The organism is Legionella quinlivanii (genome assembly GCF_900461555.1).
Lineage (GTDB): Bacteria > Pseudomonadota > Gammaproteobacteria > Legionellales > Legionellaceae > Legionella_C > Legionella_C quinlivanii.
This window is the reverse complement of the sequence record NZ_UGOX01000001.1, coordinates 620,515-678,185: the sequence shown is the minus strand read 5'-3', so window position 1 is coordinate 678,185 and position 57,671 is coordinate 620,515. Positions and strand designations below refer to the sequence as shown.

Genomic DNA, 57,671 nt, shown 5'->3' with positions numbered 1-57,671 from the left:
AAGAAACCGAGTCCATTGCCTACACAAAGCAATGTGCAGCAGAAGAGGTCAACCATGCGCTTTCTGCACTGGATATTTTGCCAGCATCCCAGTACAAAACAGCCCTGGTGGAATTAGCCGAATTTGCAATCAATCGAAATCATTAAAATAAACGGAGTGTAGCTCAGACTGGTAGAGCACTGCCTTCGGGAGGCAGGGGTCGCAGGTTCAATTCCTGTCACTCCGACCAATAAAATCAATGGGTTACCTTATTTCCCGCCCAAGCATAAACTTTTACAGGGTGCATATAGGGTGCAATTTAATTGATAAGTATAAATTGCAGTTGCATAACCATGCTAGCGTATGCAATACAAATTGTAGCTTACCGGTTGCTGTACAAAATGAAATCAATTAGAATTGTATAATTTCCCTTCTTCAGAGTTTTCATGTTTAGCCACAAATGGATTAAGAAACAGTCTCTTTCATCAACCCCACAAATTGATATAGATGTATTTGCTGGTCAATTAGTAAAATCAATTGCCTTTGCTGAATCTCTGTCCACGAAAGAAACATTATTAATCTTAGGCAGCAGCGGTTCAGGAAAAACGAAGTTTATTCAACATCTGCCAGTAATAACAACCTCCTTCCCCAATACAAATACTCAATCAGATATTGACGAGGCCTTAGAAGAGAAATTTACTGTTGATAGTTATTTGCCTAGGTTGACTAAATTTATGGAAGAAAGCCGATGGGCTTGCGAGATCAGCGGAGTGGAAGAAAAAAATAATACGCCAGAGCGATTTTTATTCTTACTCAATACAATTTTAGCAACTAAGATGCCTCAAGGAATCTCAGGTATTGTGATTACAGTTGACGTCAATGCCTTATGTGTTGATAGAGCAGCACCGTTTGATACGTTACTGGGGCAACTAACTAAATTTTTAGATGCTTCTAAAATAAAAGGCAACCCATCTATTCTTTTTGTTTTCACTGGAGTAGATAATGGAAATGAGGAATTACTTTTAGAGGAGATTAACAATTATATAGTTAGTCGGCAAAGTACCCTAAGGAAATTAGAGACTTCTCCCCTATGTCCTTCAAATGAATATCAAAAAAGCATTCTTAGACTGAGGGATATAATTTTGATGGCTCAATCGATTCATCAAGATAACTTATTTTTAATTCCTAATAGCAACTTCTCTTTACAGGCGAATTTGAAACAAAAAATAAATTCACTTCAAGGAGTAGATAAAAGTTTATTTAAATACAAATTAAAACCATTAATGGCAAATCAAATACCAGACAGTTCTTCTAAAACCCTTATCATTGCACTGCATCAATTATTGAATTGTATCAGTACAAGCTGTAGCCCTGATGAATTAAGTAGATCACTTGAGCGACACAAAAAAGTCTTTACTAATTACCGAGAAAATGAGAGAGAATTTCAGCAGGTCAAAAAGGACAAGACCATCATAATTGAGGAATTACAGCCATTATTCCAACAATTACTCGAGGCACTCTCAACTCAGGATCTTAAAAGTTCTGTCACACAGATTGAACAAAAAGCTGCGGAATTACGCTTTAATTATTTTGGTCGCTCATGAAAATGTATCACTCATTATTAGGGATGAGTGATACTCATTAATGAGGTTTATGACTTTTTATGTAGATCTAACCAAGAATCCAAATCTTCTTTTAAATAGCGAATTGAACGACCTATTTTAATATATTTCGGACCGGGCGTGCGGTTAGCTAATGTTCCATAAGCCCTATCTTGAGAAAGAAAAGATCGACTCATGCAGATATAACTTGCTGCTTCCGCCTCTTTAAAAACCCTTTTTTCCATGTTGTATCCTTATATAAGAAGACTTAACCAGATGTAAGTCTATACTATACGCACTTGCGTATAATTTCAATATAGATACACTATTTGGGTATAATTATTTTTTCATACTATGCCGTACTTCAAATATTTTCCTTTCAGCAGAAAACTTACCCTCAAATCGTGCAAGTCCATCCCCCCGCATCTTAGGTGCGAAATCAGTAAAATACTGATCTAATGCTGCCCTGCTCTCTAATTGGTATTGTACTGTCAATTTCTCTTGACCACTTACCGATTCTTCTGGCTTTAGAATCTTGGCCTTAATGAAACCCGGTAACTGAACCATTTCCTCTGCATGTTTCTTTAACCATTCTTGGTATTGTGGATATATATCAGAATCGATAGCCAAATTTACTTCGTAGATAACCATAGCTTTTCCTTTCATGATTAAGAATTAACAAACTTAGAGCTGCACAAATTGTTATTGGGATACCCGGATTAACTTGATCGTTTGATGATATCATCCAGTAAGGCATTAGCCCTGCAAATAATGCCAGGCTGATGTTATAAGAAATAGCGAGAGCCTTACCCCGTTGTTCTTTTGGAAACTGTATGACAAGAAATGCCGGAAGCGCTGAGTTGAGTAATGCCTGTACTATTGCAAACAGCGCTAACGTTACAATGCAGCTGGTAATACTCAGCTGTGGCAATAATGCAAATACTACATATGAAAACAGCAAATAAAGGATAGATGCGACTCTTATTTGTTTTCGGATACCAATCCTATCAGCCAACATTCCTCCAAATGGCAAAAGCAATAAATAGATGACTAGCGATAAGAGAGTGATCAGAATTGATTCTTTATGAGAATGCACATTTAATAGTGACGTTAAAAATGTCGGCAAGAAAACAAAGGTAATATAAAAGGCTGAGGCAGATAAACTTGAGATTACAAACGCTTCAATTAATTCCCGTTTATGTGTTTTCACCAGATTCCAATAATTTACAGACAATGAGCGCGACTGCCTCACCGCGCCTTTCATGCTATTTCGGATAAACAAAACAGCTAAGCAACCAAACGCCCCAAATAGAAAGGGAATTCTCCATGCGAATTGAATGATCCTTTCAGGAGGTACCATATATAAAAGGATAAAGGCTGCCAAATTGGCAAACACAATCCCAATACAACCCCCGACAAAGGCCAAGCTTCCAAACAAGGCCGGCTTGATTTTCCCATGCTCAACAGCAAAAATCATCGCTGATGAAAATTCGCCTGATATCGATAAGCCCTGCATTACCCGGCAAACAATTAAAAGGGAACCATAACTGGCGCATAGCCAGCGAGTAGGTAATAGACCAATTGATAAGGTAGCAATAGTCATTAATAATGTCGTGTACAACATTATCTTCTTTTGCCCAAATTGATCTATCAAATAGCCACAGCTAATTGCACCAATGGGTTTTATCAAATAGCTAACTATATAAGCCAGAACAGTAAAATTTATACTCACTGTAATGCCCCCCAAATAAACCGGTCCACCTAGTTTTAAATTAACGACTAGGAATAGGACTAGTAATATGACTATAACAACAATAGAATGTAGCGAAATAATTCACTCCAGTCGTAAGCGAAAACGTTGGACAGCTTACGAAAAACAACAAATAGTTCATGAAACCTACCAAACAGGCGTAACAGTATCCTTTATTGCACGCAAACACGGTATTCCCCCCAGTCAACTATTTTACTGGCGAAAAATAATGGAGAATGGTGCATTGACCAGCGTTAAAACAGAAGAAGAAGTCATCCCTGAAAGTGAAGCCAAGGCGTTGAAAAAACGTATTAAGCAACTTGAGCAAGTTCTGGGACAAAAGACATTGGAAAATGAGATTCTGCGTGAAGCAGTTAAGCTGGGTCGAGAAAAAAAACTGATCTCGCGACAACCCTTGTACGGGATAAGCGATTTCGAATAAGAGCAGTTGCCAGGGCACTGCAGGTTTCTCGCTCCCACTTAACGCAGAGGTTGAAAAATATGGAACACTCCAGAAAACAAACGGTTAAAATACGTGATCAGGAACTACTGCCTTACATTCGTGAAATAACGGATAAACGGAGTAGCTATGGCTATCGTAGGGTTACAACGCTTCTTAATCATGAGTTAAAAAAGACAGGTCTTGCCTGCGTCAATCATAAACGTGTCTATCGTATTATGAAGCAAAATCAATTATTACTGCCGGCGTATGGCAAAAAACAAACACGAGTACATGATGGGAAAGTCATTACATTGCATAGCAACACTCGTTGGTGTTCAGACTGTTTTACCATACAGTGCGCTAACGGTGATAGAGTTCATGTCGCTTTTGCAATGGATACTTGTGACAGAGAAGTATTAGGCTATATTGCCTCGACAGTGGGCATTGATGGAGAAGCAATCAGGGACTTATTGCTAGAAAGTGTAGAGTATCGGTTTGGTGCAGCAGAATACATGCCCAAACAGATACAGTGGTTAACTGACAATGGCCCTTGTTATGTGGCAAGGGACACTGTTTCTTTTGCAAGAAACCTGGGCTTTGATGTGAGGACAACACCAGCATATAGCCCTGAAAGCAATGGTATGGCAGAAGCGTTTGTTAAAACGTTTAAACGAGATTATGTCGCTTTTTTTGATCTTGATGATGCGCAGACTGTTATGAAAAAGCTTCCTGAATGGTTTGACGATTACAACGAAGTTGCGCCTCATAAGGGCTTAAAAATGATGGCTCCCAGGGAATATATCAGGAGCTTATTAGCGGTGAGTTAGGTGGTTCGGTTTTATAGGGGCAACTCCACTCACTCCACCCGGGTATTCTTGAGAAAAGACTTCAACTAAAATCGGAATCAGAAAGGGAAATACGGTAAAATCATAAATCTCTATAATTGTCCCTAAAAATGCCGAGATAAGAGGAGCTTTTTTCATTTACATCCCAGTAAAGTTTGAGTACATTATTATAACACTGGATGTATTTAATTAGCAGTATGGACTTACAGTTGTATTCAAAATCAAAAAACCCTCATAGCAGCTTCCCCGAAAAATTTGAACTCCAATTCTATCAGGCCTTTCATACCTTGAAGAAGTTAGGCTGCGATTATTTATATTTTCTGGGTATTGAGAATCAGATATCTTACCGATTTTGCACACATGAACATTGGATGGATATCTATAATACAGAAAAACTTATTTTGAATGATCCACTTAGACGAGTCACAGAAACAAGTAATTTTATACTTATCCCTTGGGAACAAATAACCCATTTAAATGGTAAAGAGAAAAATACCATGTGTGCAAGGGTCTCCTATGGATTTTATAATGGGTTAACTATTTCTAGGCAGTTTCTAAATCGAAAATTCATTTTTGCTTTTGCTACCGAATTAAGGGAACACGACCTTGCTAGGTTTCTTATGTTAGAGAATATGGATGTATTAGAATGTCTAGTTAATACTTTTATTAAATTATTTGATCAGTATTTGCATTTTATTGACAAGCCATATTATAAACCATATCTATGTTAATTCCATTTGCTTCTCATTTTTTTAGTACTTTCGGATTATCAAAATGTCCCACTAAACTTTCTAACATTTACTAACTGATTTATCTAAATTCTGCGCAACCCCTGTTTACTGGGCAAGAATACCAAAAGCAATTTATGGTTCCTCAATTCCTTTCTTACACGAACTTTTTGGTCAGCAATTTCAGGAGGAGCTTCAGCAATCATTTCAAAGACACCCTCATATTATTCTTGCTCCAGCTGATAAGTGTTGTACTAGAAGATCTATGAAATAAATTATTTTTAAATGCAGCTAAAACAGTACTGGGTTAAGAAATGCTATTGAATTATCTTTATGGAGACAGCGATAATCAATTAGAATGATACTATTTGTTTAGCAGCAAATCTTAAGTGGTAAATAAATCCTTGGAGCTATAAAAAAAGACTTTTTTTCCATTTTTCTCCAGTTGGTATTTTACATCTTCAAAATCATCGCGGGAGTTAAAATAACCTATGTATATTTTATCTAGTTCACTAATTTTTAATTGGTCAATCAAGTGCTTATCCGAATGCATGTTTAATGAAGATCCGAATACAAACAGGTTACCTTTTAATTTACCTAGAGCTTTAAAGCTGTTCTGTAAATAAGGGCTAGAGTTTATGACTAATAATTTTTCATCGGATGAACCTTCTAGTACAATTAGAGGGTAGATATTTTCCTCAATTTTCTCATTGATTTTTGAAAGTAACGAAATATACTCATCCTCATGAACTTCCGCTGTCTCTTTATAGGTAAACGTCTGAGAATATAAATGAAATCCCCCGTGTAGATAAAAAGTGTTTTGCACCTCCTCATTAATCCATATTGGATTAACAAGCCAAGGGGTTCCTGGTAAACCTAAATAACCAAAACCATCCTTTCTCTCTTTTGAATAGTATTGTAGAATAATCCAATAAAGCAATAGATCGTAATTTGTTGTAAAAATCTTATCAAATTTAGAAATAAATTTAATATGCTTCTCATTTACACTTGGTAAATATCGTGGGTGTACAAATAAAAAACTCTCAATAAAAGATTGTCTAATATTATCAATATCAGACTGTAACTTTTTCTGAATAGGGAGAGAATCGTAAACTTCATTGATTTTTTTTGCAATAATAAGATATTTGAGTGTTTTTTCAAAGTCTGACGTGTTTAAATCCTGAAATAATCTACATAATGTTGATGACAATTTTTTTGCATCTGGAAGTTTTGAAATAGCTACATCCAATAAGCTCTTATAATTGAAGCGTGGTTCAATACTTATGCTAAAACCATTGCCAAGAAGAAGATGATTAGAGGACTCTTGGATAGTATCAAGAATCCTTTCTATGTTAATCGTATTCGGCATTTATATTCCTTTTCATACCGCATATATAGATTTTAGTACATTAGATTCATTTTTCTCTTCAAGTTAGTTTTTGCTAGAAATGTGTATGCAGCTAGTTGAGGCGATATTTATTTACTGTATATTTTTTTGCTCAAAAATAATTGTTCGCCTTTTATCTCAAACAGTTCTTTATATACTGCTTCACTTATTAATATTTCGTATGCATAATTTAAAGATCCTAAAATTACGGATTTATTAAAATCGCCCATTCCAGATTTTATAACTACACCTCCTAATTCAATTTTCCGACGTGTTTCTGCTCGCCTTTGTTTTATCTTATCAATCATCAAAGACTTTTCTTCTCGGCAGATAATTTGTTTCTGTTTGGCAATTTGCTTAGTGATGTCCATGAATCACCTCATGGGCTAACTTGGCAAAAAGAGAATCTAGCTGATTGAGTTCGATTTGATGCAGGCCGTGCTTGTAGGCCAAATGACCGATTTTGAGCTGGTGCTTCTCTTGTAATAGATCCAGCTTTTCTTTTGCTTTTTGAATTTTATCCATAAGTACAGCTTCCATTTGCGATATTGTCTTCTTTGACATAATTACTCCGCAAATTTGAACGAGATCAAAATTATCATATACCCACAGATCTCCGAGTTCAATAGCTTTATCACATGAGCGTCAGCGAATTCCACCTGTCCCGAAGAAAAGAATTTTTCTAAGGGCGCAATATACAAACTGTCGTTTGTTTGCTAAATTCACGCATATGGCGATTTCCTATGCGAATATTTCGGTGCATAGCAGGAGCAAAGGGCACAGTGCTGTGGCAGCTGCCGCGTATCGTGCTGGAATTAAGCTATATGATGAACGACTGGGCTTAACTTATGATTTCAGCCACAGGCATGATGTACAGTATTCTGAACTTCTCTTACCAGAAGGAACTGAGCAGAGTTTTACAGAACGAGAATTCATCTGGAACGAAGTTGAAAGAGCAGAAACAAGGAAAAACGCTCAAGTCTGCAAAGATATAATGCTCGCCCTCCCCAAAGAATTGGATTTAGTTCAGCAAATCGAATTAGCCAAGCGTTTTGCTCAAGTCCATTTTGTCGATAAGGGAATTCCGGCGGATATTTCTATTCACGACCACGGAGATGGCAATCCGCATGCGCACATCCTAATCACCACCCGACGATTAGAGAAAAATCAATTTGCAAAACACAAAGCTCGTGATTTAAACCCGCAGTTCGCAAAAGGGTTTATTACTGAAAAAGAACAATGGCATCAGCAATGGCGAGAGTTTCAAGACTCTTATTTTGCTGAAAAGGGTATTGATTTAACGGTTGACCTAAATCACATCATTCCAGAACGACATCACGGCGGTTTCAGGGATAAAGCGAGTCATTATCTCCTTGAAGAAAATGAGCTCATTAAGCAAGCACGCGAAGAAATTGTTTTAAACGATATCGAGAACTTCATCAATATTCTGTCGATTGAACACAGCGTATTCACTCGAAAAGATATCGAAACCCTGTTATTCAAAACTATCACCCAAGAAAATTACAACGAGTTTTTTCAAGTGACGGTGGAGCGTGTACTCTCCGATAAAAACGTCATTTGCCTGGGCGAAAATGAGCAAGGCCAGAAAGCCTTCACCACTCGGCATCAGTATTTGCAAGAAAGCAAACTTTTAAACGCTGTGGAGCGTCTTCAGGAAAGAACTGGCCATGTCTATCAAACCGATACCGGCCAGTTTTTACAAGCCACAACCCTCAGCGAAGAACAACAACAAGCCTTTGAATTTATCGTAAACGGTGGGGATATTAGCTGTATTATTGGCCGGCCGGGTGTTGGTAAAAGTTACATGTTAACCCCCGTTAAAGATTTCTACCAGCAGCAAGGTTGCCGCGTACTAGGGGCAACCCTTTCCGGAAAAGTTGCCAAACAATTACAGATTGAATCTGGCATCGAATCATCCACCATTGCCTCATTAACGGCGCAACTGATGTCAGGCAAACTGAGCTTGAATGCCAATGATATTTTAATCATTGATGAAGCGGGCATGGTGGATTTTGCCAATATGTCTTATCTCATTGAGCGGGTGAAAGAAGCCAAGGCAAAACTGATTTTAGTCGGTGACCCTGACCAGCTTAAACCGATAAAAAAAGGTGCCATTTTCAAAGGGATTGCTTCTCAAGTCGGCTGTTTTACGATGGTCGATATCAAACGACAACGGCATGCTGGTGACCGCCAAGCCAGTATTGAATTGGCAAAGGGCAATATTGAAACAGGGCTTACTCATTACCTCGAACAAAATGCGATAGTGATTGCTGATAACGAACGCTCAAACAATGCAAGTGAGCTGCTGATTAACGCTTGGCAAGCTAACATTAACCAGCATGAGGATTTACGAAATAGCATCATCATTGCGCATGCCAATGTGACCGTGGATAGTCTGAATTTAAACGCTCGCGAACTTCTAATGCAAAAAGGGATTCTGGCTACTGAGCAAGTCAACATCATCAAGGAAATAAAAAGCAAGAACCGGCGATACCAACCCGGCCAATACATCATGGTCACTCACAGCGATAATGAATTAGGTCTTATCGGTGGCGAACAAGGCCGGATATCCGCAGTAGATGACGAGCAGAACATTACACTCAATATGAATGACGGCCGGGAAATTATAGTATCTTCGCACTTAAGGCGTTATGTCGAACAAACGGGTCTGCAAGATTTTTACCTGGCAAAAGGTGAACGCATATTCTTCAAGAAAGGCGATAAAGATATCGGTGTAAAGAACGGCGATTTAGCCACGATTACTCAAGTCAATGAGGAAGGCTTCACCGCAGTTTTAGATTCAGGGGCTACTGTTAACGTGCCTAAGCGTTACATGCAGATTGATTATGCCTATGCCATGACCGTTCATAAATCACAAGGTATGTCCGTTGAAAACACCTATGTTTGTATTGATACCCAATGGTGGGATAGAGCATTAAGCTTTGTTGCCTTTACCCGCCACAAAGAAAAACTAAAAATATTTGCAAACAGTAAAAATTATCCTAGTTTCAAAGTAATGGTTGAACAGCTATCGCGTAAAACTCTACAGGATAACGTTATTGATTACCCGATGAATCTTGGCATTCGGCACGGGTTTAAGTTTGATAATCTGGTTGAGCGCGCGGTTAAGCGTATATCTTCCGCTTCCCAGATAATTAGGGATAAAGCGAATTATCTCTATAACTATGCGCAAGTCGTTAAATCGCAAAAGCTTTCTGGTCATATTGAAAATCGAAATGCCATCAGAGAAGTGGCTAGGAATATAGCTCAGTATATTGACCTTAGAAATCGAATTGCTAACCAATATCAGCAGTTACAAACCAAATCTGAAAAGCTTGGCATCGAAATGTCATCTCTTAAAAAATACGATGATTTTTATAAGCTGGCCTGTGCACGAGATAAAAAGGCTTCAGATATTAAACAACAGCTTATGCCAGGGCAGTTGGCGACAACGAACTTTAAACAGATTGATGATAGCCAGATTCAAAAAGAAGCCTGTCGTCACGAAACCTTAAAAACTATCCGAGCTATCATCCGTTCACCATCAAATCTAATTAGTGACCATGAACTCTGCAAGCGCGCTCAAACGGTTACATTAACCAATGACAGGCTTTTCATCTCTCAGGAGCTTAAGAAAGCCCACATGAGCGAATATACCTTCAAGGAGCGCTTACATACTTTGCAACAAAACCAAAGACAGACTGTATATAAGGAACTAAAAAAAGAATATCCCTTATTACAACAATATGATGAACTTGTTGCAATCCGTAGAAAACTGACAGGTTTTCAGGGGAAAGAATCAGACAAAATTATTCAAAATATAGCTGGTCAAATTGTTTCTAATGAACCCTTAGTGCATAAATTAAAACGGGACTTGCCTAACTTACTGATAAACATCAGAAATCGTATGCAGTTAGATAAAACCCATAGTTTCCTGCTTTAAACTTAAGTAGAAATCCATGCGACCTATAAATAGTCAATAAGGCTAAATGTAGATCCTTTAGCTTTCTTTTGATACAATAATAGTCACTTAAATAATCTAGAGTTAATTTTATGCCTAATGATAGTAGTTCAAAAGAAACCCAAGAGGTACAATCACAAACAAATAATGTGAAAGACTTTTTGTTACATAATGCGGTGATTAAGAAAGATTATCGAGCAATTGAATTAATTGCTAACAATAATCGAACTGACTTTAATACCAAAAATAGCAATGGTCAAACTGCATTTGAGCTTGCCTATTCCAAATACGATCAAAAGGCACTTCGTATATTTTTAGAGTGTTACGATAAAACCCTTAATGTAGAGCTAGTGTTTGATATTTTAAGTTTAGAATCGTTTAAAAGCATCCATCAAGCGGCCTATCTCTATTTAATAGGAAATGTACCTGTTGAAAAGTTAGAGTCATTCATCGATAAAATTGATTTCAATTATTATGACAGTCAATTCAAAAGTGCCTCTGAGATTGCTACGACAATAGCAATTCTTAATGACAGGCAAGATACTTTGGAATGGTTAGCAACTAAAAAATTAATACATCCTAATGCCAAATTGATAGCGGCATCTCTTGGACGAAGCGACATATTGAAAACTATGATTCGACCCACAGATGAGGGGGGGTTAGGATTGGCAGATCCCCATCCAAACGGTTTTCGCCCACTAGACGCTTTGGAAGCGGTTTCACTCGTTGTTGCATCCGGAAATGTGGCGGCGTTACACGAGCTAATTAATCCTAAGGAAGAGGGCGGACTTAATCTTCCAATGCATATTGGTATTTTTAAAGCGGAGGACCACCTGTTTACAGCGGCTCAGCATGGGCGAATTGATATGCTTAGAGAGTTAGTGCGCCCTCATTCTGAAGGCGGTAAGTTTGGACTCTCAATTAATACCAAAGATCATAATGGTGGTGACTTAGTATTAAGTGCGGTCATGGGCGATCAAGTGGAGATGTTGCGTGAGCTAATAAAGCCTGTCGCACAGGGTGGTTTTGGTCTTTCACTCAATACAAGAGATATTATCGGCTTTACCCCTGTATCCTTAGCGGTTAGGCTTGGAAAGATCCGCATATTAAATGAGCTTATTAAGCCCATTTCTCAGGGTGGTTTTGGACTGTCATTTAACGTTAAAAATGCATTGCGCAATAATTCAGACGATTTAGAAGTGCTTAAGTTCATATTTCGCTATCAACTGCGCCAATTAGGAAGCGGAAAATTAGGAAATGCTTTAAGTTGGCTTGAGGACAATAGAAAACTAATTAATCAGCACAAAGAATTGAAAGAGATGTGTCTGGCATTTATGAAATCTGTATTGCGCCATGTATACGCAAGAGAAACTGTGAATTATGCTGAAGTTAATTTAATCAAGGAAGTGATTAGTAAATTTACTGGCGATCCCGATGAAGCTGATTTTGTCATTGCTAAACTCCTTGCGGAGCAAGGTGATTTTATTCGTTCATTTTTACAATATGAAGGTATTGTGAGACGCAATAACTCACCCCGCCAGCATGAAGCAGAATTTGAAATGGCCGATTTAATTTACCGAGGCGAAATAATATTATTTGACGATCATAGTATTAATTTTGCAGCCTCTGGATCTAGGCAGCCAGCTACACTTCAACAGGCCATAGAACTGGAGCAATTAAGGGAAAAAGAAAGCAAAAATCTGCAAGTAATGCACCAAAGAGCAAGGCATGTGGATGAGTTGTTATCAGGAAATCAATTACCACAAGCTGCCTTCTTACGCGCTCGATGTGAAGAAATTTTTAAGGGAAATCTATCGCCAGTGCTTTCAGAAAATACTGGTATAAAACGTAATCAGGATGTATTACAACCTAATGAAAAAGAGCATCAAGTTGGTTTCTTTAAAAAGCAACGAAAAGAGTCGGAAGAGTCTCCCAACACAAGCAAGACATTGGAGATGTAACAATCATCTTTATCGTATGTCGGGCCATTTTGTCCCGGCATATGATCCTATAAACATTTCCATATAATATAGGTTTCTACTGCTTTATGGGAGAATCAGATTCATGATTCTAAATTAAAAATGTTAACTATCATCCAATTAAATTATCACCATTGTATTTTTCTTTTTTGTAAGTAAAAAATCTGGTTTACAATTAACCAGACCTCTGGGGTTGTTGAAATTGACGTTTCTCGGGCCTCTGTGATGCTAATGCATTAGGAATACTTTAATTACTGTAATGTTTTTTGCCATAGTAGGTATCAATCATTAGGTTGAACTGAGAAGACCTACACTTTTAATCACCCCGGCTTAAAGAATCAATTTGACGAAATTATTGGTAAATTGGTATAGTTTTAATCTTTGTAAATTATAGATAACTTTATGTCTAAACTTGAACCGCCTAAATTTCTTGAACCATTTAAACTTATTGTAAGAACTACCAATATTTATTATGAGATTAGTTTATTTGCGGAGCATCTTGAAGAAGCTAAAGAGTATTTGAGTTTGGTATTAAAAGACTGTTTAAACGCTGAAATTGAGTCTGATCCTAATTATGAAAATGATGACGGCACAACGTTTAGTTTTGAAGATGAGCTTAATTTAATCGAGGCGGGTAACTTTGTATGTCAAAAAAAAGAGATTTCCGCACAGGATTTGGTTGGCATGAACTCAGAGAATACTATTAATATTTACATGGTTGCTATTAGCACTCGTGCCATACTATGTGATGAAGATATTGAGAAAAATGATTTAGGAAGTCGTTCCCAAGTTAGTTTTACAATGTGACTGGCCTTCTATGGATGGAAAACCTTTATCCATCCCACGCCTTGGATAATTAATGCATGTAAACTAGTAGAATAAGCCAAGGTAAACGCAAAATTAAATTTTACATAAAACCATCTATGTAAAAGCATTTTTTACATTTTAGTCTGAGTTCAAAAGCATTGTCTTAGTAATCTATTAAATAATTTACCTCAGTTAGTTCATTTTATTTATATGCAACAAAGTGCTGGCAATTTAAAGTAAATCTGTGTGACTCGATGATTGATATGCTTCTCTTTTAAATGGATTCCTTTTGATCATTTGAACAGGGGTCTGCAAACAAGGCTGAGGTAAAGCCTTAAACGACTCTTTATACCAAATGAATTGGCTAGCTTTAACCGAAGGAAACCCAGAGCGCATGATTAATGTATTCTCTGCCGAGATCTTCATAATTGCTTCAGGTCGCATTAACGGCACGGCCTGATAATTTTTACCATGACTATTGCTAATGCCTTGTACTTGTAAGGAGGTGGATTCATTCGCTACCCGCTGCGTTTTAGTACCCAACATTTTGCTGATGAACTCGGCATCCCCTAGATCTTCAGTCGTAAACGCCACCTTCGTTTTGATATTGGTAAAGGCCTTGGCTTCATCCTGTGAGTATTTTTCATAGGTTTGGGCAATGTACTGGAACATGAGGATGCAGCGCACTCGGTATTCGCGGAGTAACTTTAATGAACGCCGTAAACGCTCAATACGGCCTAAAGATGAAAACTCATCAATAAGGCATAATAAAGGATAAGGCTCTTTTTTGGGATTGGGTATTTCACGGATCATGGCTGAAATTAATTGTTGCCAGAACAAGGTGAGTAAGGGGGCTAGGCGTTCCATGTCATCATCACTGAAACCGACATAAATAGTCATTTTCTTGCGTCGTAAGTCTTTAAAATCAAAATCGTTAGCACTTGTGGCTGCATCAATGAATGGATCGTCAAAGAGCTCTAAATAACCCGAGAAGGATTCTAAAATCGAGCTGCGGGTTTTCTCATGATTATTGATATAGGAATAACCGTTGCGGTAGAACTCTGGGTCTAGGTGGTTTGTATTATCGAGCAAGTCTTGCAACCACACATCGAATTGCTGCTGTTTTATTAATCGATTCATTTCGCCCAAAGTCGTAGGCCGTTCGGGCGTATCTAATAAATATAGGGTCAGGCATTTGAAGAGCTTCCGGCTGGCTTGTGTCCAGATGACATCCCCTTTTGGATTATCGGGGATAAGAATATGTGCGTTTCGCTGAATATCAGTCATGCGCTGATTTTCATCGGTACTGATGCTGGCTAATGGGTTAAAGCGATGGGTTCTGCCTTGTGGATGCGTTGGTGCAAAACAATAGCATTCATGGCCTAAGACATTTTTTCGATAACCGGACGTTGTTTCAAACAGGGTCAACTTCACGTCATTGCATACCACTGAATAGGGGTAATTAAATAGATTGGGAATGGCAATACTGCGCGTTTTACCACTCCCGGACGGGGCAAAGACCAAGACATGCTCAAAACCATTGGAATATAAAGGAACGCCGTATTTTTTACCGATGATTAGACTTTCCTCTTTTTTTTTAAAAAAGCCTGCTTTCTGGATTTCATAGCCGTTGGCAAAATGGGCATTGCCTAATACTTTATTGCCAGGGCGAACCAGTTCAAATACGCTGTGAGCTGGAAGGGCGAAGACTAAAAAGAAGCTGACTAGCTCACAGCCGATGAACCGTCTCAATGCATCGGGTTCACTGGAAAGCCATAGCAGGAAATTAAACAGTTCAGCCATGCTGGTAAAGGTTTCTTGTGACCACCATTGATAGAGCGCAACGCCTCCAATAACGCTTACCAGTAAAAGAATAATAAACACCGCCACCATACCGCTTAACCAGCGCGTAAAGCCACCTTTGATAAAACTGGCTGTCAATACGAAGGGAAGCCCTGCAAGCAATAGCATGCCCACACCTAACCCATAATAACCAAAGCGAAGCAGTATGAAGAGCGACCACGGATAAGGGGTATTGGTAAGACTTAAACACCAAAGGGAAAGAACGCTGGCTAGCTCCAGAATCAGTAGGCAGCAAATAGTAAGCGTGATTGCCTTTTTCATGATTTACCCTTCTTAAAACTGACGCACAGCGCGAACATGCCCTAAAGTGCTGGACTTGTCACTGGCAAGAACTTCACCCGTGCTAAAGTTCTGCAGCCATGCCTTGGAAACACCGCATTCGGTTGAGCTCCAATAATAGTCAGGTGCAAAACTCGCTAATCCCTGCGGTTGTAAATTGGCTTTTAAAAGGCTTAGTTCATAGATTGAGGGTAGATACCAACCGCCATAACAAAGGCTTTGCGGATTAGCGGGCGTTACACAAGGCGTTTCCCCATCCTCTGACACGCTGTATTGATTCGCCAGAAGGGCTGCAAATTGACCGGTTTGGTTATCAATGGTTTGTTCGGCAATGATTAAACGGGTATTGGATTCGCCTGCACCAATGCCATCCGCACGTGCATTGGTAATCTTGTTGCCGCTTTCCCCATTGCGCCATTGAATGCCTTCACTATTGACGTCATTCTTGCTAGCAATTAAACCATGCTGGCCGGTGTTATCGACCCAGAAGACTATCCCGCCTTGATACAGCTCCCCTATTTGATGCGTAATGATATTGGCACTAATGACTTCCCCTTCAATGCGAATGCCACTACCGGCCTGATAATGGCCTGCTGGACCTCGTTCCCCTTTTTGCCCCGGAATGCCCTGTGGACCTTGAGGGCCTGCGGGAATGGAGGCAATTCGATTCGCCAAAACGATTATTTGATTGGAAACCAAGACCATTTGGTCTTGCAGCTTGCCAATGTGTTCCCACATGTCAACATCACCTGCTTGAGCACTGTTAAAACACAGACAAGACAAGGCAGTAATAGCGAATTTTTTCATGAATCACCTCATTAATAGTTCCGGGGTTGCTCCTTTGAAATAAATCCATGAAATACCGCGTCCATTGGGTGTTTTTTGCAGTTGAATGATGACATCCACTACTTGATTGATTTCGCGCAAGATATCGTCATCGCGCATCGAGGGCACATTGTTGAGTTTATAGAGCTGCACCATGCGCATCAGTGCGATTTGCGGGTTATTGGCATGAATACTGGTCATTGACCCTTCATGTCCGGTGGAGCAAGCAGCAATAAAATCCAATATCTCTCGCCCTCTGATTTCGCCCATCATCAAACGGTCAGGGCGAAGCCTTAAGGAGCATTGCACCAAGTCTTGCATGCAAAGAGCTGATTCACTTTTGGTTTTAGGGGCTAGCAAATTCACTTGATTGGAATGAGGCAATCGCAGTTCGTAAGTATCCTCTAAAGTGATAATGCGCTCATGCTCAGGGATTCGTTGACAGCAGGCATTTAAGAAGGTGGTTTTACCGGATGACGTACCGCCCGAAATCACAATATTTTTTTTAGCCAAGACGGCCGACTCGATAAATTCAGGCCAACATTGTTTGCGGTAAAGGGCTAGTAATTGTGTATCGGTATCACTTTCCAGCGAATTTTTCCCGTCTATTAAAAAGGGGTTGGCATTCCGATAAAAATCCCGCTCGTAATCGTTTAAATTGCGACTAGCCACGGTTTGACGGCGAATTGACAAGGTATAATGCTTCGCGGCTGGTGGAATTACTAATTGCACCCGTGAGCCATCCATTAGATTACCGGATAACAAGGGATTTACTTCATTTAAAAGCTGTTTATTCTCATTGGCTATCAAGCCAAAGAGCCGCTTTAGATGAAGGCTATCCAATGCCGGCACGGTATGCACCTGCATTTTACCCTGTTGCTCGACAAATACTTCTCGCGGTCGATTGATTAGGATTTCAGAGACGCTGACATCATTAAGCCAAGGCGATAAGGGGGCTAACAAGCCGTCTGAACCCGGCGCGTAGAACGATTTCTCAGTCATTAACCTCTGCCTCCACTGACACCAAAGAAATCCAAGTCATGCGCAACAAAGACATTGATTAAGGTACCTTGATTGACTTGTAAAGTCGGTCGAATGGCCATGCCTGCATTGACGGCCTGCCCTGCGGTTTGCTGAAAGCTTGATGCAATCGCATTGCGGTATTGCGACTGGGAATTATATTGGTCTTGTCCGTTAACGCCACTGGTGGCCGTATAAGCACCCAAGATGGACAACAAGGCACTGGTGCCAAATCGCTCAAAGAAATGGCGATTGATATAATCGGCGCCTTGTCCTGAACGGCCTATTGCATCCGTGCTGGGGCTGTTTAAGCTCACGATAACCCCATTGGTGAGCTGGATACGATTCCAAACCACTAAGATGCGGCTTTGCCCATCCACTACCTGCGAATCAAATTGACCGACCAAGACCGAGCCTTTAGGAATCAAACAATGCTGACCTTCCAATGAAAAAATATCGCGCAGGGTAATGGCGCGCACCATGCCCGGCAATTCCGAGTTAATGGCCGTTTCCAAGGTAGCTGCCAGCATTTCGCCTGCGGGTACGGTGGCTGCAGGATGCGGTAACTTCTGGGCGGTTACGGAAGTAATTTCATTTTGCTGATTTAAAAACTGGGTATTTGGATTATTGCCTGCAAAAGTATTGGTTGTTCCTGATTGTCCGGCCTCCAAAGCGCTACCAGCCGCTTGCCGGTTCACCAGAAAGGTAGTCGGCGCATTCATGCGTGCTAACATTTCCTTGCTTAAGTGTTCTTTATGGCGAAGCTTGGGCGGTCTGATGGGTTTTGCATGCGCTAACTGATTGTCGCCCTGGTGAAGGGGCTTGGCAGCGTCTGCCTTCATCTTCTCAATCAGCTCAAGATTCTGTGACAAGGTGTAATCGTTTTGCGAATGGCTGGCTGGTTCTTCTGCCTTGACCGTTTTCGCATGCTTTGGCATAAACGCATAGCCTAACAGGGTAATTGAAACACCCATTACCACCGCCAGTTTAGGATTTATTCCGAAATAGGACTTCTTAGGCGGTGTCACTTGGGATAAGTCGCTTAATGGTGCATCATTATTGTGTTCTGTAGGTTGCATGCTTACCTCCTGCCTTGTCGAAGTCGTTCGATTTCATTGCTGTTAAAAATGGATGCCACTAAACCACCGCTTCGCAAGGTAAACTGCGGGCTTAAGCGCTGAATGATTAAGAGATGCCCTTGACGGCGCGTATTGACAATTGACTCTTTACCTTGCTTGTTATCGACAGCAAACACTGCTGGCACTGGTTGAGTGGGGGTGAATTCAAAATAGGTAAATTGCCCATCGTCATAGACATGCTGCGGGGTTAACTCCGCACTGCCACTGAAGCGATAGTTCCAGTTCAATGTTTTAGGGTCTTTGTGCTGTTGGCGAAGGGCTTGGTTACGCAGTACGGCCGCTTTTCGCGCTGCCTCAAGCTTGGCTTTTTCTTCTTCAGGGTAAGTAAACTGAAGCGCATAGATGGGTTTGACGGCCGTTTCTTTGATGGACTTGTTGCTGGTCACCTGAAAATAATAATTATGCTTATTAGTCACCACGGTCATATTGGTATTGCTATCAAACAACGTGGGTTTGACAAACACCATATAAGGCAAGTGTTCATGATAGGTCACCATCCAGCCGGCAGTGTCGCCTCCTTCCACGGCGAGAATGGTTTCTTTGGGGTTAAACAGAATTTGCGTGGTGGTAAAGGTGCGCGCCTTGAGCTTAACGACATTATGCTCTTGAAAAGGCACGAGCGTTACCCGTGCATCCTGCTTGGTTGATTGGGGCAGTTGTTGCCCAAAGGCAATCGTATTGGCAAGCAATGCCACCATCGTTATTAATTTCTTCATCATCACCTCACACATTCCGAAGTTGTTTGCTATAACGGGTCACCTGAAAGCCATCCCAGTTTTTCCAGCGGATATCCGGCGCATTCGAGGGCTGGTTATACACCCATGAAATTAAAGCGTTGTATTGGGTTTCCCTTTGCTGGCCGGTGGCTTTATCGGTGTCGATTAGGGTAAAGACCACCTCGGCCACGTTGTAATGGTTTCGTGGAAAATCCTTGTCGTTGAACAGCACATTGTCGAGGAAGTTAATGCTGTACACGTGCACGCTTCGCGTGAACTTGGTGCCGAGCTGCAACACGGGGGATTGCGCATTGCTTTTGGATTGCTCGCGAAGGTATTCATCATTGACCGAATCGCTGGATAAAAGCCCTACCAAGTCGTATTGGGCGCGATACGCGCTGACTTCATAACTTTCGCGGTGCGTGATGTAACGCACAATGTCGCTTTCAACCTGCGTTTGATTGATGGGGGCATTGGTTTGAGTGACGGGTTCAATCGTGGTTAGGCCATTGTCATAATGGTGTACCAGCATCGGCACGAGTGTTTGCATCGGCGCCAATACGGCAACCGCAAGCACCGCACAAAGGTTCAATCCCATCGAAGTGAAAAAGGCCATTTGATAACGGTTTCTTGAAACTTCCACTCGGGCGAACTGGTCATCCGCCCAGTGCTTGGCTTGTTTAAAATACTCATTTAACGGCTGTTTGCTTGTTGTCATGATTAACCTCGAAAGGATTGAAGGTTTAAGGGGGAGCGTGACGCTTGATAGACTTGCACCGGGGATTTGGCACTGGCCGGCACCATTTGCTTTAAAGCCTCCTGTGATTTGCTGCTGGCATCTTGCGCTTTACGGCTTGCCCCGATTGCGCCACCGACAAACCCGCCGAGCATGGCAGCGCCGTTGCTGGTCGAGCAGGAAGCGCCAATGCTTTTGGCAATGGCGGTGACTTCGAGCAAGGCCATGACACAAAAGGCAGCGACTAATACGATTGGGATCCAATCCGATAGGCCGATATCAAGGGCATGGTTGGCATAATGCGCATAGACTGCCCAATGAATCAGGCGCATGCAAAAGCTGGCTACAGACGACACAAAGACTAGTATTAGCGAGAAACCTACCAGTACGCCTATCCAGCGCTCAAAAAAGGATTTGGTCACATCAAACAAGGTGAAGAGGATAAAAATGGGCGCGGTACTTAAACACACTGCGAGCATCAATTTTGCGATAATGAGTTCAAATAAGGCCAAACCTATGACCGCAAGGCCTGAGAGATAAATCATTAAGGCGACAAAAATCGGGCTCCAGTGTTTAAAGCTGGCCTTGTCCCACGTCCAAGCCCCTACGCGAACCACCTCATTTAAAACCGATTGCAAACCGCTGTTCACCCCGTCCACGGATAGGCCTGAGAGATTAGCTTTCATCAATACACCGCCCAGCTCACTCGCCCCATTGACGAATAACCCGACAAAGTATTCAGAGAAAAAGCCCCAGTTCATGGCGAAAAGGTAAATACCGCCGATTCGTAAGGCTAATTTCATTAAATCCTTAGACGGCATGCGGATAAAGCCCATCATGATGCCAAACCCCATTAAGACCAAGGCAAATACACAAGCACTTGCCAAAGGCTTTTCCAAGTGGTTAGCCAGTGCCTGATAACCATTCATCACAAAGGTTTTGCTGATGGCATCGATTTGGCCGGTCAATTGGCTAATGAGGTTGGCATAAGTTGGGCTTTCCATTGGCTAGTCCTCAATGCTGTTAAACACGCGTTGCTGGTAGGCAAGTGCAATGGGGTTATAGAAGGACTTGTCGGTAATCTGTTTAACCTCAACAGAAGCAAAGGCGGGATGCGTTCGGAGTTCATCAACCATGAGCTTAAACAATAAGTCGCAATCGATATGGGCATCATTCAACCCCATGCAGCTCGGATAATAGCCCCCGCCAGTGCCAGTGGTTAAGTGCATGGCCTTTTCGGCGGTGCGCGAGGCTTGCATTAACGCATTGACCTGTTCGGCTTGTGGTCGTGACTGCAAGGGATTTTTATTGCAGGCGCTTAATGCTACGGTGCAAGCAAGGGTTAAGGTGAGTGCTAATCGGTTCATGATTTTATTCTTCCTTTTATTGTTTTTATTCATTTACAGGTTGTTGCGAGCAGGCTCTGCCGTAATTCGGACAAGGTGAATCCAAGTCCGGCGGTTGGCTGCAAGCGCTAGCATTCAGTATTACAAGGCATACAAGGATGATTCGCATTCTGTTCTCCTTATTCATCGGGCAAACGGTTAAAGCGTGCCATATCGGTTTCACTACTGATGTCATTAAAACTGCTCATGGCTGACTGTTGACCGATTAGGGTTTGCAGTTTTAATTGCTCGGTTTGGATAAAGGCGAGTTCTGCAATCAGTCGTGAATTTAAATCCACGGCTGCCTTGGTGTTTGGGGTTTTCTCAATATGAGCTGAGAGCTCATGAATGGCTTTTAAATGCTGGTTGATTTCGTTATAGGCATAAGTGGCTTGCACACTGACTGCTTCATTTACCGCTTTGTTTTGCTGGTATTGCTTCAAGCGCTCGGTGGTCGCCCCTTTTAAGAAACTGGCATCGTCCAGTGTGATGTGGCTTTTTTCATAGGCTTTGACCAGCTCTTGGTAACGGCTTGGATTGCCTCCTGAGATGTTCTTTAACGCCTCATCCCAGGTATTGGCTGACCATTGGCGATTCTTTAAATCCGCAAGGCTATTGTTCAGATTACCAAAGCCATAATTACCACTGTTTAAGTCTTGAAGTTTCTGCAAACCATTCAATTGCGATTCGGCATTTTGATAAGTCTTTTGCAGCATCTCGTATTGTCTCCTCATCTCTACTAGTTGCTCGCCAAGCTTTTCAAGCAAGGCAATATCGGAAATGATTTCGGCATGAACATTAGAGCTTAGACAAAGCCCGGCAAGGAGGAGTCGAATCTTCATGCGCCACTCCTTTGCAGGAATACCGGCAACCAGTCTTCGGCATTGGCGCTTACCTCATCGATGATGCTGTCAAGCAGGCGCACGGTTGCTTCATTTCCCGAGAAGACGCGAATTTCTTCGGGTAGTTCACTTAAATCAAGCCGGCAAAGAATGCTCTTTCGCTCTTGTTTGTAGAGGAATAGCCTTGATTCCGGTGTTAGGGATTTGATGGTTTGATACTCCCCACGGGTTAAGCCTAAAGCACCGATATAGGTTGCTTCATTCGCTGCCGGATTGGGGAAATAGATGCTGGTCGCCACATTGGTAATGATTTCGGCGGCAATCGGTGACTGCACAATAGATTCGGGCGTTTGCGTCATGAACACGAAATGGCCGTTTTTCTTACGAATAGTCGCTGCCCATGCTTTCAAGTGCTTCAGCCAGAATGGCGAATTAAAGACCTGCCAGGCTTCATCAATAATGATGGAGGTTAAACGCCCATCAAGGCAGAGGCGTACCCGATGTAATAGGTACATGTAAACGGGCGTTGAGATTAAGGGGGATACTTCATCCATTAGATAGGTGATATCAAAGCCCACTTTATCCAAATCAACCGCCAGTGCGTCATGGTCATGGTCAAACAGCCAGGCATACTCGCCAGCCTCTCTGGTTTCATCTTCGCGAAGCCAGCGCTTTAACTCCGGCCAACGGGGAAAGTCTTTCGGAAGGCATCGGGCAATATTGCTTAAGTTGCGGTATCGGCGCTCTAAATGGTCAAAAGCATAATTCACACATTCGTTAATGGTTTCGCGAATACTGCTAGATAAATCGCTTTCATTGGGTTGTTTAATGAGCTCTGCGAACCAGTCTTTGACAAAGCTTCGATTGTGAGGCGTATCGGGAAGCATGAAGGGATTCATGGCGATACGGGCAGCATGCTTTGGTGAAATCACTGTATAGCTGCTATTGGGAGCACTCAATACATAAATCTTGGAGGCTTCATCACGGTCAAAGAAAAAGCTGCGGTTGTCGTAGCGTCCCATTTGCGCATCAAGGAACGACACCAGTGTATTCTTCCCGGCATTGGTCGCTGCAAAGATAGCCGTATGTCCTTTGGCGGGGTTCGTTTTAGACGATTGGCTGTGATAGTTAAAAAAGACCGGGGTTTTTGAGGGCGTTTCTAATAAAGTAACGGCTTCGCCCAAGTGATTGCCGTTACGAAAACCCGTATCGAAATTATGGAGTGAGCAAAAATCGACAAAGTTATGCGAGGTAATTAAACTTGCCCGTGCAATAAAGGCGTGATTGCCGGGAATTTGCGCCCAGTAAGCCAGTTCCTGGCCGATGTTCTCGCGCACTAAAACAATACCCGCTCCCGCATAGGCTTTGACTGCTTCGCGAATGGCATTCTCTAATTGGCTTTTGTCCGGGGATATGAGCATTAAGCTATTGTGATGAAAGCCTAAGCGCGCTACTTCACTGGCGAGCCCATCTTCTAAAGCACTTAACTGCTGGATTTGGCTCGCGCCTAAATCCTTGGCATTCAATAAATTGCCTCGTTTCTTATCCACTAAATCCAGTGCCACTTCGCGCGGAACCGGTGCGAAGCTATGGGTTAAGATGTATTCGGAATCCAGTTCTAACAGTTTATCGAGAATCAGGGCCTTGGTTTCTTGCCCGTATTTTTTAATCGAAAGCATGGCTGCAAAGCTGGTATTGACTGCCCCTTGAAACTGAATCGATTGACCGAAGAATAACTGTTTGTTGGTCACGTACTGGCTGAGATTGCCTTCCGGGTATTTGGCATTGGCTTTTAAAGTGTCCAGCAAGCCTTTACCGGTCATGGCGTTAAATTGAGGTTGGGTAAAGGGTAAGCGCTCGCCCGCATTAGGAATTAAGGAGAGGAAGGCCAGCAGTTCGCTATAGCCTTTTTCTCGGTCATGCTCGCCTAGTAAATGCGGTTTAAAGGGAGATAAGGAGGTTTTAAGCTGCTCCATTTTTCCAAGTAGCAAGGCGATTTGCGCTTCTCGCTGCTGTTGCCGTGCGTCAATGTGCTTAGACGCGCTGACTTTATTCGACCAGCTTAACGTTCGTGCGGCTTTGCTGGAATTATCGCCCTTGAGTACCACGGTGATATAAATTGCATTGCGGTACAGGCTTTTGCCTTGAAAACGGGCGTGGTATTTGTCGTTGACCCGCTTGGCAAACGGCGATTTAAACTCACCCTTTAAGCGAATGTCTTCTTTATGGCGGTGAATGGTCACGTAGGCCATGAATCGCTCATCGAGATGTAAAAGCGCTTGATGCAAGCGATATGACATCTCGTTTAAATACTCTGGTTCTGCCATGACAAAGGAAATGCCTTCGACTTGCAAGGTTGCACCGATTAAGCCGTCTTTGGTTTCAAATAGACTCGCTGAATTAAGGTGTGTGACCGGAAACAAGCTGCTGATTCCGGTTTCCTGTTGCAGGCGCTGCCTCATCTTAGAAAGGCTCATAGGCGCGGACTCCCCAGAAGGATGAATTAGGCAGATTAGGCAGCTTGAATAAGCGTTTGCTTAAGATGGTGAGCAAGGCCGTATCGTGTTTACAGGCAAGCCAGCCACAGGCGTGAATCGGTAGGAAAATAAGGCCGTACAGCATGCTGCCCAAGCCAATGAATGCCGCCATCGACACAATTAAGTTCATCACGTGAAACTCAAGCGTGACCCCGCCGGTCATGGCCGGGCGGGTCAGTGCGCCAAAGATGGGATTACTGTGCAAGTGATTATCAGGCATTATCCCCTCTCCACGACGCCGTAAATTTCACTGGCACCAAACACGAGGCCTAGCCCGACTAAAAAGTACACAAAATACTCTTTGGGGAATTTCTGCAATTTAAAACACATGTAACCCAAGGTGACGATAATCGCCACAGCGACCGAGCGCACCAAGTCGCCTTGCAGGTAGTTCACTGCCCCATTAATCACCGTCTCAATCGATTTGGCAAAACAGGGAACAGGTAATAAGGCACTGCACAGAGCCAGGTATCTCGCTTTTGCGAGTTGCTTAAAGCGATGAAGTTTGCGCATCATGCTCTCCTTAGCGAATCTTGGGCTGTTTGAAGTAAACGTCATTGCAGGCTTTCTCACTTGAATTAGCAGTTGCATTCTTGCGCGCAAAAATCTCCTGACGGTCGACATCAATATGCAACGGCGCTTGAATGCCCAAATACAGCATGCCGTGATGGGCTGCCAAACATTTCACCTGAATCTCACCCTCATTCAGAAACAATTTGTCGCCTAGATGGCATTGCAACACCATCATGCAATTGGCGCTAAGGTACTGAATGCCCTCAGCCGGCGTATCGATATCGATGCGCACTGAGGATTTGAACCCTAAGTGAATCAAGTCGCTATCGAGATGCAACACCTTCACTTGGATTTGCCCCTTGTCAATCAGAATCAATTCGCCTTCTCGTCTTCCCAAAATCAGCATGGTGTTCTCCCTTAGTTGCTGTTTAACATTTGTTTGATTAGTTTTAAGTACCTGCGTCCGACTTCCAGTGAGGCAGGCGTTGCTCGATCATTCGGTGCTCTGTTATTTAATGCTTCCTGCTCTTTTTCCCGAATGTGTAAGGTTCGGCACAGGTCGTAAAATTGCGGCAAGGTTGGCGGTAGTTGCTTGCGTTTCAAGCAATGATCGGTCGCCTCCTGAATAATTGCCGGTGTAAACTCCTTCAAACTGATTTGCCACTCGTTTTTCATAAACACGATAAACCTCTCTTCCTTCATGTGTGCACGCCATATCGCGCCGTAATAAGACGCAAATTTCAAAAATAAATCATCAATGTGTTCCGCTGGAGGCTCTTGGGAAGGCGATGACGTTGGAGGGCTCTTCGGCTTTGGTTTCATTTCGCCTCTTGCAGGTTGCCCAAAGCGGATCGTAGCTTCCGGCTGCTGAAGCAGGTTTTTGATGTGTTGCATGGTGTTCGTCCTTTTTGTGTTGAATCGGTAATTCATCGTTCCAGCATTGCTGAGCTATCCAGTTGCCGGCATTCTTCCAGTTGGGCATCCAGTGATTAAATGCGGTTTGTTGGTCGTGGTAAGCGATTTGTTTTTGCAAAGCGTTTATCATTCGCTGAAACAGTTCTGCTGAGGGGTTTAATTCTTGGAATGCTTGCCAAGCTTGAGGCTGGGAGCGCTTGACCGGATACACCGACCAAAATTGCTCGAATTGTTTATATAAAAAAAATAAATAATTATTATTACTATTATGAGGTATGGCGGATTCCGCCTGTTTGCCTATGGTGGCTTGCTGATTATTTGTATCGAAAGCCCTTGCCCCGCCTGGTCTATCTGAGTTATCCACAATGGCGGTATGGTGTGGCGCCTTGATGGCGGCTTTATTTTGGGCAGAAAAACGCTCACTCGCTAATAAGCACTTTAAAATAAGCGCATGCTCAGTACTTTGATTTTCAACTAAACCAGCCTTTTCCAATCCTTTAATGGCTCGGCGGATCTGATCTCTGCTTAGGATTCCACTTTGTATGCCGGGGTGTGGTTCGATATATAGGGCTTCAGCAATGGATTGATGGCTGATCTTCCGTTTTATACCAACTATACGTGTATTTATATCCATATAAGGACGTATTCCTATTAAGTAAGCCAATTGTTGAACGTGCTGTAAGCCATTAAGACCCGCAAGTTCATATTTATTAATAAAAAAATCCATAACGAATACTTCATCCCTAACGTTTTACTGCACTTGATTTTGAGCCAATACTCACATACATTGAGCGAAACGATACTTACTATCTCTTAACTCTTGCCTAATTCATTGACCATTTGATGTAAATTTGTTAAAGCTATTAGTTCAATGGATCGTGTTTTATGGGATAATACGTATATTAAAATAAATTATACCTATAATGCGTATTATGTAAATACATTATACGCAATTGTGGTATATAAATTATTTGTACTAGGTTTCTATGAATGAAAATACAGATGATCAACGTATAAATGCCGGCCGGCGTATTAAAACCGCTAGGAGTTTGGCAGGTATATCTCGCAAAGATTTGGAAGAGAAATTTGGAATTAGTATGCATACTCTCCAATCATGGGAGTTAGGCAGAAACCCTCTAAATGAAAAAACAGCATCCAAGCTTGTAGAGATATTACATAGCGCTGGCGTAAGCTGCTCTATGCAATGGCTTCTCAACGGTTCAGGCAAAAGCCCCAGCCTCTTGAATACAGATTTTGTACCTTTCCCAGCACTAGATAAAGATATAGCTCCACTTCTTAGCCAAGAAAACGCCATTCAGAGAGAAATTGAATTCTTTAAGTCAAACAATCCAAATGCTCTCGTTGTAATGATTTCGGACGACACAATGGAACCCAGTTATTCAAAGGGAGACTTTGTCGGAGGTATCAAATACCTAAATGCAGTGGATATTGAGAAATGCCTAGGCAACGATTGTATCATAGAGATCAGTGAGGGTACTTATTTTAGACGCCTAGTGAAAAGAAATAGCGGTTTCGCATTGGTTTGTTTAAATGCTCAAACTGCAGCTGAGGAACCAGTTATTTTTACAAAAAGAATATTAGCGGCAACCCCTATCATCTGGCATCGTTGGAGAATTATACGCTGAATGATTTATGAATGTTTGATATCGTTAATTATCTTCTAAATTATTTTTATAGCGGACAAGCAATTGTTTTATAAATTTGTCTTGGAAAGAGTCTTCATCAGTAATTTCATTCGTAGACATTATTTGGTTAAATTTTTCGCTATCAATTTTTAAGTCGAGAAGACCCCGAAGATAATTTCGATTATTATTAAGATCACTTAGAAGGCCAGCTCTTTCACGTAATTTCATTTCTGGCAATATTTGCATCAACTTAGTTTTCAGCTCTTCAGGATCTCCAAATAAGTCATTTTGAATATCGATATTATGAAGCTCCCTCATTTCGGACAACAAGCTTTTCGCATCAATCTTTGCTTTATTATGATTAGAGGCATATTCAATAAATTTTTCACCAGTGTATAAAATTATATCTTGGCCTGTTTCTTCAATAAATTGCTTTCGATTATCAAAATTGATACCAATTTTTTTTCCATTATAAAGTTGCCACCAATCTTCCTTTGTATCATTTGTAATAAAGATTACAGGCATTCGCAGCTTTTTAGCTTGCTGAATAGTTTCTTTCCAAATTATATAATCGCTATATTTTTTATTTTCTTCTTTTTTGTCATCTTTATGCCCGGGCCCCCTACCCTGAGAATATAGTGATTTTGCCTCTGTAATATAATTTTCTATAGCTTCATCTGAAGGTTTATTGCCTATTCTCGATTCAAATAAATTATGGATTTTTTCCAAAAGCGCATCATTTCTAACTAAATTAGGATGTTGTTTGGCTAGATTTTCAACCTCTGAAGTTATATCTTGTATTTTCTCATCAATTAAACCCAGCAAACGCGACTCATTTAAAAATGGGTGATGCTCTCGTATATTTAAACCAACAATTTTGTCTTTAAGAGTTTTCTGAGCTGAGTGGATATGGTCTAAAACACTATCTTTAACGATTGTTTGATGAGAAATTACACCAATCCTATTCTCATGAAATTCTAAACCTACTTGAAAAGGCATCCATAATTTATTAACTATGGCTTCGTGATTCAAAACCTCTAAATAAGTCTTTCGAGAGCTCTCTGAATATCTATAAATTTGTAATAAAAAATTAGTATCAGGGACAATAATGCAATTATCCCATATTTTATTAATTTCTTCTGGACATAATGGAATTAAATGTTTAAATGTATTTTTCATTATAATGCTGAGTTGATTCAATAAGCATCAATATTAACCTGCAATTGTACTACAAATTGAACGGTTATAACACTAATTACATTTTGTCCAGCTGATTTTATTTACGGCACTTATCTTATACTCAGGCGCTAAATGAGCATACCTTAATGTCATTTTTATATCAGAATGACCCAGCAACTCTCTGACAGTATTTAAATCAACTCCAGCCATAACCAATTTACTGGCAAAGTGATGACGTAAATCATGCCATCTAAATTGTGTAATTTTTGATTGCTCTAAAAGTGAAGCCCAAGACCGTTTGACGTGATTAAACGGCTGATCGCCCTTGCTGGGAAAAATCAGTATACTTTCAGCGCTTCTCTTTTGATGAAGCTGTTTCAAAATACGATACGCTTCTTCATTCAATGGAATGAAACGAGAACTACTGTTTTTAGTGATTCCACCATCGATAAAAATCGATTTGGCAGAGAGGTCTATCATGTTCCATGTTAGATTAAATAACTCTCCACGTCTTAGGCCTGTATTAATTGAAATAAGTACCATTGGCATTAAATGGTCAAAGAATTCCCCCTCCTCTAATTCCGGGTATAAGCTGTATCCACGAATCTTACGCCACTGATTAGCACTTACTCTCTTCTGCTTTAATTGGTTTTCTCGTCCTTGAAGAGTCTGCCGTAGCCGGGTTTCTTCTTCTACTGTTAGATATCTTACTTTTGGGGAGCGGTCGACTTTGAATTGCTTTAAGTTTCGTAATAGATTTTCTTTCAAAAAGCCCCATTCTGTTGCCTTAGTGATCACAGATTTAAGGGTCGTAATGTTTCGATTTATGGTTGCCTGGGCTGTACCCTCGTTTAGCCGCTTGACTCGCCATTGCTCCATTAAAGCAGGCGTAATTTCACTAAGAGGTTTTGAATATAGCTTATTAAAACATCGATGAAGGGCTTCGATGGTTTCTTGTCCTCTCTTATGATGAGCTAGAGCCCACGGTTTAAACTCATTTTCAATAAACTCTTTTAATGTATGAACCTTATTAGCACCCTTTCGGGCTGTGGGTTCAATGCCTTTGTTTGAATTACTTAATACCTCAATTGCCTTTTCTCTGGCTTGAGGCGCTGAAATAACCCCCACTGTACCTATATTAATTTTTTTCCCTCTTTTATACTGGCAGACATAGCGCATTGTTCCTGTGGGGAAAACTCTTATAAAAAATCCTTTCAAATCTATATCATGAACCTCGTACTCCTTATCTGCTGGCATTAACTTTTTTATAAGGGTATTGTTTATTTTAGCTTTCATCTATTCCCCCAAATGCTGAATCTGACTGCCTTTTACACAATAACTTTCTAACACCTCAAGCGTGCAATGGTTTTTAAAAAACTCGACAAACCCGAATTCTCTCAAGTTATTTCTTTTGTGAGTTGACATCCAGCCTATTGCTTTAAATATGTCGTTGAACTTCCTACGCAATTCAGCAATGCACTCCTGCGGCGTATTAGCTTTCTTAAATTTCCATATGGGTTCATGATGAAACAACCTGTTTCTGATCAATCTAATTTCCTCAAATCGCTTTGATATATTTTTTCTGTCATCATTCCCTCTTGCATAATGAGGGAAAACGGAAGGGATCAAATCAGGCCACAGCCTATGCGGATTAAATTGGTCAGTGTAGGTTTTTTGTTTTATTAAGGTAGTCCAAAAGCCGAATGTTAACCCTGCAACAATATCTGATGCCGAAAAGTTCTCGAACCTTTTAGACAAATCGTTTTTTGTTTCTGTAAGGATAGATTTTGACTTGCCATCTTTAATAACGAATTCAAACCAGAACTCCGTTTGAAATTTCTGAGTTGCGGCATGATGTATAGAATTACGTAAGGCAATTTCAACAGAGTGGATAAAAGGATACAATGCTTGAGATATAAGCAAATTCCAATGGTACGCACCTATAATATTTGACTTGCCTTGATTGGGGCATAATATTTCATAGCTCTTGAGTCGATCCATTGATAAGACGTTTAAGTACTCTTCCATCTCTTGCCCTTTTCTTTATTGACATATGCCTATCAAATGGCTCATAATTACTCAGTAAGCTTTTAGGGATCCGTGAAAGCGCCCCTTTAAGCAGTTGACCAAGAACCACCTTTACGGTGGTTTTTTGGTTTATAGCCCCTCAAAAATCTTCTGATCCGGCCCTGCACTATTTACAACTCTATTTCCATTTAGAAACGTACCCTAATCTTTCAGGGTGCATATAGGGTGCATTTTTATTATGGAATGTAGCATAATGATGTATGAGTGTAAATTAAAAACCGCAAGAAAGCCCTTTATATATAAGGGGTTGTCGTTCATATAGATGCATTGAAATGCATAGAGGATTATTTGATTTTGCCTTCGGGAGGCAGGGGTCGCAGGTTCAATTCCTGTCACTCCGACCAATACAAATCACAGGTTACGATATTAGCCATCGCGCTTATGTCTTCTTATAAAGTGCTAATTTATTGTATGTGAATGAGTAAAGTGTAAACCAACGCTGTAACCTTTTGATTCTCAATCCTTTATTAATTCCGCATTTCCATATCACTTAACTCAACTATCGTTTTAATCCTAAATGACACATTATAAGACATGTTAACTGAGCTTCTATCAAATAACGAGTGTTCATCTAACTGTTCCAGCTCATTGGTTGAGCTCTGGACATAGGAATCCAATTGAAATGTCGCCATGGTTCGGATGACTTCATGGAAGGAATATATTCCAAGTATGGTTCGGTGAGATTATCAAATCATTAAAATGCATTTAGTATTGTGAGCAGCTATAAAAGATTCAATTTAATTGCTCAATTTACGTCTATAATGTTTTATATTGACCCACGCACTCAGGTAAAAGTTGTATGTTATCTACTTATTTCAAATACCGTATTTTAGAATGCATCCCAGTCAAAGAAGCCTCTACAGAGGAAGAAAAGCACAAAATATATAAGTTTAGATATGAGATTTATCATAATGAATATAAAATGATAGAGGAAAACTTTGATCATCAGAGGAAAATACTTAAAGATATAATTGACGATAAAAAAAATTCAATCCTCACCTATACAACTTCCAAAAACAATATTTCAAGCACGTGCAGAGCATATTATTTAGATTGCAATGAGATATCTGAGGAAGAAAAGATGAAATACTATCTTCATCAGTTACCCCTACCCCCTAACCCATTAATCACTTTTGTAGAACGTTTAGCTGTAACAAGATCAAAACGCGGAAAATATCTCGCAGCCGCTCATGCCACCCATCTCGCAACACGATTGTTTCGTGACTTAAATAGTTATTTCACATTTTCAAGTTGTTCTCCTGGCTTACTCAAGCATTATATGCAACTTGGTTATCGACCCTACACAAATGAATTACTACAGTTTGATGACAGAGTTGAAATACCTATTGTAGTAATGCCTGACATGCAATTCTTAAAGAAAATAAAATCTGTTCTTTACCATCCAATGAATAAATACTGTTCTGATTCATTGAAAAGTTCTTACAGCAATTTTAGGCCTGAAGTATTAGAAAACTTTATAACTTCCACTAAAACTATTGATGATTTAGAGTCAACTTCTTATTTAAAATATAAAAAATCTTTTCTATACCATCTAAAAAAAGAAACAATTAATTTTATCATTAAAAATTGTTATTTTTTAAATCTTAGGAAAGGGTTTATGTTATTCAGTGAAAAAGAGCATCACCAGGAGAAATTTATTATTTTATCCGGTCACTTGAGCATATCAAAATACGAAAAAACAATTATGCATGCCCATCCTGGGGATATTGTAGGCGAATTTGGGACACACCATGACAATTATTTAAGATATACGTCTGTAAGGGCGCTGGAGGATTGTAAGCTGATGGTTATTCCTCGTGGTTTTGAGAAAAAATTATTCCGCTTTGATTCCTCTCTTTATATTAACTACATGGAATCTTATACAAAGAGCCTTTCACTCAGAGAGAGAAAATTAATCATTAATGTCCTTAATCAAAAGCAGTATACATGAGTGTTTGAATCTCTTAATCTAAAATGGGTCGACTGAGGGTAACTTTTTAATACCTGATCTCGATTATTATTCCCACAAAACTACCTGCAGTCAGATGAAAGCACCATGCAGGTAATGGCTGAGCCGAATCGGAAACTACAGTTGAGTTATATGTATAAGCCTAACGCGGTTAAGTGTTTGTTACCACTTAACCGGTTGTGCTCCATTAGAGAACGCCACGATCATCAAGCTGCAGCATCATTTTGCTATAGAGTTCAAATTCTACCTTGGCACATTGAAGCATGTCCTGGTAATCGCTTTCCTTTGTAACATTTTCATTAATTAATTCTTTTAACTCTTCCATATGACCTTGGTCAGCAATACCGTGTCGTGCAAGATAAGTCAACGCTTCATCGGGCAAAGATAATTCAGATTGGAGGATCTCACTTGCTTGAGATGCAAATAACTGACTTAATCCTTCGATCACAAAGGAGTCTGCGAGAATTGACATTGGATTCCCGATATAAGCAATATAATATAACCATGCGACTAAACAATCTGCATGAACTGATTGCTTCCGTGTTGCCAAGGTGGAAGTATCGACTCCTAATGCTTTTAAATCATTGGCTATCCACTCATGGTGCCCATATTCATCAACTGCATGATTTAAAAGCCAAATGCGTACTTTTTTATTTTCTTCAGCTACTCTTGCTCCTGCCATAGCATAGATTGTTGTGGCCATTCGTACATGTTGATAAGAATCTAACAGGAAATTAATATAGATATCTTTTAAACCATCTTTACCAACTGCTTGCATTAGAGAGAGAAGATCCTCTGACCCACTAAGTAGACCTTTAATAAAAGGAACTGACATAAATTTTTGACGCGCCTCAGAAGACTCTTCTTGTAAACGTTCATACATACCCATAGTCACCCCTCATTTAAAATAATTGTATATAAATATAGAGTATGAAATGAGTTAGTTCCAGGTACGTATTCACGAACCAGATTCCTAAATACAATACCATCCCTACTGAAGGAGTTACCAGGGTGTCTAGGTTTTTTTATCGTCCAGCCATGCATCCAAATCTTTTAAATAATGAAATGTTATCCACTTACTCCGGGCGTATAATGGTCAAGTGCATCATCTATTTTGACGGGCAATTCCGAAGAGAAATACGATTGAGAATATAGATAAGTCATTAATTCCTGCTGTTCATTGAGTTCTTGCTGCTCGATGATTATGTTGTGTTCCCCAAGCAAAATATACATCGTATCATCAACACTATGCATATTTTCTGCAGCATTTCCTTTTAATCTACTTTCTAGGTTCAATAAGGGAACACTTTCGGGTACATCTACCGTAAAAAGCTGAGGTAGTTCTCCAGCACCGCCAAACAAAAAATAATCGCTGGATAAAATCGGTCCATAACTTTCAGTTATTGCTGCCAGAATTTGACTATGAACAATATGCATATTTTGCAAAGGCGAAATATGGGCTAACACTCTGAATTCAGTTAGAAATGTTTTACCAGAAATGATTAACACCAGACAGTCACTCACTCCGATAGCGCATAAGGAATCTAAATCAAAATAAATTTGCGGTTTATCGATTACAAATTGATTCAAATTTTTAGGATTTGCTTCATATACCTGGCACACTTTGTTGGGCGTTTGAATAGTAAAGCTATCCATTTCGACTATATACAATTTTTTCCCATCAAACTCCTCTGGTTTATAAAACTGATCGCTCAGATCATAAATATCTTCCCCAGGCACTTGATAAATACTGTCAGGATTAGTGACATAATCATAGTATTCATTTGAAAATTTTGAAAAAAAATGTTTGATCGAGTTCAAACGCTCCAGGTCATCTCTAGTCATTACATGGTAATTTAAAAACTTTAGTTTCATTACAGCCATTACAATTTTTTCTAAATCATTCGTTGGTGGAATACCTAAAAGATCGTAATAAGTCATGAATGCTCTGTTCTTAGTTGGCCTAATAAGAGTATAGATGTTAAAGACGTTGGCCGACGTCCTATCAAGACGACGAAAAACAGCATCTTTGAATAGGTGGCTCCTTATTTTGGCGATCTCACTCAGCCGGTTTTGCTGAATTAATATTCCTTATATTTTAGGAATTTACCGCTTAACTTTATTGAAACTCGATCACCTGCCGGATCAGATTCGCGTTGCAAATCCATCTTAAAATCAATAGCGCTCATGATGCCATCGCCAAATTCTTCCTGAATTAGCTCTTTAAATGTGGTGCCGTAAACACTCACTAATTCATAAAAACGATAGATTAGCGGATCGGTTGGAACGGCTGTTGGCAAAGAACCACGATGAGGTACTGTTTGCAATATCGCCAAGGCTTCCTTTGGTAAGTCAAATAATTTGACCACTGTTTCTGCTTGCGCAGCATTAAATGTCATTTGCCCTAGGCAGCCTGCAGTAACCCACTCTTTGCTGCCGCCAACTGCTTTAGCTACCTCCGACCAACGCAGCTTCTTTTGTACTCGTGCAGCTAAAATCAACTTCGTTATTGTTGCCCTGTCCATGGTTTTCCTTATTAGTTAGTGCTTGAGATTTTCGCCCTGAGTTTTTGCTAATGCTTGCAAGTAGTGATCCATAAATTCGGCCATTTGTTTTAATTACATCTGTGCTAAGACGCCAATTGGAGTGGGAGCCTTAACATCTCAATTTTAAAACCAGTTAAGGCCCGGCCTATTAGTATTCTCTTCCTCCTGCGTGTCCGTATTTTGAGCGCCTAAAGATTGCTCCAAAGCAGAACAACTCCTTTTTCAATTTCTGTGAGCTTTGACAAAAGCGCTGTTTCGCTATAACTCATTTCCTAATGTTCCATCATGTTTATGCCCGGTGATGTCCGTAATACGTATACCAGGTTATCTATTCTAAAATGGTTGAATCCATAGCCTGAGTAAAGTTTCAGAAACTCTTTTGTAGCAATGACATCAATTGACTGGCAAGCTTTTTCTTTGCAATAAAGGATAGCGTACATCATTAATAATGTGACCAGCAAAACAATCATCGGATGCTGGGATTAGCGATATCACAAGCATGTCTTATTGGACTGAGCAAAGCAAAGACCAACACTCTAAACCGAGTCTCGCAATTAATGTCGAAGCCGTTAACATTGATGACCAGATTACAGCTGTTTATATATGTAAATTTCAACCTGGTTTTGGACTGGAAGGAGCAAAATCAGGGAGCGCACTTTGAACAAACCACTCCACATAATCATCGACATTCGGAGTAACGAATGCTTTGAGGTCCCAACCTAGCTCACCCCAATTAAATGGACCTAGTTCTAATCCTTTATTTTTGGCTATTCCACGAATCATCCACTCTACAATGGCACTATTACCACTTAAAATGGGTTGAAATATAGCAAAAAAATGACATAACTTTGCTATGTTAATTAAGAACGCTTCGTGCCCATCTTCTGGTTGCCAATTAATACATTGTTGAAATATCAAATCTGCTTTAGCAAATTGTTTTTCAAAATGCTTTTCTCTTTCTTCACCCTCTTCAGGGAAGGAAGGATGTATCACCAGAACTCGAAAAATACTGTCAAGTTGATATGGACGATCAGCGTTTTCAATCAACAGTACTGTGTATACGAACTGAAGAGCGTCCTCTCCATCAAATTTTAGTTGTATATCACGCTCATTCAAATGAGATTTTGCAGATTCAGGGCTGTTTTCAAAGAAGTTTGCAAAAGCATTGTAAATAAGCAGCTCCCAGGATTTTGGTCTAAAAAAAAGAATAGAGTCAGTGACATAACGCTCAGCAAATCGTCCATATTTGATAGATTTCTCAGGTTGCATTTGCGACTGATTTTTAGCGAATAAATGTCTGGCATTGCATAAATAGACATAGGCCCTACCCATTACAGACTGAGTAGCGCTTGCAGGTGCTCTAACCTCTTCATCAATTTTAAAATCTTCTGCAAATAAAGAATTAATCTTATCGGCAAATTCACTGATTATTTTTTTAGAAAACTCTTTCCAGGCGGGTTGTACCTCGGGAAAGAATCGCTGAGCTTGTGCTACACCTGATGCAAACTTAAACAATTCTCTATTCGTTTCTTCGATTTTCTCCGGGGTTTTATCTTTATCTTTACTTTTCATTAATATTTCCCATCAGGGTATAGACTTCAGATTGGCTTCAAAAACCTGTCTGTCATTTACTTGATAAATTCTAAGGTCCATTCTGTCCTTTTTCTTGCTGAAGCTTCGGAGCCTCTCTCTTTACCACATCACACATGGCTGAGCAGTGGCTGAGATAGACAATCAAATGGCTAGTATGATCTGATTTTTTTAAGATCGCATTGTCCTTCTGCTTATCTATAAGCGCCTTAATCTCATCAATTGACGTTGCATCGCCAATCTTATCTATAAGCAGTTTGGCATACTCCACTTTGGTTGCGGTTAATGCACTATCTCGAAAATAGCGGGTAGTCAGGGATTCAGAAAACTTACCCTGCACTAAAGATCCTCTTGAATTTATATAACGTGTCAGCTCTCTGATACAGCTTTCTTTAAGATTATCAAGGCTAAGCTCTCTTTCATTCAGTAATATTTTTTCCCCTTTCACAACAGCCTCTGCCAATTTATCTTTTGTCCAGAAAGAAATACTTGGCAAAGGTTTTTGAGAGCGACTTTGGCTTGAGAACGCATGGTTAACAAATTCTTCTGCCAAACTTAATTCTGAGTTTATTCCCCAAATGAGTCGAAATCCGCCTTCACTGTTATAGCCATCCGCTAGAATTTTCGCCACAGTGGGGTTAGCTTTTAAAAAGCTGGCATCAAATATATCCGGCCTCTTTTCCTTGATGAACAGTAAAGCCTTAACAGTATCCATACTTTCTGGAATTTTTATTCTCAATCCAGTGAGCCAGCGATTGAAACGAACTTTTTGTTGCTCCCATGTTTCGCTGCTAATTATGCTGTTTCTGCGCTTTCCTTTGCTGCTAATTTTGTCTTCCTCTTCTTTTTCCAGCAGCAAAGCCATGCCCACATCTATGCAAACGGTTTGTCCCTGGGCAGTAGTTATAAAGTTAAAGGGGGCAGCATCAATGATAATACGCCCTGTACGATTGAAAATATCAACAACAGCAGTGCTGATTTCCCTATCCGTAGCCTCTCGACCCTTGATGTAGGGGCAGGTCCAACCTCTGCCAAGGGATTCTAGCTTATGGATTTCAGCGGCTGGCTTAATATGGGAGTTTATCTCATTCCATATACTCACAGCACGTTCCGGTGTATCGGTGGCATCACCTACACTTAGTGGCTTTTTGAATACCAGAGTTTCCTCATCATTGACATAAGCTGTGTTGAAAGCACCCTCACCTAGTTTCTTCCAGGGCATGTCATTATCTCAATTATCCACTTTGCTTAATTCTAGACCATTGACTGCCATCGATTCAATCAGCATCTGTTCACCTAAGAAATCCAGCTAAATGGCTATACTGTATATATCCTGAATTACAGAAAATAATCATCATGCTATTAAATGAATTCATTGAACGTAACCATCAGTTTGGTAATTTGATAAATAAGCATTTAGAAATACTTAAACATCATCCAGATTTAGAGAATTTAGACATCATAATAAGCTATATCGACGATCTCTTGGGTACTGAAAATGGGCCAATTTATTTTGAAAGAATCATTAATTATCATCTCGCGAGCACATTAGCCTACATAGTCTCGGCCTTGCATGAGGAGGAATTGTTGAATGAAGAGTCCCTATTCAGGCTTACCCATTTTGAACAGCCTAACAGTATGGGTCAGGGGCTGGCTCAATTAAAATCATCAGGCTTACTGAAGGCTAATTTTGAACTGTTAAAACCATTTGATCAGATTTTATTTTCAAGGCCCATGTTAGGGGTCTGGAGTGCAATCCCATTAGGGGAGATGACTCAGGACAATGTCGATTCTTTGATCGCGATTTGCCGCAGGAATGGAACTATCGAAGAAAAACAAAATGCAATCCGTGATTATGTCAATCAGAATCTGCTCTATCTGGATGAAGAAGAACCTGTTCAATTAAATCGAGCCCAGAGCACTCATACAGCCAGCGTTCATGCAACAACAGACTTAACGGTCTGGTTACTGGATTTAAGCCATAGACAAAATCCTGTTCCCCTGAAAAGTATAGAGGAAATCATTAGTCTGCTTGAAAATTGCCCTGCCGAAACGCTGGATGTTGAACAAAAACGTGCAGCGGTTGATTGTTTGAGACGGTTACGTTCGCTGCCCGCAGAAATTGTTTTAGATCCTGAAAAGAAGGCAGTCGCTTTACGCTTGGTTAAAGAAACAGAACTAGGTAAGGAAGCGGCAATATTGCCACTGTTGCCCCTAATGGCACAGGAGGCCGAAAAGCTTCAGGTGACTAGTATCGAGCAATTTATACGCCTGATTTTTCATAACATCTCCCAGGATGATCAGCTTGATTATTGGACTGCTTTTGTATCAGCGCTTTATGAAATTCAGCGAGGCTATAATCTGGATGAGAGGGGCATTGATAATTTATCAGCGGAAGATAAAGAAATTTGTTTTGGCGGCACAGCCAATAAATTCTGTGAGCGATTACAAGGTTTATCCCCACTTATTAATTTCATATACGTGGATAATGTATCGATTATTTTAAAAATAAAGCAGCTTTTGCTCAATGAAATTCTCAATACTGCCGATGAGTTGCTTAACGAGCAAGCAAATGACGAGTTTATTTTATTGATTGGGAATATGCAGAATGATGAAAAGTCAATTCATCGTTATCATCAGGCTTTTAGTTATTTAAAGCCCCAGCTGGAACAATTGCTGGAACTTAAAGTGTATTCCATCATCTCTGGACAAAATGCGCTTGAAAAACTGCTCAATGATTTTGAAATTGCAATTGATAATTTTCCCGATATCACCAATCCAAAAGAGGCAAAGGATTTTAGTCCCGAATCTTTGCTTAGATTTGCAAAATTTGTGGGTATAAAAAATGGGATGCTGCGAAGTGCTGCAAATTATCCCGGCTTTTATCCTGCTGATAAGCGTCCAGGAGAAGCAAAACAAAATGAGCAAGACAATGAGCTATCAAAAAGTGATGAAGTACCCAGAAAAAATCATTGACATCACTATGGGCTGATAAAAGCATTGCCGGCAACCTTTGTTCTGAGAGGCCCAACCCCTTTGCGTGGGCCAAGGGCCGAGACTGCATTTTATTGCAGAATTCCTTAACTCAATAGCCGTGCCCTAGGGGGAGCCAGGGGATACCACTGGATTGGCTTCAGTCATTTTTATTTTTTTTCTTGATGGCTGGCCAAAAATGCCTGCAGAGCTTACGCCTGTCTCCCTTAATGCCTCTATTTCTTCAGCTCTGCGCTTAGCTCCTTCATTTTCCTCTTTATAAGCACGCAATTCAGCACACTCCTGCCTTAACTGAGACATTTCTTTAGCGAAGTCAATTAACGCTGAAGCGGAAGGAAGGTTGGTAATATTCGGAGCTCCGCTTTTACCTGACAATTCATGAAAAAGCATATCGACCCTCCTCTGGTCAACCACGGGTTGTGGCTTATAACCGAGAGCGACTGTAAATCGCTCCTCACTAAGTTCACGACTATTGCCTTGCGTGTCTAATATTTCCAGTTTTCTCATTTGAGCTTCTTGATAATAGGGGTTCTCCATAGTGATAACCCCATACATTTCATAAAGCGTATCGAGAGACAGCTTTGTTTCACTTCCCAAAGTTATGAGCTGATTAAAAAAATAATCAGCAATTTCCCAAACAAAAATATAGCATCCCTTACTTTCGACCCTCTTTAATTGTTCAATTGCCTCTTCTGTTTTATCACTTTCAAATAAACTTAGCACTTCGTCAGGTGAGGGTTTGAGTTCCAGGAAATCATAGATTTCTTTTTTTAACTCTTCCAGTGCTTCATTATCATCGAGTATATGAATAAAATAATCTAAATTACTCTCATTTTCCGTATCAAGTGTAACCTCCCAACGGGGCTCCGGGAAGGACGGCATTGAGTGATAAACTCTGTAACCGAGTTTCTGTTCCAGCTCTTGAGGAGTCATCTTATGCCGAGGATGTATAATTAAACTGCCTTCATGAGAACCAAAACTTGTATAACTTACCATTAAAGAGGGAGCTTTTGTTGTTTGAGAAATTATAGTTTTTCCAAGCATTATCTCCTTATGGTCATACTGATAAATTCTATGGAAATGCCGTTCATTTTCATTTTCATCATCAGGGCTATTACTTTCATCAACCAGTTGCCATTTCGTAAGTTTTACAACACCCTCCGGAAACAAATCCTTAATTTCTTTCCGTTTCAATTTACCCAGAAAATTAAAACCACAAGCCCTCAGATCCAGTTCTTTTATGCTTTCTCCTAGTGTTTGTGCGATAGCCTCTGCAATACGATACACATTCTCAAATCCCAAATTTCCCAAATTTGAAAAACAAAAACTGATTGTTTTAGTTTGCTCAGGTAATTTCTTTATTATTTCCAATAAATTATTTATTTCATCTGTGCTATGTTGTAGTTCAGTAAAATCTGAGTCTTGAAATAAAACCGTATGAATTTGTCTAAATTCCTCGGCATTTTTTTGATAATCCAATAACTTTTCCTTAATTGGAAGAACTGATATTCCGGCTTCAATTTTAATCAACAGTTTGTCTTTCTGAGAGTGTTCATCCTCTTGTGTAGAAACAGCTAAAATATCATCATGGTTTGATAAAATGATCTCCTTTCCTGTTAATTTAATCTTCTTCATTAAAAACTCCTAACATAGGCCTCACAAATTGGATTAAATTTTATCATTTAATACATTTTGTGATTAGGTCGAAGTTCGGACACTGTCCCTGACTTTTATATGGGAGTTAGAGGTATGGGTATCGCAAATTGATTTAATTCGACCTGAGTGTTAAACTATTGTCCTATTTATATCAATTTTTGCCTTACATATCAGCGTTGGATTCAACCCTATGATTGATCAAGAGCTACTAGACCAAATTGCTCGGAATGACACCACCCTGACCTCAATGGAGGTGAATGGTTACACAGTAAATGATGAGGATGCGCAAAATCTCGCCCAAGCACTTCAGTCTAATACCAGTCTGACCTATATTGATCTTTCCATTAATAACATTGGCGATGACGGCGCCCAGAGTCTGGCCAGGGTACTGCAAACCAATACTAGTCTGACCTCTATTAATCTTGGCGGTAACATAATCTCTGATAGAGGCGCGCAAAGTTTCGCTGAGATGCTCGAAACCAATCATAGTCTGACGGCCATTAACTTCTTTTGTAACGTCATTTGCGCTGCAGGTGCACAGCGTCTGGGGCAAGCACTGCTAATCAATAACACCCTGAAGTCCCTTAACCTTCGAGAAAATCGACTTGGATTTCAAGGTGTACACTACTTGGCGGAAGCACTTAAGATAAATACTGGCCTGACCTTTATTAACCTTGATGATAATTCAATTTTGAATGCAGGCGCGCAAATCTTCGCTAAAATGCTTGAAACCAATACCACATTAACTTCCGCTGTTCTTGACAATAATCACATTGGCGTTGAAGGCATCCGGTCGCTGGCTGAAGCACTCCGAATCAATAAAGTCCTGACCTCCATAAGCCTTTACGGTAATCAGATTGGTGTTGAGGGTGCACAGTATTTAGCGAATGGATTAAAAAACAATACAGGTCTGACCAGTATTGAGCTAGGTGCTAATCGAATTGGCGCTGCGGGTGCCAGGCACTTGGGGGAAGCACTTGAGACTAATACCAGCCTCACTTCCATTTACCTTAATAATAATTCAATCGGGGATGCAGGAACACAACCGCTTGCTAAAGCCCTTAAAATCAATAAAGCTCTGACTTCCCTTGAACTAAGGAATAATCAAATTAGCTCAAATGGGCTGCGAAGCCTTGTTGAAGCACTTAAGACTAATACCACTCTAACCTCAGTCGATCTTTATCAAAATGAAATTGATGATGCCGGAGCGCAAAGTCTCGCTGAAGTACTCAAAACCAATATCAGTCTTAGCTCACTAGATCTTGGCCAGAATAGAATCGGTACTGCCGGTGCGCAAAGCCTGGCAGAAGCACTCGAAACGAATACCACGTTAATATCCCTTAGCCTTGTTGGTAATGATCTCCGGGGGCCTGTACTTCAACGTATTGATACGGCATTGGCAAGAAACAAAAAAATTAAAGCGCTCTTTGATGAGGGGCAACAGGCCCTGACCGCCACAACAAAAGAAGTTGAAGAATTTCTAGGCGGAGGGATAGATAGCGGAGCAAGTCTTAATTCGCTGTCAGAGAAGCTTCGTCTTCTGGCGGATTTAATGAACAAGAATCTAAGTGAGCTTGAAGCACTTTGCCTCGAAAGCAAGCAACTTCATAGCTTACGCGCCCAATGGTTTAATTTCAGGCTTCAGCATGGCCTTTATCAGGACTTCGCTGCAATTGTGACTGCGTTTCGGCAATTAACCCTGACTCAATCGTCATTGCCGTATTACCAATCGTTTTTAAATCAAATGATTGCCGCGTATAATCACAAACTGAGAGCAAGCTCACAGGATCAAAACGCCCCGGAGGTCTCTAATTTCAGTCACCAGGAATTGATTGAGCTTTGTCTGCTCGACCCATCGCTAAATCCAAATATACTAGCCGAAAGCCTGAGTCATTATTTCCAGCTTGAACAGGATAATGAGTGGCCTCACAACCTACCAGAAGTTTTAACAACCCTGCACACTCTAGCGCTTGACGAAGGGGGCGAGCAGGACAATTTACGGCGCAAAGTATTGGAAATCTGCCGTTCTGCTAATTCGCAGTTAAACTTTAAAACGGCTGAACAGATCAATGAACATCTGCTTCAGGAGATCGCCTTCATTTCAGATCTGAAAAAAAGAAAAATGGCTTATTATAATGAACTTAATAAAATTGTTGATAACTTAAGTCCTGAACTAAGAAAAGAGTTAGCAATGCTGCTTTTAAACTCCCCCGATCACCTCATAAAAAAAGAAAGGCATTTTTTCCGATCTCAGGACTACTCCAATCAAACATTCACTATGCATAAAATCGTTGCAAGCTTATTAACTAATGTGAATAAAACAGCCTTCAATGAGGTTCACATTGAGGAGCATACTCTATCCCGCCATGTATCCCAGTGTTTTTAAATAATAAATGGAATCACTGACGTGATAAATTTTTTAACCCCCTCTCCCTACTCTCTCCCCCACGCTACGCGCGGTGGAGAGGGGATAATATGACTTCTTAGCCTGACGGCTATGGGTGAAAGCGCCCGACCTATGTCTTGAGCATGATTATGCCCATGAATGAATTTCGGAGAGCTCTTGATGATTAAAATATTTACAAAAAGACATCTTATCCTGTATAATGTCTATTTTTAAAACAGGTTTGTAAATATGCCATTGGTAGAAGCACTGAAAGAAAATAACCTGGAACTTGCAATAAGTCTTATCCTGAAGGGAGAAGAGTTGACCGCGGATTGTGTCATCGCTGCTTATGAAGCAGGATATGGCAAAGTTCTTACCAATTTATTCATCGATATGGATGAACTCATAGTGACTGACGCAGTACTTTATAAAGCACTTACATAACGGAATATATAAGCAATCCAACATGCGCTATCGACGAGTGATCATTCCCGGTGCCACTTATTTCTTTACTGTAAATCTGCAAAATCGAAGCAGTAAATTACTCATCGAACACATTGATGTACTTCGTACGGCCTTTCGCCGTTCAAAACATTATTACCCATTTGTAATTGATGCCATTGTCATCTTGCCTGACCATCTTCACATAATAATGACTCTTCCAGAAAATGATGGAAATTTTTCTTTGCGCTGGAATCTGATAAAAGGCATCTTCTCAAGGCAGCTACCGATAAACGAACTCATTTCTCCCATACAAAAAAACAGGCGCGAACGGGGTATTTGGCAGAAACGGTTTTGGGAGCATCTTATTCGTGATGACTTAGACATTGAACATTATGTCAATTATATTCATTATAATCCGGTTAAACATGGGCATGTGGCTCAACCAGTCGATTGGCCTTATTCAAGCATTCATCGATTTGTTAAAAATGGTATTCTTCCTTCTCATTGGACAGTTGCGAAACCATCTTATTCGCTTGATTATGGTGAAAAATGAAATGTCGGGCGAAAGCGCCCGACCTACGTTTTAATCTATTTTATGACCGTCCAAATACCGGTCATCACGCTCTTTATTTTTTTTCTCTAACTCTTTTTCTTTATTGCTTCTTCCAAATTTAATCCGATTTTCAGACGCCTTCTTGTCTTTTTCAGAATTGATTTTGGCTTTTCTTTTTTTATTAAGATTAATTACTATTGCCATAGAGGTCTCTATAAAAACAGGTACTGGTACTATTAAGTATACAGTAACTATGGTCTATAGTTATTTCAACCACATTATTAAATATAAAATAAAATGAATATATTTATCACCGGAGGATGCGGCTTTATCGGATCACATTTATGTGAATATTACCTGGAAAAACGTCATAAAGTAATTACCGTTGACAATCTTTCATCGGGGCGTCTTGAAAATATCGAAACCCTCAAAAAAAACGCTTCATTTACTTTTATAGAAGCGGATATTCTTGAATGGCCAGATTTGAAAGAAACTTTAAAATGGGCCGATGTAATTTTTCACTTTGCGGCCACTGTCGGCATGTTTAATGTTGTAAATGATCCCATCAGTACACTAATCAACAACCTCATGGGGTGCCAGCGTCTTTTAAAGAACATGAGTGAAATAAAATCTGATGCGATTGTGTTAATTGCCTCTTCATCTTCAGTTTATGGTGATAATCAATCCTTATCTAACGAAAATGATAATCTGAATATTCATCGTTTATCTTGTTCGACTTCAACTTATCCGATTAGTAAATTAGCGGATGAAGCACTCGCTTATGCCTACATTCACCGCTATCAATTAAATATCATCCTTGCACGAATCTTCAATACGATTGGGCCTCGGCAAACTGATTTATATGGAATGGTGGTGCCAAGATTTATAAAACAAGCCTGTAGCAATGAGCCTATTACTATTTTTGGCGATGGAACTCAGACCCGTTCTTTTTGCGATGTGCGAGACGTGATTAAAGCCATGGATATGCTAATCCACGAGCCAAAAGCTTTGGGACAAAGTATCAACATTGGAAATTCATCAGAGATTTCAATTAATGATCTGGCTCAACTCGTCAGAAGTCAGGCAAATAGCCATTCTGTAATTCAGTACTTATCCTATGAGCAAGCCTATGGCGAGCATTTTATAGATATTACACAACGCTGTCCTGATCTGTCGAAACTATACCATTTGACGAACTTCAAGCATCAGTGGACTCTAACCGATACTGTCGGGGATTTGATTGCAAGACAGAAGCAAGCGTAGGTCGGGCGAAAGCGCCCCACCTGCGTATTCTTCATATTAGTTATTCTGAACCCTTGTCTGCAATGAAGCGTCGTCCATAATCTCTTTGAACCGTTCAACATCAGAAAGCGCATTACGCAGCTCCTCGAACGACGACAAATTGCTATTTTCAAAGACCTCCAGAACACTCTTCGCCTTCTCGTTCAATGAGGATTCGTCATAGTTATTCAGCAGCTTTTTGATGTCAACGAAGGCCTGCGCGATCGCCTTCTCATCATTATGATCCAGATTGCCGACGATGCTTTTGATGTCCTCAATAATTAATGGAGTAGCGCCATCCTGATTATCCATCATAGGATCATCGAGAATGGAAAACACGGCGTAAATATTTTCCTCCCGTTCATGGGGAGGAATTTTAGCGATATTTAACATCGATTTCATGCTATATTTTGAAACATTTTGTTTTTGATTGTCTGGCATAATATCTGATTTAATCAACTCATTCATCTCTGCCAAGTCCTGCTTAAACCCTTCAAAAAATTCTAATTCTGTATTGGAGAGGGTGTAGGCCGATCGAAACAGGTTCGGAATATACTCCAGAAGACTCGCCTCATGCCTTTCATTATGGGCCAGCTTAAATCCGAACAAGGCACCGCGAACCTTTGCTTTAAAGTTGCCCCATGTCGAACCGGTGGTATAATCCCCCAACGACTGCATATACAAGGCGAAGGATTTTTGTTTTTCTGCTGGTGAAGCCTGCTCATTTAAATAAACTTTTTCCAGTAAATGGTTAAGCGGATCAATAATATTTTTGATGGTGATCGGAAATTCTACTGTTCCAGTATCCAAATGGATGATGGATTTTCGATACATCATAAAAAAGCTGGCGTAGAGGTTACTTTCTGCAAAACTCTCTTCACAACCCAGTTTTTCAACAAGACGGGCAATATTGGGGTTAGTATCTGCTTTTTCTTTTAAACGTTCTACCAGATTGTTCAGCTTTTTCATTTCCGGATTTTCAAACAGAATATCACGTAAAGCTTTCACCTCTACAGGCAGTTTTTTATCATCTGAGCGAACGCCAGTAGGCGCCTCAAGAAATCCGTTAGAACTTGCTTTACGAGAGATGGAGGCTATGAACCGCTCAAAGCCTATTTTTTCCAGCGTTTCCTCTTTTAAACCTGCCTTTTTACAATATTCATATAATTCCTGAGCGGCTTTATGGATTTCACCAGGTTTCATTTCTATTTGCGGATTGCCAATTCTGAATTCAATACCCAGAAGTAACTTATGGATCTTCCTGGGATCAAGCATTCGAGAGTCGGACACTTCTTTCATCAGCGCGTCCTTTAACTCAAGATAATCTCTGGCCAGGCTCCTGCGATAACCATCGACGCGAAGCTGAGCCTTGCCATCAATACCTCCCCAGGCATAAGTTACTTTGGAACGTTCCGCCTGATGCTCATAATAGCTATCCGGCAGAGCAATCAGATTCGACAAGCCGTCATAGTGACGGGGAATGGTTTTTAATCCTTCGTGAGGTAAATTGGGAATATCAACTGACACATTTCTAAGTCTTCCTGCTACCTCGGAATAAATGCCCAGTTTCCCCAAATACGAATGGAGTCTGGCTGCAAAACTATTCTCTCCCTGTACTCCGCCGCGGCCTCCATTGCAAATTTCCACGTTGATTTTGAGTGTACCTTTATCAGGTCCAAACACTTCTTTATTAAGTGTTTTATCAAGGTAGTCGCCAATTTCAGTATAAAAAGCGCCGGGGATATACGGGTTACTTGGGGCTCCATGTCCCCAGATATAGAGACGATCATCGGGGGTCATGCTTTCAAGAATTTCCTTATCAGCATCATCAGGTTCAGCACTTTCCCAGGTCATGTATTGACCTTCATTGATATCGACTGGATAAATGATATGTACTTCAATGTCCTCATTACCCTTTTCTTCTTCCCTGTTTTGAATTCGCCGCATAAATGCCTGAACTTCTCGTTCTTCAGATTTATCAAAGCACAAAATCACTGCTTTCTTGCCCATTTGTTTTCCAAAGCTTGTTTCTATTTAAGAATTATAGCCGCTTATACCGGGCTTGCTGGGATATCATTAAAGGGAGCGAGACTCAATCTGCATATATCGCAGCATGCTCTCAGCCGCCGAAACCCCCTGAGCAATGGCTCTGACCACTAAGTCAGCCCCTAACACCATATCGCCGCCGCAAAAGATTCGCGGATTGGACGTCTGGAAGGGAAAGTTTGCCTTTTCTGAGGTTTCAACCAGGCCTTTATCAGTTAAATCAACTCTTAAATGCTCTAGCCATTCAGGGGGATTGGCATCAAATCCATAAGCAATAATTACCGTATCGGCTGGCAAAACATGTTCACTCCCTTCCTGATATTCAAGCCTGCCGCTGGCGTTTTTCACAGTATTCACCAGCTTAACCGCTTCCACTTTTTTATCACCAATCAGCTCAACAGCCTGCTTATGGCAGACAAAATGTATCCCTTCCTCTATAGCATTTTTAATTTCTTTTCTTGCGCCGGGCATATCCAGCATCCCCTGACGATAGACACAATCCACTGAAGAAGCCTCTAGCCGCAAGGCACTGCGATTACAATCCATCGCAGTATCTCCTCCTCCGAGAATGACTACTTTTTTATTACGCAAATCTAATGGTTCACAACCAGGCAGGCCCAGAAAACTGTAGATATTATGAACCAGAAAGTCCAAAGCCTGATAGACATTCTGTAGGGCTTCCCCTTCAATTCCTGCTTTTTTTCCTTTATCAGCGCCTAATCCTAAAAACAAAACATCATACTCAAGTAATAATTGCTGTGGGCTTAAATCACGTCCTACTTCTGTATTCAAATGAAAGCGTACGCCCATCTCTTCTAAAATCTGGCGGCGCTGTTTGATAATTTTTTTCTCCAGTTTAAATTCGGGAATACCAAAAGTCAGCAAACCGCCAATTTCAGGATATTTATCAAAAACTGAAACCTCTGTTCCATTTTTAGCTAAAACAGATGCACAAGCCAAGCCGGCTGGCCCTGCTCCGATAACGGCGACCCGTCGGCCATTGGGTTTAACTGCGCTCATATCCGGACGCCATCCATTTTCGAGCGCCTTATCGGCGATAAACTGCTCTATTGCCCCAATAGTGACCGCCCCTAAACCATCATTTAGAGTACAGGCCCCTTCGCACAGACGCTCCTGCGGGCAAATGCGGCCGCAGACCTCCGGAAAAGGATTGGTTTGATGCGCCAGATTCGCCGCTTCTTCCAGCTTTCCTTCCGCTACAAGGCGCAGCCATCCTGGAATATGGTTATGAACAGGACATTGCCAGGCGCAATAAGGGTTCCCGCAATCCAGACAACGCCCTGCCTGATTTTGTGCCTGCTCGAGACTGTAAGACAGATAAACGGATGCCGAATGACGAATTCGTTCTTCAGGACTTAGCTTGTCAGGCTCCTGTCTCTTATCCGTCACAAATTTGAATTCTATAGGTTTACTTTCTTTCATAGGCCACACGCAAGGTATTCCAACCTATCGCTTTCGGTTTTACCAGCCAAAACAGAGGTAGATACTCACTGAAGGAGTCCTTAATCTGTTGCCCCCAACGACTGCCTGTTTCGTTAATATGATGGTCCAGTAGTTGTTCAAGATAATCAGTATATTCCTTTGTATCGAGCTCAGTTAATCGGTATCCTTCGACAAACTCTTCATTACACTGCTCGATAAAGCAATTTGTCAAATCCAGGACAATGGCAAAACCGCCAGTCATCCCAGCGCCAAAATTAATGCCCGTATCCCCCAGCACCATCACAACACCTGCGGTCATATATTCACAGCAATGAGCGCCGGCTCCCTCAATGACGGCAACAGCGCCTGAATTACGCACCGCAAAACGCTCGCCTACCTGGCCCGCTATATAACAAATCCCGCCAGTCGCACCATAAAGACAGGTATTTCCAGCGATGCTTGTTTTATTTGAGGCATACTGCGCCTCACTTGGCAGTCTGATGACAATTTTTCCACCGCTAATGCCTTTTCCCACATAATCATTGGCATCTCCGGTCAGATAAAGTGACATACCCTGACAAGTCCAGGCGCCAAAACTCTGCCCCGCGGTACCGGTAAAGGATAATTGAACTGAATTTTCCTTCAATGATTTAAATCCATACTGCCTGGCAATAGTTCCCGCAAGCCTGGCACCGATTGAGCGATTGCCATTATGAATAGGAAAATGCAGCTTAATATCTTGATGCGCGGCCAGCAAAGGTTCTACAGCCTCTTGTATGGCCTCAGCCAGACTTGCTTTATCTCTTGGCTTATTACTTTTAGGAAGCTCTCGCCACTGATAAGAGGCATCGACTTTGTTGCAATCGAGCATGAATGAGAGATCAATTCGGTTAATAAGCGGATCATCTGTTGTTATCTTTTGTAATAAATCCCTGCGGCCAATAATTTCATGCAAACTGGAAAAACCAAGGCTGGCGAGGATTTCTCTGACTTCCTCAGCAAGCCAGGTGAAATAATGAATTACCCGCTGTGGACTTCCCTGATAATGATTTTCTCTTAAAAAATCATCCTGGGTGGCAATACCGGTGGCGCAATTATTAAGATGACAGATCCTTAAATACTTACACCCAAGCGCCACCATCGGAGCCGTACCAAAACCAAAGCTCTCAGCACCCAAAAGGGCAGCTTTCACCACATCCATGCCCGTTTTCATGCCGCCGTCGACTTGCAGAATCACTCGATGCCGCAGCTTGTTTTCCAGTAACAGCTGATGAGTTTCATGCAAACCAAGTTCCCAGGGCGAGCCGGTATATTTAATTGAGGAAGTGGGACTTGCGCCAGTGCCGCCATCGTAACCTGAAATAGTAATGACATCAGCATAAGCCTTGACTACTCCAGCTGCGATAGTTCCAATTCCAGGGCCTGAAACCAGTTTTACCGAAATCAGGGCCTGCGGGTTAATCTGCTTGAGATCAAAAATCAATTGCGCCAGATCTTCAATCGAATAAATATCATGATGCGGCGGGGGTGATATCAGAGTAACGCCTTCACCGCAGTAACGTAATTGGGCAATCAGGGCATTCACTTTACTGCCCGGCAACTGCCCTCCCTCTCCGGGTTTAGCTCCCTGAGCGATCTTGATTTGTATGACTTCGGCATTCATAAGGTAGTCGGCAGTGACCCCAAACCGGCCGGAAGCAATTTGCTTAATTTTAGAGCGCTTAATGCTGTTGTGGCGATAGGCAGCCTCTCCCCCTTCACCCGAATTGGAACGACCTCCCAAGGTATTCATCGCCACAGCGAGCGCTTCATGAGCCTCTGGGGATAAAGCACCTAAGGACATCGCAGCCGTTTCAAAACGCGGGAAAATCTTGTCTGCTGTTTCAATGTCTTCCAAAGGCAAACTGTTTTTAGCATATTGAATATCTAGTAAATCCCGGATTGTCGTCAATGGCCGTTGCTGAATCAGCTGAGAATAGCGCTGATAGAGCGGATACTCGCCCTGTTTTGCTGCATTCAAGAGACTCATTACCACATCGGGATTGAACTCATGGTACTCATTGTCTGGCAAATATTTCAGTAAGCCGCCATGACGTGGGTAGCTATAGGGATTATGAGCGTCATCGAAATATGCTCGAGCCAGACTATCGAGATCACTGAAATCCAGAACTTCCAGTTTGGAAGCGCTCTGACTAAAACAGCGATCGAGAACCGACTTGCTTAAACCAATAACTTCAAAAAGCTGGGTTCCCCGATAACTGTCCAGTGTTGAAATGCCCATTTTAGCACTGATCTTTAATAATCCGCCCTCGATGGCTTTTACATAATTACTCAAACCATTTTCGATATTGAAGTCAGCAATCAAAGAATAAGCCAGATAAGGATAAATAGCGGCTGCGCCATAAGCCAGCAGAGCGGCAAAATGATGGGGGTCGCGCACCCATCCTGAAGCAACCAGCAAGTCACAGTCATAGCGTTTTCCTGCCTCAATCAGGCTCTCATGAATAGCTCCCACTGCCAGCAAAGGATGTAGAGGAATAGCCTGTAAATCGATGTCTGAATCAGACAATAGCAATAATACCGCCCCCTGACTAACTGCCTCCAATGCCTGTTTGCAAAGCCTTTCAATCGCCTCAAGCAGGCTTTCCTGAGTCGAATAGGATAATGGCAGTTTTACGAAAGGGAAGCCCCGAGAAGTCAGAGTCTGTAAATACTCCCACTCCCCGCTGGAAAGAACCGGGGAGCTCAAAATGATCCGTTTGGCATGCAGCGGACTTGCGTCAAACAGATTTTCCTGGCGTCCGAGGGTGATTTCAGTCGACATAATAACGGACTCCCGTAATGAATCCATTGCCGGGTTAGTTACTTGCGCAAACTGCTGCCTGAAATAATCAAACAACGAACGTTTTTGAGTGGATAGTAATGCGATCGGTGTATCATCCCCCATTGATGCAGTGGCTTCCTTGGCCGTTTGCGCCATTGCCTTGAGGACATCATTCACTTCCTCATTGCTGATATCGTATAGTTTGCGATAAAAAGCGGCTTGCTTGTCCGTTATCCGATACACTTTTAAGTCATGGTGTAAATCAGCCGGTGGACGATGGGTGTGCTGTTGCAGCCAGTCCAAATAGGGGTATTTTGAACTCAGCCTGGAATCGATTATCGCAGTAGTCATAACCTGATGGGTTTTCATATCAACGCCCAGAAGCTCGCCGGGGCCAATTCTGCCTTTAACAACGATATTTTCTTCGTCCAGATCAATAACACCGGTTTCAGAACAGACGAGCAGCAAGCCATCCTTGCTCTGTAAATAACGCGCAGGGCGAAAACCATTTCTATCCAAAGCACAGCACACCACTCGCCCATCGGTAAACACCACACTGGCAGGCCCGTCCCAGGGTTCCATTTGTAAGGAGCAATATTCAAAAAAAGCCTGTTGCTCTGAATCGAAGTTCCTGTTCTTTCTGAAAGCAGGTTGAATCAGCAGACGAATTGCCTGGAAAGGATCCATGCCTCCACGAACTAAAAACTCAAGCATATTATCAAGACTCGCTGAATCAGAGGCGATGGGGTCGATAATCGGCCTTATTTCGTCCAGACAATCCTTGTCTTTATTGGTCAACAGCGGTGCGCGAGCCAAAACCGCATGCCGATTACCCTGAATGGTATTAATCTCGCCATTGTGGGCCAGAAATCTAAACGGTTGCGTCAGGCGCCATGCCGGCAAGGTATTGGTAGAAAACCGTTGATGAAAAATGCTGAAAGCGGATTTAACTGACTTATCGCTTAAATCTTTATAAAATACGGGTAAGTACTTGGGCAAAACCAGGGCCTTATAAATTACTACCTGGGTCGAAAGAGAACAAATATAAAAATAAGGATCCCCGCTTAAACTTAGAGTGGCACGATGACGGGCGAGCATCAGTCTGGCTTCCGTCAGTTCAAGGGTCTGCTTATCATCCACATTCACAATCACCTGAGCAAAATGGGGAAAGTTACTACGTGCATGCTCTCCGCAAAGCGCACTGTCAACGCTGAGATCTCTCCAACCTGCAACAGAGAAGCCAATAGCAGTTAATTCGTTGTTTAATTGCTCTTTCTGGGCTTCTGCATTCTCAGGGTTTAGAAAACACATGCCCACCGCAAATCGAGCGCCTAAAATCCAACCCTGCTGTTCTGCATATTTTCTAAAGAAATGCCTGGGTAACTGTATAAGCAATCCGCAGCCATCAGCTGACAAGCCATCCTCGCCCGCTACTCCTCTATGAGTCAGACGTTGTAAAGCAGTTAGCGACAGTTCAACAATGCGATGGGATACTTTGCCATTGATGTTGGCAATAAAACCACAGCCGCAATTATCCTTCTCTATAATAGCCACGCTACTGCCCTCTTCAATTCTAATAATAGAGCGTCTTAATTAAGATATAGACCCAATTTAAACTGCCAGCAGACTACAAGATAAAATCCTGCAAAATTATCTATGATGGGGTCAAAATAGCTCACCTGCCAGGTGAGCTCCAATACTGTTTTTAGCGAGACTCTTAAGAAAAAATAACAGCAATTCAGCTACTGTTAAATACGTGCTTGCCTCTATATAACTCAATTCACCACAGATATCAGGCAATGGAACGTACGATGCCCCCATCAACATGCACGGAAGAACCATTGGTCGCCGAAGCCAGAGGACTGCATAAAAAAGCGACCATGACAGCCACTTCCTGAGTACTGGCGAATCGTTTAAGCAGAGAAGAAGGTCTCATTGTGCTAAAAAATTCCTGTTCAATTTCTTGCACCGTTCGAGATTGTTGCTTGCTTATCGTATTTAAAAAATCATTGACCCCATCGCTTTGAGTAGGGCCAGGAAGGACACTGTTGACAGTAACCCTGGTTCCGGCGGTCAATTCCGCCATGCCACGCGCAATAGCTAATTGAGCCGTTTTGGTCATACCATAATGAATCATTTCAGGGGGAATCTGTAAACCGGACTCACTGGATATAAAAATAATGCGGCCTTCATTTTTCTTAAGCATCAGAGGCAAATAATGGCGGCTTAGGCGTACACCGCTCATAACATTGACATCGAATATATGCAGCCAATCCTCATCCGAGATGTCCACGAATGATTTGATTTCGTAAATGCCGACATTATTAATCAGTATGTCAACAGAAGGCAGCGCCTGAATCAGCAATTCTACCCCTGCTTTAGTACTCAGGTCAGCAGGAGCAGCCCGCAGGCTGGCATGGGGATGTAAGGCATGAATATGCTCAATGGCCTGTTGCACTCGCTCTTCTGAGCGGCCATTGATGATGACTGTCGCACCTTCCTGGGCAAGCACTTCCGCGATGGCGAGTCCAATACCAGCGGTTGAACCTGTCACCAGAGCAATTTTTTCTTCCAACTGAAAATCCATTTTGATTATCCTTAATTTTTTAGTCTATTGATCTTACAGCAAGCTTTAAAGATTTCCAGTCCTGAAATCTGCTCAATAGGGATTTAAATTCTTACAGGTCAGATGATTCACATGGCAGGTGGAAGGTACTGCGCTGTGCGAGTAACATCTTGTCTTAGCACCATTAATCGCGTTATCAGCCACACGGTAAATACCGCTTTTCCAGACATGCGCCAGGCTATCCATCGCCGTGCACTGCCACAAGGGGCGCACAGAGACTCCATTAACCATTGCATCACAGTCTTCCCGTGAAATGGTGCAGGTATTGGGCTGCTTGCTCTGACTTTTACAGAGGAGTTTGGCATTGCGCAAGGCAGTCCACTCGTTTGAAGAAAGGGCGATGAAACGCTGGTCGGTATAATCATGCGCATGGCAATGCCAGATTTCTTTATAAGAAATAAAAACAGCCGCATGAACCTGAAAAGCAAATCCGCTGAAAAAAAGGCCTAAAAGCCATCCTGACTTCCTCATGGTTTTCTCCCTGATTCAATCAAATAAGAAGGGAAACATCCCTTTATTATTTAATTGTAAACCAGTTGTGGAAGTCCGTTTAAATGGCTCTGTCGTTTTACGAGATTCTGTCCTTTCCGCGCGGCATTGTGCGCAAATGAAGATGGGTGCACAAAAAACCGTCTTTGCGAGCGTTAGCGAAGCAACCCAGCTCCCTACTTTGTTCAAGTTCTGATCTGGATTGCTTAACTTTGTTCGCAAAGACGACAAACTAGTTGTGCGATTCTTTTAATGCAACAACGCCTTCCCGCGAAGGCGGAAAATCAATCTAATGGTGAATATTGGCCTTTTCACTTTCACCTTCGCTTTCATCCTCATGCTCCTGTTCCTCATCGGATAAAGAACGCGGTTTAGGCTCCATTCCCACCAATTTCTCAACCGCTTTTTGCTCCAGGCCTATCATGTTCTGCATTTGTTGTTTGAATGTTGAGGATACCTCATGGTCCAAATCGGGATGAAACAGATTTAACTCATGTTTTGGCTGCGGGCTTGCATGATGCCAGTCCGCATGAGAAACGTTATGAGTCACAGTGGAGGATGAGCTTGAAGATGAACTTGACTTAGACTTAGAATTTGAAAACGAAAAAATATCTCCGCCAAGATTATCGCTATTATTATTGTTGTTATTACTACTGTATTGCTGAGCTTCAAAAATCTCCTCTTCAAACTCCTCAGGATTAGATTCCCTGGAATGACTTAGATTGTCAGAGGACTGGTGCAAATGCTCGGACAAATCATCAGAAACGCGAATACTGGGCGCGAAATAATTCGTTGCCTCATCAGGCATATAGGTGCTTTTAGGATGGTATTTGCTGTCAATCTGTTTTTTATAAGTGAAAATTGCTGTTTCGTTCAGCATCTTGCAAAACTGCGGCAAATGCTCGGCTGGAACTCTGATTCCTTCGGCACTTAATTTAAACATTTCTGCAAGCGACTTATCCTGTAATCGGGAAAGATATTTAGTGAATGCCAGATAGGCTTCTTCTCTGCGGTTCTCAGGTTCGCAGTGAAATAAATATTCCCCGTCTTTATGACCAAGTTTCCAATTGAGTGCAGGTTGTTTTGTTGGCATTATCCGTAAATGCGATAAGACAACCTGACCATCACCGGATAAAATGGAAGTTGGATTACTAAGCTTATTTAGATTATCCAGTACATCCACCTGCTCGGGAGTCATTAACATCTTTTGTTTGAAAATCTGAAACATCTTTCTATGAGCAGTGCTGGCCCGCTCAAAAGCGTGTTCGACTTCGTGAACATATTGATCAAATAACACATTTTGATTGGATCTTGCTGAAAGTTCGGTTTTCACCTTGTCAGAAATTTTGTCTATCGTTTGTATGCGGGCTATCCGCATCGCGAAATCCGGATTTTTTGCTGAATAAGCGCGAATCATTTCTTCAATTTTACGTTGCTCCTGCAAAGAAAACACTTTACCGGCGGCATCCGGATCCATACGGTAAAGATAAAACATTCCCATCATTTTTTCGCTCATGGGCGCATCATAAAAGGCCGAAATATTTTTAAACTTTTTATTGGTATCCGCAGGCTGAATAAAGGTAAAATCATCTTTTAAACTATCCAGTATGGGATTATCTTCACGATAGGCATGCCCAAAAT

Annotated in this window: 51 protein-coding genes and 1 tRNA gene (2 of these 52 only partly in view); 15 read left to right on the top strand and 37 right to left on the bottom strand. The window is 41.2% G+C overall.

Going from position 1 to position 57,671, the window contains the following annotated elements; translation table 11 throughout:
• The 3 genes from DYH61_RS02995 to DYH61_RS02985 all read left to right on the top strand — a co-directional run.
• Positions 1-146, top strand: partial view of a polyprenyl synthetase family protein gene (locus tag DYH61_RS02995; RefSeq protein ID WP_058506360.1) — the end only. Its footprint begins 823 nt before the window's first position; the window shows 146 of its 969 coding nt (coding positions 824-969); its start codon lies beyond the left edge, outside the window; its stop codon occupies positions 144-146.
• A gap of 6 nt (positions 147-152) precedes the next feature.
• A tRNA-Pro gene (locus tag DYH61_RS02990) sits at positions 153-229 on the top strand.
• 196 nt (positions 230-425) lie between these two features.
• A complete protein-coding gene (locus DYH61_RS02985; RefSeq protein ID WP_058506359.1) occupies positions 426-1,583 on the top strand; it encodes a hypothetical protein in 1,158 nt (385 codons plus the stop codon).
• Between the two features lie 47 nt (positions 1,584-1,630).
• Here DYH61_RS02985 and DYH61_RS02980 read toward each other — a convergent pair whose 3' ends face one another.
• The 3 genes from DYH61_RS02980 to DYH61_RS02970 form a co-directional block, all read right to left on the bottom strand.
• Positions 1,631-1,825, bottom strand: coding sequence for a hypothetical protein (locus DYH61_RS02980; RefSeq protein ID WP_058506358.1), 195 nt, complete (start codon positions 1,823-1,825; stop codon positions 1,631-1,633).
• Between the two features lie 94 nt (positions 1,826-1,919).
• Entirely contained in the window at positions 1,920-2,231 is a 312-nt protein-coding gene (locus DYH61_RS02975; protein WP_058506357.1) for a DUF4286 family protein, read from the bottom strand.
• Positions 2,194-3,312, bottom strand: coding sequence for an MFS transporter (locus tag DYH61_RS02970; RefSeq protein ID WP_160037284.1), 1,119 nt, complete (start codon positions 3,310-3,312; stop codon positions 2,194-2,196). Before DYH61_RS02970 ends, DYH61_RS02975 begins: the two co-directional genes overlap by 38 nt.
• A gap of 67 nt (positions 3,313-3,379) precedes the next feature.
• Between DYH61_RS02970 and DYH61_RS02965 the strand changes: the two genes are divergently transcribed.
• Together DYH61_RS02965 and DYH61_RS15970 are read left to right on the top strand one after the other, a co-directional pair.
• A protein-coding gene (locus tag DYH61_RS02965) for an IS3 family transposase (protein ID WP_420812639.1) occupies positions 3,380-4,599 on the top strand; the annotation gives its coding sequence in 2 pieces (ribosomal slippage) (positions 3,380-3,719 and positions 3,719-4,599; 1,221 coding nt in all).
• Between the two features lie 197 nt (positions 4,600-4,796).
• On the top strand, positions 4,797-5,348 hold the full coding sequence (locus DYH61_RS15970; RefSeq protein ID WP_083499252.1) for an autoinducer binding domain-containing protein: 552 nt from the start codon (positions 4,797-4,799) through the stop codon (positions 5,346-5,348).
• 382 nt (positions 5,349-5,730) lie between these two features.
• Here the strand turns inward: DYH61_RS15970 and DYH61_RS02955 are convergent, their stop codons facing one another.
• The 3 genes from DYH61_RS02955 to DYH61_RS02945 all read right to left on the bottom strand — a co-directional run bounded on the left by DYH61_RS02955 (position 5,731) and on the right by DYH61_RS02945 (position 7,296).
• Positions 5,731-6,714: a DUF4917 family protein gene (locus DYH61_RS02955; protein WP_058508235.1), complete on the bottom strand. Its 984-nt coding sequence runs from the start codon at positions 6,712-6,714 to the stop codon at positions 5,731-5,733.
• A 107-nt stretch (positions 6,715-6,821) separates the two neighbouring features.
• Positions 6,822-7,103: a conjugal transfer protein TraD gene (locus DYH61_RS02950; protein WP_058508236.1), complete on the bottom strand. Its 282-nt coding sequence runs from the start codon at positions 7,101-7,103 to the stop codon at positions 6,822-6,824.
• On the bottom strand, positions 7,090-7,296 hold the full coding sequence (locus tag DYH61_RS02945; protein WP_058508237.1) for a hypothetical protein: 207 nt from the start codon (positions 7,294-7,296) through the stop codon (positions 7,090-7,092). The genes DYH61_RS02950 and DYH61_RS02945 overlap by 14 nt, the downstream gene beginning before the upstream one ends.
• A gap of 145 nt (positions 7,297-7,441) precedes the next feature.
• Between DYH61_RS02945 and traA the strand changes: the two genes are divergently transcribed.
• The 3 genes from traA to DYH61_RS02930 all read left to right on the top strand — a co-directional run bounded on the left by traA (position 7,442) and on the right by DYH61_RS02930 (position 13,500).
• Positions 7,442-10,696, top strand: a complete 3,255-nt coding sequence (gene traA, locus DYH61_RS02940; protein ID WP_058508238.1) for a Ti-type conjugative transfer relaxase TraA — start codon at positions 7,442-7,444, stop codon at positions 10,694-10,696.
• 110 nt (positions 10,697-10,806) lie between these two features.
• Complete coding sequence (locus DYH61_RS02935) at positions 10,807-12,675, top strand: ankyrin repeat domain-containing protein (protein ID WP_058508239.1); 1,869 nt, start codon at positions 10,807-10,809, stop codon at positions 12,673-12,675.
• 420 nt (positions 12,676-13,095) lie between these two features.
• Entirely contained in the window at positions 13,096-13,500 is a 405-nt protein-coding gene (locus DYH61_RS02930; protein ID WP_058508240.1) for a hypothetical protein, read from the top strand.
• A 231-nt stretch (positions 13,501-13,731) separates the two neighbouring features.
• Here DYH61_RS02930 and DYH61_RS02925 read toward each other — a convergent pair whose 3' ends face one another.
• The 15 genes from DYH61_RS02925 to DYH61_RS02855 form a co-directional block, all read right to left on the bottom strand.
• Entirely contained in the window at positions 13,732-15,624 is a 1,893-nt protein-coding gene (locus tag DYH61_RS02925; protein ID WP_058508241.1) for a type IV secretory system conjugative DNA transfer family protein, read from the bottom strand.
• Between the two features lie 12 nt (positions 15,625-15,636).
• The gene (locus DYH61_RS02920; RefSeq protein WP_058508242.1) at positions 15,637-16,449 is read right to left on the bottom strand and encodes a DUF1566 domain-containing protein; all 813 of its coding nucleotides are present in this window, start codon (positions 16,447-16,449) and stop codon (positions 15,637-15,639) included.
• Positions 16,450-16,452: 3 nt separating this feature from the next.
• Entirely contained in the window at positions 16,453-17,469 is a 1,017-nt protein-coding gene (virB11, locus tag DYH61_RS02915) for a P-type DNA transfer ATPase VirB11 (protein ID WP_058508243.1), read from the bottom strand.
• Complete coding sequence (locus tag DYH61_RS02910) at positions 17,469-18,566, bottom strand: TraB/TrbI/VirB10 family type IV secretion system protein (RefSeq protein ID WP_058508244.1); 1,098 nt, start codon at positions 18,564-18,566, stop codon at positions 17,469-17,471. Before DYH61_RS02910 ends, virB11 begins: the two co-directional genes overlap by 1 nt.
• A 2-nt stretch (positions 18,567-18,568) precedes the next feature.
• Positions 18,569-19,345 (bottom strand): P-type conjugative transfer protein VirB9, encoded by a 777-nt coding sequence (gene virB9, locus DYH61_RS02905; protein WP_058508390.1) that lies wholly within the window; start codon positions 19,343-19,345, stop codon positions 18,569-18,571.
• 4 nt (positions 19,346-19,349) lie between these two features.
• Positions 19,350-20,060: a VirB8 family type IV secretion system protein gene (locus tag DYH61_RS02900; protein ID WP_058508245.1), complete on the bottom strand. Its 711-nt coding sequence runs from the start codon at positions 20,058-20,060 to the stop codon at positions 19,350-19,352.
• Between the two features lie 2 nt (positions 20,061-20,062).
• Positions 20,063-21,082, bottom strand: a complete 1,020-nt coding sequence (locus tag DYH61_RS02895) for a TrbL/VirB6 family protein (protein ID WP_058508246.1) — start codon at positions 21,080-21,082, stop codon at positions 20,063-20,065.
• A gap of 3 nt (positions 21,083-21,085) precedes the next feature.
• Positions 21,086-21,445 (bottom strand): hypothetical protein, encoded by a 360-nt coding sequence (locus DYH61_RS02890; protein WP_058508247.1) that lies wholly within the window; start codon positions 21,443-21,445, stop codon positions 21,086-21,088.
• Positions 21,446-21,603: 158 nt separating this feature from the next.
• The gene (locus DYH61_RS02885) at positions 21,604-22,305 is read right to left on the bottom strand and encodes a TrbJ/VirB5 family protein (protein ID WP_058508248.1); all 702 of its coding nucleotides are present in this window, start codon (positions 22,303-22,305) and stop codon (positions 21,604-21,606) included.
• Positions 22,302-24,782, bottom strand: coding sequence for a VirB4 family type IV secretion/conjugal transfer ATPase (locus tag DYH61_RS02880; protein ID WP_058508249.1), 2,481 nt, complete (start codon positions 24,780-24,782; stop codon positions 22,302-22,304). The genes DYH61_RS02885 and DYH61_RS02880 overlap by 4 nt, the downstream gene beginning before the upstream one ends.
• The gene (locus DYH61_RS02875) at positions 24,769-25,062 is read right to left on the bottom strand and encodes a VirB3 family type IV secretion system protein (RefSeq protein WP_058508250.1); all 294 of its coding nucleotides are present in this window, start codon (positions 25,060-25,062) and stop codon (positions 24,769-24,771) included. The genes DYH61_RS02880 and DYH61_RS02875 overlap by 14 nt, the downstream gene beginning before the upstream one ends.
• Positions 25,062-25,358, bottom strand: coding sequence for a TrbC/VirB2 family protein (locus DYH61_RS02870; RefSeq protein WP_234999871.1), 297 nt, complete (start codon positions 25,356-25,358; stop codon positions 25,062-25,064). Before DYH61_RS02870 ends, DYH61_RS02875 begins: the two co-directional genes overlap by 1 nt.
• Positions 25,359-25,365: 7 nt before the next feature.
• Positions 25,366-25,761 carry a carbon storage regulator gene (locus DYH61_RS02865; RefSeq protein WP_058508252.1) on the bottom strand — a complete coding sequence of 132 codons (396 nt, stop codon included), beginning with the start codon at positions 25,759-25,761 and terminating at the stop codon, positions 25,366-25,368.
• Positions 25,762-25,772: 11 nt separating this feature from the next.
• A complete protein-coding gene (locus tag DYH61_RS02860) occupies positions 25,773-26,057 on the bottom strand; it encodes a hypothetical protein (protein WP_133129127.1) in 285 nt (94 codons plus the stop codon).
• Positions 26,058-26,109: 52 nt separating this feature from the next.
• Positions 26,110-26,997: a hypothetical protein gene (locus DYH61_RS02855; RefSeq protein WP_058508254.1), complete on the bottom strand. Its 888-nt coding sequence runs from the start codon at positions 26,995-26,997 to the stop codon at positions 26,110-26,112.
• A gap of 259 nt (positions 26,998-27,256) precedes the next feature.
• On the opposite strand from DYH61_RS02855, the gene DYH61_RS02850 reads away from it, so the two are divergent.
• Positions 27,257-27,916, top strand: a complete 660-nt coding sequence (locus DYH61_RS02850; protein WP_058508255.1) for a helix-turn-helix domain-containing protein — start codon at positions 27,257-27,259, stop codon at positions 27,914-27,916.
• 24 nt (positions 27,917-27,940) lie between these two features.
• On the opposite strand, the gene DYH61_RS02845 is transcribed toward DYH61_RS02850, so the two are convergent.
• The 3 genes from DYH61_RS02845 to DYH61_RS02835 all read right to left on the bottom strand — a co-directional run bounded on the left by DYH61_RS02845 (position 27,941) and on the right by DYH61_RS02835 (position 31,123).
• Entirely contained in the window at positions 27,941-29,095 is a 1,155-nt protein-coding gene (locus tag DYH61_RS02845; RefSeq protein WP_058508256.1) for a PIN-like domain-containing protein, read from the bottom strand.
• A 72-nt stretch (positions 29,096-29,167) separates the two neighbouring features.
• A complete protein-coding gene (locus DYH61_RS02840; RefSeq protein WP_058508257.1) occupies positions 29,168-30,391 on the bottom strand; it encodes a site-specific integrase in 1,224 nt (407 codons plus the stop codon).
• Positions 30,392-31,123, bottom strand: coding sequence for an Abi family protein (locus tag DYH61_RS02835; protein ID WP_058508258.1), 732 nt, complete (start codon positions 31,121-31,123; stop codon positions 30,392-30,394). It lies immediately after the preceding gene.
• An 859-nt stretch (positions 31,124-31,982) separates the two neighbouring features.
• Here DYH61_RS02835 and DYH61_RS02830 point away from each other — a divergent pair.
• Positions 31,983-33,134, top strand: a complete 1,152-nt coding sequence (locus tag DYH61_RS02830) for a Crp/Fnr family transcriptional regulator (protein WP_058508259.1) — start codon at positions 31,983-31,985, stop codon at positions 33,132-33,134.
• A gap of 205 nt (positions 33,135-33,339) precedes the next feature.
• On the opposite strand, the gene DYH61_RS02825 is transcribed toward DYH61_RS02830, so the two are convergent.
• The 5 genes from DYH61_RS02825 to DYH61_RS02805 form a co-directional block, all read right to left on the bottom strand.
• A complete protein-coding gene (locus DYH61_RS02825) occupies positions 33,340-34,041 on the bottom strand; it encodes an iron-containing redox enzyme family protein (RefSeq protein ID WP_058508260.1) in 702 nt (233 codons plus the stop codon).
• A gap of 179 nt (positions 34,042-34,220) precedes the next feature.
• Positions 34,221-35,093 carry a hypothetical protein gene (locus DYH61_RS02820; RefSeq protein ID WP_058508261.1) on the bottom strand — a complete coding sequence of 291 codons (873 nt, stop codon included), beginning with the start codon at positions 35,091-35,093 and terminating at the stop codon, positions 34,221-34,223.
• A 140-nt stretch (positions 35,094-35,233) separates the two neighbouring features.
• Entirely contained in the window at positions 35,234-35,677 is a 444-nt protein-coding gene (cynS, locus tag DYH61_RS02815) for a cyanase (protein WP_058508262.1), read from the bottom strand.
• A gap of 633 nt (positions 35,678-36,310) precedes the next feature.
• Positions 36,311-37,270: a hypothetical protein gene (locus DYH61_RS02810; RefSeq protein WP_058508263.1), complete on the bottom strand. Its 960-nt coding sequence runs from the start codon at positions 37,268-37,270 to the stop codon at positions 36,311-36,313.
• A 70-nt stretch (positions 37,271-37,340) separates the two neighbouring features.
• Positions 37,341-38,510: a hypothetical protein gene (locus DYH61_RS02805; protein WP_058508264.1), complete on the bottom strand. Its 1,170-nt coding sequence runs from the start codon at positions 38,508-38,510 to the stop codon at positions 37,341-37,343.
• A 134-nt stretch (positions 38,511-38,644) separates the two neighbouring features.
• Between DYH61_RS02805 and DYH61_RS02800 the strand changes: the two genes are divergently transcribed.
• Complete coding sequence (locus tag DYH61_RS02800) at positions 38,645-40,264, top strand: hypothetical protein (protein ID WP_058508265.1); 1,620 nt, start codon at positions 38,645-38,647, stop codon at positions 40,262-40,264.
• 123 nt (positions 40,265-40,387) lie between these two features.
• Here DYH61_RS02800 and DYH61_RS02795 read toward each other — a convergent pair whose 3' ends face one another.
• Positions 40,388-41,917 carry a hypothetical protein gene (locus DYH61_RS02795; RefSeq protein WP_058508266.1) on the bottom strand — a complete coding sequence of 510 codons (1,530 nt, stop codon included), beginning with the start codon at positions 41,915-41,917 and terminating at the stop codon, positions 40,388-40,390.
• A gap of 211 nt (positions 41,918-42,128) precedes the next feature.
• On the opposite strand from DYH61_RS02795, the gene DYH61_RS02790 reads away from it, so the two are divergent.
• From DYH61_RS02790 to DYH61_RS02780, 3 genes are all read left to right on the top strand, one after another.
• A complete protein-coding gene (locus DYH61_RS02790; protein WP_058508267.1) occupies positions 42,129-44,324 on the top strand; it encodes a leucine-rich repeat domain-containing protein in 2,196 nt (731 codons plus the stop codon).
• 249 nt (positions 44,325-44,573) lie between these two features.
• A complete protein-coding gene (locus DYH61_RS02785; protein WP_058508268.1) occupies positions 44,574-44,768 on the top strand; it encodes a hypothetical protein in 195 nt (64 codons plus the stop codon).
• A gap of 22 nt (positions 44,769-44,790) precedes the next feature.
• Positions 44,791-45,321, top strand: coding sequence for an REP-associated tyrosine transposase (locus tag DYH61_RS02780; protein ID WP_058508269.1), 531 nt, complete (start codon positions 44,791-44,793; stop codon positions 45,319-45,321).
• Positions 45,322-45,351: 30 nt separating this feature from the next.
• Here the strand turns inward: DYH61_RS02780 and DYH61_RS02775 are convergent, their stop codons facing one another.
• A complete protein-coding gene (locus DYH61_RS02775) occupies positions 45,352-45,525 on the bottom strand; it encodes a DUF4169 family protein (protein WP_065236172.1) in 174 nt (57 codons plus the stop codon).
• 93 nt (positions 45,526-45,618) lie between these two features.
• Here DYH61_RS02775 and DYH61_RS02770 point away from each other — a divergent pair, with 93 nt between their 5' ends.
• Positions 45,619-46,584, top strand: a complete 966-nt coding sequence (locus DYH61_RS02770) for an NAD-dependent epimerase/dehydratase family protein (RefSeq protein WP_058508270.1) — start codon at positions 45,619-45,621, stop codon at positions 46,582-46,584.
• 36 nt (positions 46,585-46,620) lie between these two features.
• Here the strand turns inward: DYH61_RS02770 and DYH61_RS02765 are convergent, their stop codons facing one another.
• From DYH61_RS02765 to DYH61_RS02735, 6 genes are all read right to left on the bottom strand, one after another.
• The gene (locus DYH61_RS02765; protein WP_058508271.1) at positions 46,621-48,612 is read right to left on the bottom strand and encodes a hypothetical protein; all 1,992 of its coding nucleotides are present in this window, start codon (positions 48,610-48,612) and stop codon (positions 46,621-46,623) included.
• Positions 48,613-48,678: 66 nt separating this feature from the next.
• Positions 48,679-50,091, bottom strand: a complete 1,413-nt coding sequence (locus DYH61_RS02760) for an FAD-dependent oxidoreductase (protein WP_058508272.1) — start codon at positions 50,089-50,091, stop codon at positions 48,679-48,681.
• Entirely contained in the window at positions 50,078-54,469 is a 4,392-nt protein-coding gene (gene gltB / locus DYH61_RS02755) for a glutamate synthase large subunit (protein WP_200823637.1), read from the bottom strand. The genes DYH61_RS02760 and gltB overlap by 14 nt, the downstream gene beginning before the upstream one ends.
• Before the next feature lie 238 nt (positions 54,470-54,707).
• Positions 54,708-55,502, bottom strand: coding sequence for an SDR family NAD(P)-dependent oxidoreductase (locus DYH61_RS02750; RefSeq protein WP_058508274.1), 795 nt, complete (start codon positions 55,500-55,502; stop codon positions 54,708-54,710).
• A 72-nt stretch (positions 55,503-55,574) separates the two neighbouring features.
• On the bottom strand, positions 55,575-56,012 hold the full coding sequence (locus tag DYH61_RS02745) for a hypothetical protein (protein ID WP_058508275.1): 438 nt from the start codon (positions 56,010-56,012) through the stop codon (positions 55,575-55,577).
• A 307-nt stretch (positions 56,013-56,319) separates the two neighbouring features.
• Positions 56,320-57,671: the 3' portion of a hypothetical protein gene (locus DYH61_RS02735; RefSeq protein WP_058508277.1), read on the bottom strand. Its footprint extends 892 nt past the window's final position; 1,352 of the gene's 2,244 nt are visible here — the last part of the coding sequence; its start codon lies beyond the right edge, outside the window; it ends in the stop codon at positions 56,320-56,322.

Excerpts from the sequence above, each read along its gene's own strand:
- DYH61_RS02985 (WP_058506359.1), top strand. The coding sequence starts at position 426 with ATGTTTAGCCACAAATGGATTAAGAAACAGTCTCTTTCATCAACCCCA.
- DYH61_RS02980 (WP_058506358.1), bottom strand. The coding sequence starts at position 1,825 with ATGGAAAAAAGGGTTTTTAAAGAGGCGGAAGCAGCAAGTTATATCTGC.
- DYH61_RS02975 (WP_058506357.1), bottom strand. The coding sequence starts at position 2,231 with ATGGTTATCTACGAAGTAAATTTGGCTATCGATTCTGATATATATCCA.
- DYH61_RS15970 (WP_083499252.1), top strand. The coding sequence starts at position 4,797 with ATGTATTTAATTAGCAGTATGGACTTACAGTTGTATTCAAAATCAAAA.
- DYH61_RS02955 (WP_058508235.1), bottom strand. The coding sequence starts at position 6,714 with ATGCCGAATACGATTAACATAGAAAGGATTCTTGATACTATCCAAGAG.
- DYH61_RS02950 (WP_058508236.1), bottom strand. The coding sequence starts at position 7,103 with ATGGACATCACTAAGCAAATTGCCAAACAGAAACAAATTATCTGCCGA.
- DYH61_RS02945 (WP_058508237.1), bottom strand. The coding sequence starts at position 7,296 with ATGTCAAAGAAGACAATATCGCAAATGGAAGCTGTACTTATGGATAAA.
- DYH61_RS02935 (WP_058508239.1), top strand. The coding sequence starts at position 10,807 with ATGCCTAATGATAGTAGTTCAAAAGAAACCCAAGAGGTACAATCACAA.
- DYH61_RS02930 (WP_058508240.1), top strand. The coding sequence starts at position 13,096 with ATGTCTAAACTTGAACCGCCTAAATTTCTTGAACCATTTAAACTTATT.
- DYH61_RS02925 (WP_058508241.1), bottom strand. The coding sequence starts at position 15,624 with ATGAAAAAGGCAATCACGCTTACTATTTGCTGCCTACTGATTCTGGAG.
- DYH61_RS02920 (WP_058508242.1), bottom strand. The coding sequence starts at position 16,449 with ATGAAAAAATTCGCTATTACTGCCTTGTCTTGTCTGTGTTTTAACAGT.
- virB11 (WP_058508243.1), bottom strand. The coding sequence starts at position 17,469 with ATGACTGAGAAATCGTTCTACGCGCCGGGTTCAGACGGCTTGTTAGCC.
- DYH61_RS02910 (WP_058508244.1), bottom strand. The coding sequence starts at position 18,566 with ATGCAACCTACAGAACACAATAATGATGCACCATTAAGCGACTTATCC.
- virB9 (WP_058508390.1), bottom strand. The coding sequence starts at position 19,345 with ATGATGAAGAAATTAATAACGATGGTGGCATTGCTTGCCAATACGATT.
- DYH61_RS02900 (WP_058508245.1), bottom strand. The coding sequence starts at position 20,060 with ATGACAACAAGCAAACAGCCGTTAAATGAGTATTTTAAACAAGCCAAG.
- DYH61_RS02895 (WP_058508246.1), bottom strand. The coding sequence starts at position 21,082 with ATGGAAAGCCCAACTTATGCCAACCTCATTAGCCAATTGACCGGCCAA.
- DYH61_RS02890 (WP_058508247.1), bottom strand. The coding sequence starts at position 21,445 with ATGAACCGATTAGCACTCACCTTAACCCTTGCTTGCACCGTAGCATTA.
- DYH61_RS02885 (WP_058508248.1), bottom strand. The coding sequence starts at position 22,305 with ATGAAGATTCGACTCCTCCTTGCCGGGCTTTGTCTAAGCTCTAATGTT.
- DYH61_RS02880 (WP_058508249.1), bottom strand. The coding sequence starts at position 24,782 with ATGAGCCTTTCTAAGATGAGGCAGCGCCTGCAACAGGAAACCGGAATC.
- DYH61_RS02875 (WP_058508250.1), bottom strand. The coding sequence starts at position 25,062 with ATGCCTGATAATCACTTGCACAGTAATCCCATCTTTGGCGCACTGACC.
- DYH61_RS02870 (WP_234999871.1), bottom strand. The coding sequence starts at position 25,358 with ATGATGCGCAAACTTCATCGCTTTAAGCAACTCGCAAAAGCGAGATAC.
- DYH61_RS02865 (WP_058508252.1), bottom strand. The coding sequence starts at position 25,761 with ATGCTGATTTTGGGAAGACGAGAAGGCGAATTGATTCTGATTGACAAG.
- DYH61_RS02860 (WP_133129127.1), bottom strand. The coding sequence starts at position 26,057 with ATGAAGGAAGAGAGGTTTATCGTGTTTATGAAAAACGAGTGGCAAATC.
- DYH61_RS02855 (WP_058508254.1), bottom strand. The coding sequence starts at position 26,997 with ATGGATTTTTTTATTAATAAATATGAACTTGCGGGTCTTAATGGCTTA.
- DYH61_RS02850 (WP_058508255.1), top strand. The coding sequence starts at position 27,257 with ATGAATGAAAATACAGATGATCAACGTATAAATGCCGGCCGGCGTATT.
- DYH61_RS02845 (WP_058508256.1), bottom strand. The coding sequence starts at position 29,095 with ATGAAAAATACATTTAAACATTTAATTCCATTATGTCCAGAAGAAATT.
- DYH61_RS02840 (WP_058508257.1), bottom strand. The coding sequence starts at position 30,391 with ATGAAAGCTAAAATAAACAATACCCTTATAAAAAAGTTAATGCCAGCA.
- DYH61_RS02835 (WP_058508258.1), bottom strand. The coding sequence starts at position 31,123 with ATGGAAGAGTACTTAAACGTCTTATCAATGGATCGACTCAAGAGCTAT.
- DYH61_RS02830 (WP_058508259.1), top strand. The coding sequence starts at position 31,983 with ATGTTATCTACTTATTTCAAATACCGTATTTTAGAATGCATCCCAGTC.
- DYH61_RS02825 (WP_058508260.1), bottom strand. The coding sequence starts at position 34,041 with ATGGGTATGTATGAACGTTTACAAGAAGAGTCTTCTGAGGCGCGTCAA.
- DYH61_RS02820 (WP_058508261.1), bottom strand. The coding sequence starts at position 35,093 with ATGACTTATTACGATCTTTTAGGTATTCCACCAACGAATGATTTAGAA.
- cynS (WP_058508262.1), bottom strand. The coding sequence starts at position 35,677 with ATGGACAGGGCAACAATAACGAAGTTGATTTTAGCTGCACGAGTACAA.
- DYH61_RS02810 (WP_058508263.1), bottom strand. The coding sequence starts at position 37,270 with ATGAAAAGTAAAGATAAAGATAAAACCCCGGAGAAAATCGAAGAAACG.
- DYH61_RS02805 (WP_058508264.1), bottom strand. The coding sequence starts at position 38,510 with ATGCCCTGGAAGAAACTAGGTGAGGGTGCTTTCAACACAGCTTATGTC.
- DYH61_RS02800 (WP_058508265.1), top strand. The coding sequence starts at position 38,645 with ATGCTATTAAATGAATTCATTGAACGTAACCATCAGTTTGGTAATTTG.
- DYH61_RS02795 (WP_058508266.1), bottom strand. The coding sequence starts at position 41,917 with ATGAAGAAGATTAAATTAACAGGAAAGGAGATCATTTTATCAAACCAT.
- DYH61_RS02790 (WP_058508267.1), top strand. The coding sequence starts at position 42,129 with ATGATTGATCAAGAGCTACTAGACCAAATTGCTCGGAATGACACCACC.
- DYH61_RS02785 (WP_058508268.1), top strand. The coding sequence starts at position 44,574 with ATGCCATTGGTAGAAGCACTGAAAGAAAATAACCTGGAACTTGCAATA.
- DYH61_RS02780 (WP_058508269.1), top strand. The coding sequence starts at position 44,791 with ATGCGCTATCGACGAGTGATCATTCCCGGTGCCACTTATTTCTTTACT.
- DYH61_RS02775 (WP_065236172.1), bottom strand. The coding sequence starts at position 45,525 with ATGGCAATAGTAATTAATCTTAATAAAAAAAGAAAAGCCAAAATCAAT.
- DYH61_RS02770 (WP_058508270.1), top strand. The coding sequence starts at position 45,619 with ATGAATATATTTATCACCGGAGGATGCGGCTTTATCGGATCACATTTA.
- DYH61_RS02765 (WP_058508271.1), bottom strand. The coding sequence starts at position 48,612 with ATGGGCAAGAAAGCAGTGATTTTGTGCTTTGATAAATCTGAAGAACGA.
- DYH61_RS02760 (WP_058508272.1), bottom strand. The coding sequence starts at position 50,091 with ATGAAAGAAAGTAAACCTATAGAATTCAAATTTGTGACGGATAAGAGA.
- DYH61_RS02750 (WP_058508274.1), bottom strand. The coding sequence starts at position 55,502 with ATGGATTTTCAGTTGGAAGAAAAAATTGCTCTGGTGACAGGTTCAACC.
- DYH61_RS02745 (WP_058508275.1), bottom strand. The coding sequence starts at position 56,012 with ATGAGGAAGTCAGGATGGCTTTTAGGCCTTTTTTTCAGCGGATTTGCT.